Origin of the sequence: Xanthomonas sp. 3307 (genome assembly GCF_014199735.1) — a bacterium.
GTDB classification, from domain to species: Bacteria; Pseudomonadota; Gammaproteobacteria; order Xanthomonadales; family Xanthomonadaceae; genus Xanthomonas_A; species Xanthomonas_A rydalmerensis.
The window spans coordinates 343,985-401,655 of sequence record NZ_JACHOG010000003.1 but is presented as its reverse complement, the minus strand read 5'-3'; the positions used below and the strand labels follow the sequence as shown (position 1 = coordinate 401,655).

The following is a 57,671-nucleotide window of genomic DNA, read 5'->3' as shown; positions in this document are numbered from 1 at the left end:
GGTACCGGTGGCGATCGAGCAGGCGCGGATGGTGGAGCGGCTCAGCCCCGACGCCTGGCTGGTCAGCTTCACCAACCCGGCCGGGCTGATCACCCAGGCCATCAACCGCCACACCCGCGCCCGCGTGGTCGGCATCTGCGACACGCCGGTGGAGTTGTTTCACAACATCGCCCGCGCGCTCGGCGAGCCGCCCGCCGACGTGGACTGCGAGTACGTCGGCCTCAACCACCTGGGCTGGATCCGCGCGGTGCGCGTGCGTGGCGAGGACGTGCTCGACCGGATCCTGGCCGATGACGCGGTCCTGCGCCAGCTGTACCTGGCGCCGCTGTTCGACTTCGACATGCTGCGCACGCTGCGGCTGATCCCCACCGAGTACCTGTACTTCTACTACGAACGCAGCCGCGCCCTGGAAAACCAGCGCGCCAGCGGCGCCAGCCGCGGCAGCGAGATCGAGCAACTCAACCACACCCTGATCGCCGACCTGCGCAGCCGCCTCAACGCCGGCGACGGCAGCGGCGCGGTGCAGACCTATGCCGCCTACCTGCGGCAGCGCTCCGGCTCGTACATGAAGCTGGAAGCCGAAGCCGGCTCGGCCTTCGCCGACGACCTGGCGCCGCAGCCGGACCCGTTCCGCGCCAGCACCGGCTACCACCGCATCGCGGTGGACGTGATGAGCGCGCTGACCGGCGCGCTCCCCGGGCGGCACGTGGTCAACGTGCGTAACCAGGGCTGCATGCCGGAACTGGCCGACGACGACATCGTCGAGATCTCCTCCACCATCGAGCGCGACCGCATCACCCCGCTGCCGGCGCGGCCGATGCCCGAGGCGATCCAGGGCCTGGTGCGCACGGTCAAGGCCTACGAGCACGCCGCCATCGACGCCGCGCTCAGCGGCAGCCACCTGGAGGCCTGCAAGGCGATGCTGATCCACCCGGCCATCGGCGAGTGGAGCCCGTCGCGGCGGCTGCTGGACGCGCTGTTCGGCCATGCCGGCAACGACAGCGACGACGGCGAGTGCGTGTGCTCGGGACCGATGCACTGGCACGGCGCGCACCACCCCCACTGAGCCGGCCGGTTGTGCGGTCGCAGGATGCATCGGACGGCCACACGTTGTAAGGTCGTCGCAAATTGGTCCGTTATAGGTACCATCAACCTGCACTCCCGGCCGCGGCCGGCGCCTCCCCGGTGCCGGCCCCGTGCGGGGCGCGTTTGTCGATTCCACGGAGCGTTCCCAGGCCATGCCCACCCGCCGCGACATCCTCCACTTCCTCGGCGCCAGCGCCGGCGCCGCGCTGCTGAGCGGGGCGCTTCCGGCCGCTACCGCGGCAGCCTCCGACGCCCTGCCCAGCAAGCGGCCGCCGCCGGGCAAGCGCCGTTTCGTCAGCGCCGCGGTCGAGCGCCAGTTGCGCACGGTCAAGGCCGGCATCGCCGATCCGCGCCTGGCCTGGCTGTTCGAGAACTGCTACCCCAACACGCTCGACACCACGGTGGAGACCGGCACCCGCAACGGCAAGCCGGACACCTTCGTCATCACCGGCGACATCGAGGCGATGTGGCTGCGCGATTCCTCCGCGCAGGTGCATCCCTACGTGCCGCTGGCCAAGCGCGACCCGGCGCTGCGGCGCATGTACCACGGGCTGATCCAGCGCCAGGCCGCCTGCATCCGCCTGGATCCCTACGCCAACGCGTTCCTGCCCGACGGCACCAGCCAGCGCCTGAAGTGGTCGGTGGCCGACATCACCGAGATGAAGCCCGGCGTCGGCGAGCGCAAGTGGGAAGTGGATTCGCTGTGCTATCCGATCCGCCTGGCGCACGAGTACTGGCGCGCCAGCGGCGACGCCGCGCCGTTCGACGACGACTGGCGCGAGGCGATGCACGTGGTGGTGCGCACCTTCCGCGAACAGCAGCGCCTGCACGGCCGCGGCCCGTACAGTTTCCAGCGGCCCTCGCCGCTGGCCACCGAGACCCTGGTACTGGACGGCTATGGGCAGCCGACCCGGCCCAACGGCATGATCCACTCGATGTTCCGCCCGTCCGACGACGCCTGCCTGTACCCGTTGTTCGTGCCCGCCAACCTGTTCGCGGTGACCTCGCTGCGGCAACTGGCGACGATGAGCGAGGCGCTGCACCACGACGCCGCCTTCGCCGGCGAGTGCCGCGCGCTGGCCGACGAGGTCGAGACCGCCACCCGAAAGTTCGGGCAGATGCGCGACGCCGACGGCCAGCCGTTCTGGGCCTACGAGGTGGACGGCTACGGCAACCAGTTGTTCATCGACGACGCCAACGCGCCCGGCCTGCTGAGCCTGGCCTACCTCGGCTGCTGCGATCGCCGCGACCCGCTGTTCCTGCGCACCCGGCAACTGGCCTGGAGCGAGCGCAATCCGTATTTCTATCGCGGCCGCGCCGCAGAGGGCGTGGGCAGCCCGCACAGCGGCCTGGGCACGATCTGGCCGATGTCGCTGATGCAGTACGCCCTGGCCAGCGACGACGACGCGCAGATCCGCCAGTGCCTGCAGTGGCTCAAGAGCACCGACGCCGGCACCGGCTTCATGCACGAAGCCTTCGACAAGGACAACCCGAACACCTTCACCCGCCCCTGGTTCGCCTGGGCCAACACCTTGTTCGGCGAACTGATCATCGACCTGCACCAGCGCAAGCCGCAGTTGCTGTCGTAGGAGCGGCTTCAGCCGCGACCGAGCGTTACCGGTAAATCCCATCGCGGCTGAAGCCGCTCCTACAAAAACACACACACCCCACCGCACCGCCGCACACCCCGAGGACAGCACCATGGCCACACGACGCGGTTTCCTGCAGGGCGCCATCGCCCTGGCCCTGTTCGGCAGCAGCGGCATCGCGCGCCTGGCGCAGGCACGCGCCGGCAGTTATGCGCTGCCGGCCGATGCGCGCGCCAAGGCCGAGCTCACGCGCAACGTCGACGTGTTCATCGGCACCGGCGGCCATGGCCACACCTTCCCCGGCGCCACGTTGCCGTTCGGCATGGTGCAACTGAGCCCGGACACCGCCAACGCCGATTGGGACGCCTGCTCCGGCTACCACGCCGACAACGGCTCGATCATGGGCTTCTCGCACACCCACCTGTCCGGCACCGGCGTCGGCGACATGCTCGATTTCCTCGTGGTGCCGGCCGTCGGCGAGGTGAAACTGCAGCCCGGCCCGCTCGACGATCCCGACGCCGGCTACCGCTCGCGCTTCGACCACGCCGACGAAGCCGCCTCGCCCGGCTACTACCGCGTGCGCCTGAAGGACAGCGGCGTGCATGCCGAACTCACCGCCACCGCGCGCGCCGGCCTGCACCGCTACCACTTCCCCAAGGGCAAGCCGGCACACCTGCTGCTGGACCTGTGCCACGGCATGCAGGACAAGCCCGACATCCCCACCCGCGTGGAGGACGCCAGCCTGCGCCTGGTCGATGCGCGGACCGTCACCGGCGGCCGCCGCGTCTACCAGTGGGCCAAGGGCCGCTACATCTACTTCGCGATGCGCCTGTCGCGGCCGTTCGCCAGCGCACAGCTGTACGCCGACGACCAACCGCTGGCCGCGAGCGCACGCAGCGCCGACGGCAACCGGCTGAAACTGGCCATGCACTACCCAGACGCCGCCGACGCGCCGCTGCTGGTCAAGGTCGGTATCTCCGCGGTCAGCGCCGAAAACGCCCTGGCCAACCTCGACGCGGAGCTACCCGACTTCGACTTCGCCCGCGTGCACGCCGCCGCCGTGGCCGAATGGGAAAAGGAACTGGGACGGGTGCGCATCGACAGCGACGACGAGGCGCAGCGGCGCATCTTCTACACCGCGCTGTACCACAGCCTGATCGCGCCGACCCTGTTCAGCGACACCGACGGCCGCTACCGCGGCATGGACCTGCAGGTGCACCAGGCGCCGGCTGGCTACCACAACTACAGCACCTACTCGCTGTGGGACACCTACCGCGCCCTGCATCCCTTGCTGACCCTGGTGCAGCCCGAGCGCGTGCCCGACCTGGTGCAGTGCCTGGTGCGCGGCGCCCACGAATCGCCGCAGGGCGTCGCGATCTGGCCGCTGCAGGGCGTGGAGACCGATTGCATGATCGGCTACCACTCCGCGGTGGTGCTGGCCGAGGCGCATGCCAAGGGCTTCACCGGCATCGACTGGAAAGCCGCGTACCCGGCCTGGCGCAAGCGCGCGATGGACGACGACGTGCACGGCCTGGCGCTGTACCGGAAGATGGGCTACATCCCCTGCGACAAGGTCGACGAATCGGTCAGCCGCACCCTGGAATTTGCCTACGACGACTGGGCGGTGGCGCACCTGGCGCAGGCGGTCGGCGCCGACGACGATGCCAAGCACCTGCGCGAACGCTCGCGGCAGTACCGCAACGTGTTCAATCGCGAAAGCAGGTTCGTGCAGCCGCGCCTGAGCGACGGCCAGTGGGCCACCCCGTTCGATCCGCGCGCGATGGGCCATAGCGCGCAGTGGCGCGACTTCACCGAGTCCAACGCCTGGCAGGCCACCTTCCTCAACCAGCACGACCTGTACGGCTACATGGACCTGTTCGGCGGCCGCGACAACTTCGTCGCCAAGCTCGACGAACTGTTCACCACCAGCTCCGAGCTGCCAGCGGACGCGCCGCCGGACATCGACGGCATGGTCGGCCAGTACGCGCACGGCAACGAACCCAGCCACCACGTCGCCTACCTCTACGCCTACGCCGGCCAGCCGTACAAGACCCAGGCGATGGTGCGGCGGCTGCTGCGCGAGCAGTACCACGACGCGCGCAACGGCCTGTCCGGCAACGAGGACTGCGGGCAGATGAGCGCCTGGTTCGTGCTCAGCGCACTGGGCATTTACGCAGTGGACCCGGTCAGCGCCAACTATGTGTTGGGCAGCCCGCTGTTCAAGCGCGCCGAACTGGACGTGGGCAACGGCCGCACCCTGCGCATCGTCGCCCACGGCAACAGCCCGGCCAACGTCTACATCCAGCGCGCACGCTGGAACGGTAAGCCCTACACCCGCAGTTGGCTGCGCCATGCGGACCTCGCCGCCGGCGGTACGCTGGAGCTGGAGATGGGGCCGAAGCCCAACACCGCGTTCGGCGCGGGCAAGGACGATCTGCCGCCATCGTTCGTTTGACGGCCGGGAGTGGAGATTGGGGAATCGGGATTGGTTGATTCCCCACCGCCGCCCTTGTGCGTGCGACCGGTTGCATTGCGGCGCGCGCTTCGTGTTGTCTGTTGCGTTGCATCCGCATCGCCTCTTCCGAGATCCCTCATGCCGCGTTCGACCCTCGCCGCTCTTGCCCTCGCCCTGGCGCTCGCCCTGCCCGCCACCCACGTGCACGCTGCCGACAGCAGCACCGCCTGGCCCGCCTTCGCCACCCAGGGCGATCATTTCATCCGCGACGGCAAGCCGTACCAGGTCATTTCCGGCGCCATCCACTTCCAGCGCATCCCGCGCGCCTACTGGAAGGACCGCCTGCAGAAAGCGCGCGCAATGGGCCTGAACACGGTGGAGACCTACGTGTTCTGGAACCTGGTGGAACCGCGGCCGGGCCAGTTCGACTTCACTGGCAACAACGACATCGCCGCCTTCGTCGACGAAGCCGCCGCACAAGGTCTCAACGTGATCCTGCGCCCCGGCCCGTACGTGTGCGCCGAGTGGGAAGCCGGCGGCTACCCGGCATGGCTGTTCGCCGAGCCGGGCATGCGCGTGCGCAGCCAGGACCCGCGCTTCATCGCCGCCAGCCAGGCTTATCTCGATGCGCTCGCCGCACAGGTCAAACCGCGGCTCAACGGCAACGGCGGCCCGATCGTCGCGGTGCAGGTGGAGAACGAATACGGCTCCTACGGCGACGACCACGCCTACATGCGCCGCAACCGCGCCATGTTCGTCCACGCCGGCTTCGACAAGGCCCTGCTGTTCACCGCCGACGGCCCCGACGTGCTCGCCAACGGCACCCTGCCCGACACCCTGGCCGTGGTGAACTTCGCCCCCGGCGACGCCAAGAACGCCTTCGACACCCTGGCCAAGTTCCGCCCCGGGCAACCGCAGATGGTCGGCGAATACTGGGCCGGCTGGTTCGACCAGTGGGGCAGCCAGCACGCCGTCACCGACGGCGCCAAGCAGGCCAGCGAATTCGAATGGATCCTGCGCCAGGGCCACTCCGCCAACATCTACATGTTCGTCGGCGGCACCAGCTTCGGCTTCATGAATGGTGCCAACTTCCAGAAGAACCCCAGCGACCACTACGCCCCGCAGACCACCAGCTACGACTACGACGCCGTGCTCGACGAAGCCGGCCGCCCCACCCCCAAGTTCACCCTGTTCCGCGACGCCATCCAGCGCGTCACCGGCATCGCCCCGCCGGCCCTACCCAAGCCGATCCGCTTCGCCGAGTTGCCCGCCACGCCGCTGCGCGAATCCGCCTCGCTGTGGGACAACCTGCCCGCCCCGGCCGCCACCACCGACACCCCGCAGCCGATGGAGCGCTACGGCCAGGCCTACGGCTACATCCTCTACCGCACCACCGTCACCGGCCCGCGCAAGGGCAGCCTGTACCTGGGCGAGGTACGCGACTACGCCCGCGTCTACGTCGATCAAAAACTGGCCGGCAGCGCCGAGCGCCGCTTGCAGCAGGTCGCGGTGGACGTGGACATCCCCGCCGGCCCCCACACCCTCGACGTGCTGGTGGAGAACACCGGCCGCATCAACTACGGCGCCCACCTGCCCGACGGCCACGCCGGCCTGATCGACCCCGTGCTACTCGACGGCAAGCCCCTCACCGGCTGGCAGACCTTCCCCCTGCCGATGGACGACCCGAGCACGCTCACCGGCTGGACCACCGCCAAGGTCGATGGCCCTGCCTTCCATCGCGGCACCATCACCATCGGCACGCCAACCGATACGTTCCTGGACATGCGCGCCTTCGGCAAAGGCTTTGCCTGGGCGAATGGCCACAATCTAGGAAGGCACTGGAATATCGGGCCGCAGCGGGCGTTGTATTTTCCGGCGCCTTGGCAGCGGAAGGGGGCGAATAGTGTGATTGTGTTTGATTTGGATAGTTCGGCGGACGTGAGCGTACGTGGAGTTAAGGGGCAGATCTGGAGCGTGCCCAATAACTGAGTTCCTCGCAGAACGAGCCGTCGAGTAAATCCCGAATCCGCGGGACCGAACAACTTGTCTACAAATGAAGGCCGCCGGCGGTTCCGCCGAGCGGCCTTTAACTTGTGACGCGCGTCAACAAGTGATAGCGTCGGCCTTTGCGGGATACACTCGGGAATGGCCGGGGAGTTACACGTAAAAATTAGGGAATAGCAAAGCTGGCGAAGGACTGAATTTGGGGGCGTACTGCTCCAACACGGAGCGGTATCACCTCACTACACACATGTTTTTCACATACCGTTTTTGTCACCACATGTGGTCAAGCGCCGCGAGGAAGGCTTATGGGCGACCTACTGAAATTCCTCAACGACAACTCGGGCGCACTTACGGTCATCTTCACGGGTGTGGTCACGCTCGCTACAGCGGTTTATGCGGCGCTGACTTGGCAACTGGTATCGGAAACGCGCCGCATGCGCAAAGTACAGACGGAGCCAAAGCTCGAGGTCACTCTCCGCTCAGTTGACGAAGCAATTCATATCCAGCGGCTTCATGTTAGGAACATTGGCTTGGGTCCAGCCCTCCAGATTGCTTTCAACCCGAAGGTTCTGGCCGGAGGCGAGGGAGCCAAGGCACTGCTAGACGAGCTCACCGAGACAAATTTCTTCCACACTGGCATCTCGTATTTGGGGCCAGGAGAAGAGCGCTACTCGCACTTCACCCAGATGCACGAGGATCACGACGTAAAGGTCGCATCGGTACTCGCTTTCGACATTTCTTACCGTAGCGCCACGAAAGAGACTTATAGCGAGACTCTTGTGATTGACATGTCCGAGCGCAAAGGCAGCTATCAACTCGGTAAGCCGCACCTTTACTCCATAGCACAAAGTCTGGAGAAGCTTCAGAAGGACTTCGGCCATTTGGCAAGAGGATTCAAGCGAATCCGCGCTGACATTTACACTAGCGATGACCGCGCTGCCGAGAAGAATGCGATGCGAGAACATCTGGAAAAGGCACGTGCCGAGCGCGGCACCTAAAAACTCATTCAAGCCGACGCGATTTCGTGGCGCGGCTTAATTTAGGCGTTATAACCCATGGAACCAGTGACTACTGCCGCCACTTTCGCAACAATCGTAAGCCTACTAGCGGAATTCGTTTCGCAACGAAACACCTCCAAATCAGAAGATTATGGCGAGTTCATGACGTGGCTTTCTGAAAATCGTCATGGCGAGCTTCGCTCCCTTTTGCAGTCCAACACAGCAACGACCATAAGCATTAAAGCAATTCTTAACGAGTCGAGACAAGAAATCTTGGATCGGCTCGCCCTTCTTGATAGGTCACTTGCTTCTTTGGCCTCTGGCATTGACCTCTACAAAGACATCGCAACATCTGTTCACCCTGAGTCTGTTCTTTCGGCTCAGGCAATGTCCTTTCTCTCTCAGCTCAACGACTCGGGAGCAAGCAAACTTCTTGAAATCCATATGATGGATGGCATCGTTCTGCTCTTTATAGACGGTAAGAACGGCACCATGGAAATCACGGAACCTCGCTTTGCCGAAGATGACTTGGACACACTCCTTGGACTGGGGCTTCTTGGTCTAACACACAACGGCAAGGGGGAAAGATTATTCAAGTTCACTCGCGCTGCCGCCTCACTTGTTGAGCAATCGCGCGGGGCGAATATAATAACTCGACAATAAAGGAGCGAGGTTGACTCCTTTGGATTGTTCGGATCGCGCGTACACCTGGCCCTAGACATGGTCATTGCCGCTCTTGTCTAGCTTTGTTCAGGCATAGCCCATGGCACATGACGCTGCACCACATACAAAGGGGCGGGGGGGGCAAGGAGATGACAATGGGGATGTATCAGAAAAAGATCGTTGACTTGGGAATCTTGGTAATCGCCACATTTACCTCATTAGGCGCAATGGCAAAGGAGCCGCCTTACTCCTTGGGTGGCCGCGTATACAACACTGTTGAGAACGGCTGGCTTACCTATGAGTGCTCGCCACCCGAGCGAGACCTACTGACATGCGATTTCGTGCAAATCAGCATTCGCCAGAGATTGTCTGCCGCTGACGCGGCAAAACGCTTGGCGAAGGAGACCCAAGACTGGCCTGATGCTCTTGCAAAGGAAATGAAGACAACTCCCGAGAAAATTTACGAGAGCAGCGACTGGAAGGGTTTGTGCGATATGGCCCAACAAGGCCTTGCGGCGTTGAGTGGCTCACCGAGCACCGACGAGATGCAGAAGGCAGTGTCGCGCATGAGCCCCATAGCACGCCGGGATTTTGCTGCACAGATGAGCGCTATGAATCAAGCCTGTAAAACGCGCAAGCTGGACTACGTAAAGCAGTTCATGGCGCTAGGCATTGATGTTGAACAACGTACGTGCCAAATCAGCACCAACCCCTTTAGGCAAGTATTCAAGGCCGTCTATGCATCAGATGGGACGTTCAATTCGTGGAACGTGGCAGACACCACGCCGACAGGTGACTGCGGCACCATCAACCTGTCCCGCCTCGTGCCCGTACCGGAAAAATCAGGCGGAAATCCCTACTTCTGGCGATACATGGCGCGAAAGGTCATCACAAACCCTGAGTCGAGCATGCTGCTCATGCAGTGCAAGGATCTTGACGAGCGCGAATATCTATACGACTGGAAGAAGCAGAACATCGCCTTACATTGTGACTACATTGAAGACGGCTTGTGAGAGACAATCGCGAAAAAGAAGAAATACGCACACGCGTGCTTTTTCCGGCTGCTAGTAGGGTGCTAGCAATTAAGCATCCTGCGGCGCGCTCCAGATGGCCTCACCAATGCACAGCGCATAAATTTCACCTATAAGACGTTGTACAGGCCCGGCCTGTAGGTCATTATGATGCATCCATAGGAACGGGGAGCTACGGAATGGCCGCTGCACTGCATCAAAAATTCATTGAAAAGTCGCACGCAGCGATGCTGGCGGCAATCGAGGTGTACAACAAGCCCACTTTTTCGTACCGCGAAGAAACTTTTTGCATCCTCGCCGTCAATGCGTGGGAACTGCTGCTAAAAGCGAAGTTGTTGAAAGAGGCAAAGAACGACCCCAAGGCCATCCAGGTACGTGTCCCGCGACAGTTGAAGGGTGGCGAGAAAAGCACCAAGCACATGACCGTGAAGAAGAACCGCACAGGCAATGCGATGACATTGCAGTTGAGCGCCTGCGTTATCGCATTAGAAAAGGCACAGGACCGCGCCGACCGTGTACCTCAGGAAGTGTCATTGAATCTAGAAGCGATGATCGATGTTCGTGACAACGCTACCCATTTCATCGTCGCCAGTGCGCTGTTACAGCGAAACGTGCTTGAACTTGCCTGCGCGAGTGTGCGCAACTATGTGGCGCTGAGCAAGACATGGTTTGACCGCGACTTCGGTTCTTCTCTTTCGTTGATGTTGCCTGTTGCGTTCTTCCACGGGGTCGAAGAAGTGGGCGCCGTTGTGGTCACGCGAGACGAAAAGCGATTGATTGATCGTCTGCAAGCAACAGCCACACAGCCTGCTAACAACGGCGAGTACCAAGTAGCTGTGCGCGTTGATGTACGCCTGCGGCGATCAAACCTCGACACGGCCGCTAACGTACAGGTCACGCGCGATCCCGAAGCGCTTGCCATACGGCTGGACGAGGACCAACTGATGGAAACGTACCCATGGTCCTATGCCGAATTGCAGACTCAGTTGCGCCGCCGCAAGCCGGACATCAAGTTCAACGCCGAGTTCCACGCCATCAAGAAGCCATTGATGAAAGAACGCGGGCTTGTCCACTCGCGCCTACTTGACCCCAACAATCCTAGCAGCAGCAAAAAGGACTTTTACAATCCCAACATACGCGACCGCATTTTGGACGCATATGCCGATCGGGAGTTATAAAACTACGGAATGGTAGCGATCACGTACGGCAACGCAGATCTTGCGGAGCTGCGCTAGCGAAACCATAACGAAGGTAAAACATAAGAACAGCAACTGATTGTTCTGCGCAGAAAAGCTTGCTTCAGTGCGCGCTCAAACGGAACGCAACAGCGCCTACTTTAGGGCGGATGACCAACTCTCTTTCGCGGCTCGAATTGCTCCACCAGATACCGCGGTCAGCGCAACAGCACTGACCGCTCAGGCATCTCCGTCAGATCGACAAGCACAGCTTCCCGAAATGCTTCCCCGCCGCCTGATGCGCAAACGCATCGGCGATGTCTTCCAGCGCAAAGGTCTGGTCGACCACCGGTTTGATGCCGGTGGCGTCTAGGGCGCGGACCATGTCGCGCTGGTGGCTGCGGCTGCCGACGATCAATCCCTGCAGGGTCTGGTGACGTTGCATCAGCGCCACCGTCGGCACCTGGCCGGCAATGCCGGTCAGTACGCCGATCAAGGCGATGTGGCCGCCGATGCGGCAGGCCTGGATGGATTGCCCCAGCGTGTCGGGGCCGCCCACTTCGATCACGACGTCGACGCCGCGGCCGTTCGTGCAGTCGAGCACCTTGGCCGCCCAGTCGGTATCGCGGCGGTAGTTGATGGTGAAATCGGCGCCCAGTGCCTGCGCACGCGCCAGCTTCTCGTCGGACGACGAGGTGGCGATCACGGTGGCACCCATGTGCTTGGCGAACTGCAGCGCGAAGATCGACACGCCGCCGGTGCCGAGCACCAGCACGGTGTCGCCGGCCTTCAGGCGCGCGTCCACCACCAGCGCCCGCCATGCGGTGAGCCCGGCGGTGGTCAGCGTCGCCGCTTCGGCGTGGCTGTAGCCGCGCGGTGCATGCGTGAACCAGTGCGCGGGGCGCACCACGGTGTCGCGCGCATAGCCGTCGACGCCGTCGCCGGGCACGGTCGCGAAATCGGCGATGGTCGGTCCGCCATCCAGCCAGCTCGGGAAGAACCTCGAGACGACCGCGTCGCCCACGGCGAACTCGTCCACGCCTTCGCCCACCGCCTCCACCACACCGGCGCCGTCGGACATCGGGATGCGGCCGTCGGCGCTGGGCATGCGGCCGGTCACCACGCCCAGGTCGTGAAAGTTGAGCGAGCTGGCATGCACGCGCACGCGGATCTCGCCGGCGCCCGGCTGGCCGGGATCGGGCAGATCGACGAGGCGGAGGTTCTCGAGGCCAGCGGGCTGGCGCAGGGTGATGGCTTTCATGGGCACGACATCCTTAGCGAAAAAGTGGCGAGGGGCAGTGCTGCACCGGTTGCAGCGCGACCGTGTTGCAGGCATTGTCGGGATGCACTTCCTGCATCGCAAGAACGTACAATTTTCGCAGGTACTATCAATTTTGTAGGTACAACGACCATGCGTCTGAAACGTCAGGATGGCAAGAGTGGCTGCGCGGTCGAAGTCACGCTTTCGGTGATCGGCGGGGTGTGGAAGCCGGTGATCCTGTTCCACCTGCTGTCCGGCAAGAAGCGCTTCATGGAATTGACGCGCCTGGTTCCCAATGCCACGCAGCGCATGCTGACGCTGCAGTTGCGCGAACTCGAGGAGGACGGCGTCATCGTGCGGCACGTGTATCCGCAGGTGCCGCCCAAGGTCGAATATGCGCTGACACCGCTGGGCGAATCCCTCGCGCCGGTGCTGATCAGCCTGCGCGAATGGGGCGAGTCGTATCGCAGCAGCGAGATGACGCGCGCGCCGGCCGCTGCAGCCCCGGAATGCGCACTTGGCGAAGCGACGGCTAATTGATTCGGGCAGGAGATTCCACAAACCGGCGCGCGCATCACGAGGCGACGTCGGCGTGGCAGGACGCACGCCGTGGCGTCGCAGAACGTTGATGGTCGATAGCGACATCGCTGCAGATGCAAGGTCCGACGAGGCAAGGGAGCCTTCAACAGCGAAGGAAGGCCCACTTGCGGGAGTCAACGATCATGCAAGCAGCGGCGAACGACGCCTGCCGGTGACCCGACCCTGGAAGGCGTCGGGACTGAAGTCCCTCCCACAGTGGGCTTGGCCAATGCACCGCAAGTTCTGAGGAACGGCCGCCGCCGCGACGCGCGTTAGCGGGATTGCCCGTCGCGGCTGCAGCGGCCGCCTGCCGCAAGCACAACGACGTGTCGCGCTACGCCGTGGCAAAGCGTGTCGTCAGAGATGCCGCTCAAGACTTCGGCGGGGTGTTGTTCTTGAACGCCTGCAGCACCACCAGCAAGCTGGCCAGATTGTCGGGGGCACCAGCCTGGGCGATCTTCTCCACCGCCCCGGCCGTGGCACCCGGGCCATGCGTCTGCCCAACCTCCTGGAGGGACGCCTGCGCCGGTTTGTTGCTCTGCTGCTGCCCAGACACTGCGCTCCCGAACACCATGCCGACCGATGATGGCGGCGGCGCAATCGGGCCCTGCGCACGCGCTGTGCCGACCACTGCCTGCATCTGTTGTGCGAGCGCGGCGAACTGGCGATCGACCTCCTCCTTTACCTGGCGCCTGATCGTATCGGCCAAAAAGTCGGCCTGCTGGCCCACCGACGTCGCTCCATCTAGATGCGGATCCGCGTGTCCTTTCGGCAAGGCCAGTTCCAGCGCTGCTGCGGCCGCGATCGCATCGTGTGCCGCCTGGTCGCCATCGCGGATGGCGGAATCCGCGCTGCGCCTGGCCGCATCGATCCGCTGCCGCGTGCGTTCGATCTCGGCAGTACGTGACGACGCCGCCGGATTGGGCGTCTCGTTTGTCGCCTGCGGCGTTCCCTGGGTCGACGCGGCGAATGCGCGCAATTGCGCGCGCTCTTCCTCGGACAACTCACGTCCCAACCACTGGCGGGTCATGTCGTACAAGGCCTGGGTTTTCGGATCCGGCGTCTCGGTCATGCGCTACTCCCTGCGGGTGATGTGTGGGGGATGCCGTCGTGCGGCGACGCGTGGCCGCCTGCGCAGCGTGCGCTCAATGGCTACCGGGCATCGGAGTGATCCGGCGCGTCGTTGGTGTTGCCGGACTGCTCGGCTGCCGGGCCCGGTGCAGCCGTCGCTACGGCCACGATGGCATCTGTCGGCGCGTCGATCAGCTGAAGTTGCGAAGCATCCTCGGCCGCCGGCGCTTCCATTTTCTTGAGCAAGACGGCCTGCGCCGCCAAGGCGGTCTTGCTGTGCTCGCCGAAGTACGTGCCCGCCGACGGCACGGTCAGGCCCGGTGCCTGGCTGACGCGCATCTCGACACCCGCCTCATCCGATACCGGCGCACTGGCGAGGGTCGCGGTGGGCGCAGACGCGGACGCGGCGCCGGACGTTGCCGGCAATGCCCCGATCTCTGCGGCGTGATCGTCGCGCCGCCCGGCGGCTGCAGGTGCCTGCGCGGTGGCCTGCCCCGCCTCGCCTGGTGTGGCTTCGTCGTTTGCATTCGGCAGCATAGGATGTCCTTGCATGGGCTTGGCAGGGCGATGTGGGCTGCCACTACGCTTGCGTCGCGGCACCGGCGAGGCACGAGTGTGACGCTGCAGCGTACCGCGTCGGGCGACTGCGCCATTGATCTTCGATCACGAATTGCGTGGAGTGGCTGCGCTTGTGGCCTACTCTCACCGGCACCCGTACCCTCACCCCCGACCCCTCTCCCGGGGGGAGAGGGGAGTTTGCACTGTCGCGCGCCCCATCTTCTTCGCAGCGATTTTGGAACCACTGTGCCTGCGTACGGGCACCCTCACCACAAACGCAGCGCGCAGCTCCAACGAAAAAGCCGCACCCGGCAGCGCGCCGGGTACGGCTTCAGTCGTGCGCCGCGAGCAGGATTCAACGCGTGGCAGACGCACCCACGTTGAACAGCTGGAACTCGCGGATATGCGCGGCATCGACGCTGGACAGGATGTTCAGGCGCACGCGCGAGGCGGTGACCGCGGGGAAATGGTCGATCTTCATGTGGCCGATCGCCTGCGCCTGCGCCACCTTGACCCAGGCGCCGTCGCGGAACACTTCCACCGCGTACTTCTGCACCAGTTGGCCGTCGTTGAGCCATTCCATCGACAGCGCGGTATCGAAGGTCACCGGCTGCTTGAACTGCAGCTCCAGGGTGGCGTGGTGCGCGCCGTCCGGCGCGCTCCAGAAGGTGTCGCGGTCGCCGTCCACCGCCGCGGCGATGCTGTCGTCGCTCTTGAGCCGGCCGCGCACCAGGTTGCGGTCGGCGCCGTAGCGCGCCTGCAGCGCCTGACCCATTTCCTCCAGCCGCTTGACGTCGGCCTCGGGCAGCAGGCCGCGCTTGTCCGGGGCGATGCCCAGCACAAGTTGGCCGCCGCGGCCCACGCTGTCTTCCCAGATCTGCACCAGCTCGTCGACGCTCTTCAGCGTCTGGTCGCTGTTCGGGTGCCAGAACCACTGCAACTTGTGCAGCGGCGTATCCACCTCGACCGGGCGCCAGCGCAGATAGCCGTGGCGATCGATGGTGTTCCAGTTCTCGCCCTCGATCACCCCGGCCTCGTTGCCGACCCAGCGCACGTCGCCGTATTCGAACAGTGCGGTATCGGCGAAGACCATCGCGTTGGGCTGGTAGGTGCGCAGCTCTTCCATGTACTTGTCGAAGTTGTACACGTGGCCGGCGCTGCCGGCGCCGTCCAGCCACCACTCGGTGAGCGGGCCGTAGTGCGAGGCCAGGTCCACCAGTTGCGCGGCGTAGAACTTGTCGTAGGCCTTGGGATCGGCGTACTTGGGCTCGTGGCGGTCCCACGGCGACAGGTAGATGCCGAAACCCATGCCTTCCTTGCGCACGGCCTCGCCGGTCATCTTCACCAGGTCGCCCTTGCCGCCGAGCCAGGGGCTGTTTTTCACCGAGTAGGCGCTGTCCTCGGTGGGCCACAGCGCGAAGCCGTCATGGTGCTTGGCGACCAGGATCAGGTACTTGGCGCCGGCCGCCTTGGAGGCGCGGGCCCACTGCGCAGGATCCACCTGGTCCGGCGCGAATACCTTCGGGCTGGCGGTACCGTCGCCCCATTCGCGATCCAGGAAGGTGTTGGTGCCGAAATGCACGATCACCCCGAATTCCAAGTCCTGCCAGGCCACCTGCTGCGGCGAGGGTTTGACCTCGGCGAAGTTCTCGGCGAGCAGCGGCGGCGCGGCCAGGGCGGTCAGGCCGAGCGCGGCCAGCCAGCGGAGCGGAGAGAGCGGGCGGTTCGGCATGGCGGATCCTCGCAAGCGTCTGTCGGGCAGGCGGCGCTGCCGGTGGTGTCAGCATATGGTATTTAATTGATGATAAATAGGTATCCCCGTTGGCGGGACAGGACCGTACCACATGATGTCGCCTTCGCTGTTTCCGCTGCTGTCATTGTTCGCCGTGCGCGCCATCGCCGGCCCGGCCGCCGCCGCCCCGCCACCGATGCCGCCCTCGCCCATCGTCTACAGCGAATTCGTCAACGCGCAGACGCCGACCGCGCAATGCCACGCCTCGACCCTGGTGGAAACCCGCGACGGCCTGCTCGCGGCCTGGTTCGGCGGCCGCCACGAGGGCGCCGACGATGTCGCCATCTGGGTGGCGCGCCGTGACGCAACGGGCTGGCAACCGGCGCAGCGCGTGGCCGACGGCACGCAGCCGCAAGGCAAGCCATTGCCGACCTGGAATCCGGTGCTGTTCCAGCCCGCGCAAGGGCCGCTGCGGCTGTTCTACAAGGTGGGCCCCGACCCGAAGCGCTGGTGGGGCATGCAGACCACTTCCAGCGACGGCGGCCATCACTGGTCCACACCCGAGCGCCTGCCCGCCGGCATCCTCGGCCCGATCAAGAACAAGCCGGTGCAGTTGCCCGACGGCCGCATCCTCAGCCCCAGCAGCAGCGAGGACGCCGGTTGGGTCGCGCACATGGAATGGTCCGACGACAACGGCGCGCACTGGACCCGCGGCCCGGCGATGAACGAGCCGGCCAAGATCGGTGCCATCCAGCCCAGCGTGTTGCTGCACAAGGACGGCCGCCTGCAGGCGGTGGGCCGCAGCCAGCAGAACCACGTGTTCAGCACATGGTCGCACGACCAGGGCCGCACCTGGGAGCCGATGACCCTGCTGGACCTCGCCAACCCCAATTCCGGCACCGACGCGGTGGTGCTGGCCGACGGCCGCTCCCTGCTCGTCTACAACCCCACCGAGGCCGGCAAGGACTGGTGGGACGGCCGCGGCGTGCTCGCCGTCGCCCTGTCCGACGACGGCCTGCACTGGACCCGCGTGCTGACCCTGGAAGACAGCCCCAAGGACGAGTTCTCCTACCCCGCGGTGATCCAGACCCGCGACGGCCAGGTGCACATCAGCTACACCTGGAAGCGCACGCGCATCAAGCATGTGGTGCTGGATCCGAAGCGGCTGGGTGTGGAGTCAACGGCGGCTGCCGGCGTCAGGTGAATCTTGCTCGGGACTCGGGGCCCAGGACAGGGGACCCGGAGAAGCAAGAGCAAGAGCGCTGCTGTGGCGGAGACAGATCAGGTCGTGGTGTGCGCCTTTCCGGGCCCCGGGTCCCGGGTCCCCGGTCCCGGCTCCTCCAGCATCGCCACCATCCGCCGCACCCGCGCCACATCGGTCTGCATGCGGTCGCCGCCGAGGCCGCGCACATGCGGATGCGGCGCCAGCGCCCGCGACGCCAGCGGCCCACGCGCCGACCCATGGAACTCGCGCGCGCCGGTCCGCGTACGCAACTGCGCCAGGTTGGCCTCGGTGACGCCAGACCCTGGCATCACGCTCAGCCGCGTGCCGGCCTGCCGCACCAACGCGGCGATCAGTTCGGCGCCCTCTTCCGCCGTCTCGCGCGCACCGGAGGTCAGCACCCGCTCGCAGCCCAGCGCGATCACGTCTTCCAAGGCACGCCGCGGATCGGCACTAACGTCGAAGGCGCGATGGAAGGTGACGCCGAGCGAACCGGCCGCGGCGATCAGCTCGCGCATCGTCGCCCTATCCACCTCGCCGTCCGCGGTCAGCGCACCGAGCACTACCCCGTCGCAGCCCAACCGCACGCACTGCTCCACGTCGCGGCGCATCGCCTCGACTTCCGCAGCGTCGAACACGAAATCACCGACACGTGGACGGATCAGCACGTACAGCGGAATGCGCAACCGATCGCGCACCGCCGCCAGCGTGCCGAACGACGGCGTCAGCCCGCCGCCATCCAGGCCGCCGCACAACTCCACCCGCATCGCCCCGCCATCCTGCGCGGCCAGCGCCGAGCCGATCGCATCGGCGGCCACTTCCAGCCCCATCTTCACCGTGCCGCTCATGCCGCCGGCGCCGCGAAGTGGCTCTGCCCGGGCAGCAGCAGATCCTGCCGCTGCGCATCGCAGACCGCATAACTGAAACCGGGCTGGATCGCGAACGCACCGACCTCGCCGCGCTTGTTCATCGCCAGGAACCCCACCTGCAGGTCGCGGGTGAGCTGCGGCTTGCGCCGCACGATGCGCATCACCACCTCGCGGCAGGCCTCGGCCGGGCTCTTGCCCTGCCGCATCATCTCCACCACCGCGAAACTGCCGACGTTGCGAATCACCTCTTCGCCGACGCCGGTGGAAGTCGCCCCACCTACCTCGTTGTCCACGTACAGCCCCGCCCCGATGATCGGGCTGTCGCCGACCCGCCCGTGCATCTTCCAGGCCATGCCGCTGGTGGTGCAGGCGCCGGACAGATTGCCGTGCGCATCCAGCGCCAGCATGCCGATCGTGTCGTGGTTGTCCTTGCCGCCGGGCAATGTGCCGCGACGATAGGCGCGGTTCTCGATATTGGCCTCGGGCGCGTAGTGGGAGGTTTTCAGCCACTCCTTCCACGCCTGTTCCGATTCCGGCGTAAGCAGCTTGGTGCGCTCGAAGCCCTGCGCCAGCGCGAACTGCAGCGCGCCATCGCCGACCAGCATCACATGCGGCGTCTTCTCCATCACCCGGCGCGCCACCGAGATCGCATGCACGATGTCTTCCAGCGCCGCGACCGACCCGCACCCGCCGGTGTGATCCATGATGCAGGCATCCAGCGTGACCCGCCCATCGCGGTCCGGATAACCGCCCAGCCCCACCGTGTGATTGTCCGGATCCGCCTCCGGCACCCGCACCCCGGCCTCCACCGCATCCAGTGATGCCCCGCCGCGCGACAGCACTTGCCATGCCGCCTGGTTGGCTGCGACCCCGAAGTCCCAGGTCGAGATCACCCTTGCTGCGCCGTGTGGCAGCGGCCCGACACCGGTCGTGGCCTGTGCCTTGGCCGCGGCGCGTGCGCCCGGCAGCACACCGCCCAACCCGGCGGCCAGGGCGCCGAAGGCGGCGGTTTTCAGGAAGTGGCGGCGTTGCGGCATGGGAGGCTCCGGCGTTGGGAAGGCGCGCGGGGGCGTGCGCTTAGCCTTACATCATGCGGCAGAGTGGGAAGGGATTAAATGACCTGCTTGCATCAAGGAGCGCCTCGGCCCGCCTGCTCCTGCAAGATTGCGTCAAAGCCCGCCCGACCTTTCATCAAACTCATCGGTGTGTCCCCATAGTCGTTCCGCAAATTGATGTCCGCGCCATGCTTCAAAAGAAGCCTTGCCACCTCTGGATGGTTCCACATCACAGCATAATGAAGAGGAGCATTACCAATATCGCCGCCAACATTAATATTTTTTACAAATGGAATGAATGTTTTGACAACTTCAAAATTTCCATCCATTGCTGCAACGTGCAATGGCGTATCCCCATCCATTCCAGGACTTTCAGGCCCCTCCACCTCATAGCCCTCAAACATTGCCATCACCCTAAATTTAGTAAGAACCGAATCCAGGAGAGATTCATCATGAGCATTCATTTGGGCACTGCATCCTGTATTGCTGTTCAAGCCGCCGAATAGTCTCCGCGTCCTCGGAAATAGTCTTAGCATGTCTTCCCTCTGGCCAATTGGGATGAGGCCAAGAGGCATCCCAAGTCTGACGCATGGAATTCAATGCCTTCAAAAAATTAATTCGGTTTCTTAACTCCTTACAATGATCAGGATCACGCTGATATCCAGACCGTTGAAACTCTTTGTATGCACTATACTCTTCTTTTCTGCGCGCCGAATCATCAGATGCATTATTTGCCAGGTAGCCGTTAGCCCCAAGGATAGGCGAATTATAAAAATCCACACCTGCCATCAAAATGCCAGATAGCACTTCAGATGAAGTTGGCGCCCTCATCCGTGGATCCCGATATGTCCCAGCCAAATCTTCTCCAGATGAATCGCCGTAACGACCTCCGGGCGAAATAGGACCGGGCGCGGCCCAATACAAAGGAGGAAGAACGACTTGTAGGCCACTCATGTCAAACGAGCTTATTGGTCGCGCCAAGGCATAACCAAAAGTTGAATACCCTCCTCCCAACCCAATCGGATCACTCTGCCCATACCGCCCGGTTCCTGGCTCATAGTCACGGAAGTAGTTCTGGTTAAGCCCGCTCAGCGCGTCGTAACGCTGCCCAGGGAAGCGCATATCGAACACGAAGGCAGCGCCATCCTTGTCGGGGTCTTGGTCCGGAGCGGTGGCGCCGAAGGCTTCGCCTTTCAGGTCCCAGCGCCAGATCGCCACGTCGCGGACCGGATCGATCACTGCGCGCGGCGTGCCCAGGTGATCCGGCTGCACGTAGCGCAGCGTGGTCTTGGCCAGTACGCCGACCGACAGGTCGTCCAGCCAGATCGCCTGCTGCACCACCGCGCCGTTGTTGTCGTAGTCGCCCAGCCAATGGCCGCTCTCGTCGTACAGCGTGTAGACGTTGGTCTTACCCACCCGCCGCACTTGCTCGCCGCGGCCGTTGTAGGCGTAGTTCCCCACGACCGTGCCGCTGCGCTTGACCTGTGTCAGCCGTCCATTTGCTCCATATACGTACTGCACTGCCGTGCCACCGATGGCCGTCGTGTTGCCGGCCGCGTCATAGCTGCGTGCGGTACCGGCCACGCTGCCGAGGCGGTGGCTGGTGGTCGGATAGCTGTAGGTCTGCGTGGTGGTGTTGACCTTGGCGCTGAGGCGGTTGCCGGTGGCGTCGTAGCTATAGCCATCGATCACCGTATCGGTCGGGCCGTCCTTGAACGCGGTCAGCCGGCCCAGCGGGTCGTAGTCCAGTTTGATCACCGGCGCGGTATTTCCCGGCGCGGTCAGCGCGCTGAGATTGCCGACCGGGTCGAAGGCGAAGCCCACCGCCAGACCGTCACTGCGGGTGTCGTTCACTGCCAGCGGGCGGTAGTCCTGGTCCAGCACGCGCTGCATCGGACGGCCGTTGCCATAGGTCCACCCAGCCACCGGGCCGAACGGATAGTAAGTCGCCTGGTTCAGCAGGACCTGTCTTGTACCGCCAGGTGGCGTCACCCCGACTTCGGTGGTCTGACCTTGGGCATTGCGCACGTAGTCCACCACCGCCCCATCCGGGTAGATCAACCGGCTCAGCTGCCCAGCCTTGGTGTAGGCGTAGCGGACCACGAACACCTTGCCGTTCGTGGTCTGCACTTTGCGCACCAACTCGCCGAAGCGGTCGTAGCAGTAATCGGTGCTGCCGCTGCCGTCCTGCATCCGGGTCAGGCGGCCCACGCCGTAGGTCTCGCCGCTGGCGCAGGTGCTCTGGCTGACGTCGTAGGCGTAGCTGACGTTGAGGCTGGTGGTCGGATAGGTGACCTGGGTCAGCCGGTTCAGCGCGTCGTAGCCGTAGCTGGTCTTGATGTTGCGCGCGTCGGTCTGGGTGGCGCGGTTGCCGGCGCTGTCGTAGGTGTAGGTCGTGTTGCCGGTGTCCGGGCTGGTGAGCATGGTCAGGTCGCCCAGGCCGTTGTAGGCGTAGGTGGTGTCCAGGCCCTTGGGATCGGTGACCTTGGTCAGGTTGTCCAGCGCGTCATAGCCGAAGGTGGTCTCGGCGGCGATGCCACCAACGTCCTGTAACGTGCGCGCCAGGCGGTTGAGCGGGTCGTAGTCGTTCTGGGTGACATGACCGAGCGCGTCAGTGACGGTCTTGGTGTTGCCGCTACCGTCATAGCCGAAGTCGGTCGGGTCGCCCTGCGCGGTGGCCTGCGTGGCCAGTTGGCCTAGCTGGTTGTACACCCGCGAGAGCGTGCGCTTGAGCGCGCCCGAGGCGTCCTTGGTGTCTTCCTTGAGCCTGTTGCCGGCATTGTCCAGGGTGTAGTGGATGGTGTTGCCGGCGTTGTCGGCGATATCGGTCAGCCGGTGCGCTGCGTCGTAGGTGAAGCGGGTGAACGCGCCATCGGGCTGGGTCACCTGCTTGACCAGCCCGGTCGGCCAGTAGTCGATCGCGGTGATGCGATCATCGCTCTCGCTGCTGTCGTCGGCTCCGCGTACCTTGCTGGCAGTCAGCCAGCCACGCGGGTGATAGGTGTAGTCGGTGACTACGCCATTGGCGTCCTTCGTCGACAGCACGCGGCCTGCGCCGTCGTAGGCCAGGTACTCGGTGACCTGGCCGAGCGCATTGGTCGCCTTCCAAAGGTCGCCCTTGCGGTGCGGGCAGGTGGTTGGGGACGTGGCGCAGGTGCTGTCGTCTGTGGCGTAGTAGGTAAAACCGGTGACATCGTTGACGTCTGTCCGCGGACCGCTCTTTTGCGTCAGCAGCCCTGCCATTGGGCAAGCATTCCCAGTGACGTCGTCCGCTGAGCAATACTTGAGCAACTGCTGACGAACACCGGCTTGCGGTGCAGATGCGGAACCACAGTTGTAAGCCAAAGCGCTCGCGCTACTTGGGTCAATCGTGCACTGAGCAGACAAGGCACCGTTCGCCGAGTACACATAGTTGGTGATGGAACTGACACCCTGCGATGTGGAGGACTGCAACTGGACAATCTGATTATCGGCGTCACGTATCCGCGTACGTGTACGTTGCTCCGCTTTACCTGCCGCCTCAACTTCGGTAATAGACGAACCGCCGCCACTCAGGGATTCGTCATAGGACCAGGTATTACGTACGCCATTCCCATCGACGGATGCCGCCAAACGCCCATCATCGGTAAACGTCCGCGAAAGAGATAAATTAGGCCCCACGATACCAGTGACTTGCCTAAACGCTCCCGCGCCGATGGTGTACTGATAGCTAGTTCCATTAGGCTGAGTAACCAACACGGCACCGTTGTCGACGTAGTTCAACGTCGTCTTCTCTACCATCCCGGCATCGACATGCAATCCGCTCGAAGCGACCTTGCCGTCATCGACATAAGTGAAAGAGGCATAGCGCACGCCATCCTCTACTATTCCGGTCAACAAATGACGTATCGACGCCGGTGCAGCGCCAGACTCGTTGTAGACGTATTCACGGCGACTGCCATCCTGGCGCACGACAGCAGCGAGGTTACGCTCTGCATCGTACTCGTAGTGCACCGTGCTCCCGTCGCTCAATGCTAGGGCAGAAAGCAAGCCGTTTTCGTAATAGAACGACAACGTGCGGCCCAAGCCATCCATTACTTGGAGCAAGCGTCCCTTTTGGTATGACAGACTTACACTCCGGTCAGGCGCCGCCTGGAAAAAGATGTTCGTCAATAGTCCATCAGTATTGTAAGTCCTTTGCTCTCCACCAGGCCGTTTAAGCAGCCAGGTATTACCCTGACGGATCAACAGGTCGGATTCATTACGAGAACCGCGGTAGGCATTGCCGGACAACAGTACGAATTTTTCGAAGTAGCCCTCTGCTGACATCAGATAAGGGACACCGTCGTAGCCAATTTTTTCCAAATAAGAATGACCCCAGCCTTGGGCCATAGTGTCGGAGATCTGGATCTGCTGCAGAGAATGGTAATAACGCGCAAAGGGACGACCCGCAAAATCGAAATCCTCTTCTACCCGCAACTTGTCGCCTGTTGCTGGGAAACAAGGATGCAAATTTGCAGCGCACGATGATGTCTGCGTGATACCTAGAGGTGACCGCACCTCGATATAAGCATAAATTTGGCCTGCAGTGCATAAATTTGGCCAAATCGCAATATAGTCAGGATTCCCGGAGTTATTGTACTCTGGACTATACCCCCACACCGGCCAAAATCCTGCCTCACAATCAAAATTCTGAAATTTCTGCAATTGGTTTTTGCGCGGATCACTAGCCGGCCAACTTGGACATTGAATGTCGTAATGAAACCACCTTCCTTGCGGAGTGTCGAAGGTTATCTGGCCATGCCCACCCACTGCACTACTGAAAACAAAAGGCTCAGCATAAGAGCCCTGGTAGCTTTCGTTACTTAATGAGCAGTCCGGATAAGACCGACGCATGTAGGCCATAAATTCTGCATTCATCTCCTCCTCACTTGCGCACATGCCTCCATATCCAAAATAGGGATCATCCGCTTTTGAACAAAACGGAGCGCCACCTGGCGAGCTCGCTCCATTACTATAGCCCGGGGCGTAAAATCGAATAGGAGGACGATCTTTCACCGCATAAGAAATAATAAGAGAGGGAGAGTTACTACCGGGGTTTTTTACACTGGAACCCGATCGCTCCAAATAGGCCCCATGGTCCGCTTGACCGCGCATGTAGGACTCAGCCTCTGTAAGGCTGGCAAAGCACGATTCACCATAGCAATACTGAGAGGCTTGCGCGTGCAGATTCATCGAAGGAATAAACCATAGACTTAGCGCCCCTAAAAATAAAGCCAGAATAGAAGCACTTGATTTCATAGTCACAATCCCTTTCACTCAATAAGATCAGCATGCGCCGGCCAGATTAGACCAATTTTTCCACGCCGAACTCCAGACCTATCAAGCCTGGATCAAATCAAATTCCAATCTGATACTTTATTAAGAACACAAATTCATCCCGCCACCGCAAACCGCTCCACCACCATCCCCTCGATCGCCTCCAGATCCGGCAGCAACGCGCTCTGCTCGCCAAGCAGCACGCGCATGTGCACGCCGGGCGGTAGGGTTTCTTCGGAGGCGTCGGCAAGCAGGCCGTCGCGGGGGACGGAGATCAGTTGCGGGAAGGACTGGGTGAGCAGCGCCACGTACGGCAGGTCGGGATTGCCGCCCAGGGCCTTGAGCACGACGATCTTGTTGTTGGCGGCCACGATCTCGGCGCCCAGGCCGGTCAGGCGGGCGAAGGAGACCAGCGGCACTTTCCAGCCGTACCAGGCGATCTGACCAAGCAGCCAGTGCGGGGCGTCGGGCAGTGGTTCGACCGGCACGCGCGACATCACTTCGGCGATGGTGGCGTTGGGCAGCAGCACGCGCTCGCTGCCGGCCAGGATCAGGACACCGCGGATTTCGTCGTTGCTGGCGTAGCTGCTCATGGAATGACTTCGTCCTGAAAGCGAAAAAAACGCGCGATGCGGGCTCAGTGGGGAACGGCGTAGGCCGCCGCGCTCAGCCGCTCCACCGCGCGGTCAAGGCCTGGGCCAGTTGCGCCGGATCGCCGCCGGGATGGCCCTGCAGGATCAGTTGCGCGCCGGCGGCGGGGTCGTAGCAGCCGTCGCCGGATTGCCCGGCCACCCAGGCGCCCTGCGCGGCCAGCGCCAGCACCGCCTCCACCTGCTGCGGATCGCTGCCGCTGAGCAGCAGCACTGCGCTGTGCGCGGCCGGCAGGCCGGCGACTACCGAAGCGCCGGCGTCCTGGGCGACGAAGCGCAGGCCGGCCGTGCCGTGCACGCCGACGTCGTCGGGCAGGATGTAGACGTTGCCGGGAACGACCGGCTCGCCGGCCTCGGCCAGCAGCACCGGCAGCGCGGACACGCGCGCGATCTGTTTGACCAGGTTGCCGTAGCGGCCGCCGTCCAGGCGCAACTGCACCAGCAACGGCAGCGGGAAGCGCTCCGGCAGTGCGGCGAGCAGGCGGCGGATCGCGTCGGGGCCGCCGATACCGGCCATCACCAGCACGGCGCCGCGCGCAGCATCGGCACGGGCGCCGGGGCCGGCACCGCTCGGGGACGTAGGCTCCTCAGAGTCCAGCGCCACCAGCGACAAGCCTTCGGTGGAGAACTGCACGCTGCGCTGCGGTTCGCGCGGCGGCGGCGCGCTCAGCGGCGCGTCGTCGTCGACCAGCGACCAGGCACTGGCCGGCAGCGCCGCGGGTGCGGCGGCGGGCGCAGCCGGTGTGGCATCGGCATGCGGCGCAGCCGGCACCACAGGCGCTTCGCTGGCAGCGGCTTCGGCGCGCGCGAACTGCAGTTCCTCGAAGCCGGGCGCGACATCGGCCGGCGGCTGCCAGGTGTACATGCCATCTTCCGGCGCGGCCTCCGCGAAGCTGGCGGCTTCGTCGACGTGCACGCCGATCGGCGCGGCATCGTGCAACTGCGCCGGCGTCGCCGGCAGGCCCGGCTCCGGCTGCAGGCCGGTCTCGGTCTCGCGGCCGGGCGGCAGCACGTCCTGATGGCCTTGCAGCTTGGCCGCCAGGTGCCGCGCCCAGCGCTGCGCTTCCCAGCCCTCGCGGCGCGCGGCCAGCTCGGCCTCGTCGAAGATCACGGTGATGCCGGGCAGCGCCAGCGCCGCATCCAGCCGCTCCAGCGCATCCTCGATCGCCGGCTCCAGCGCGATCAGCACCGCACTGGGAGCGGCATCAGCCAGGGTCTGCGCATCGATCGCGCCGGGGTCGTCTTCCAGCACGATCGCCGCGCCGACCAAGTGCAACGCTTCGCGCAGGCGCTCACGCGCCTTGCCGGGACGGGCCAGCAACGCGACCGGCGTGGAAGCGGCGTCGCCGTCATTCGCGAACACGGGCGATCCCCAGCAGGTCGTAGACGTTGCGCATCAGATCCAACTCTTGGTAAGGCTTGCCGAGGTAGCGCTGCACGCCCAGTTCGAAGGCGCGCTGGCGGTGCTTTTCGCCACTGCGCGAGGTGATCATCACGATCGGCACGGCGGCGTAGCGCGGGTCGGCGCGCATCGCGGTCGCCAGTTCGTAGCCGTCCATGCGCGGCATCTCGATGTCCAGCAGCATCAGGTCGGGCACGCGCTCTTCCAGACGCTCCAGCGCCTCAACACCGTCGCGCGCGGACACCACGTCGAAGTTGTGCCGTTCCAGCACGCGGCCGGTGACCTTGCGCATGGTCAGCGAGTCGTCGACCACCATCACCAGCGGCACGCGGCGCTGTTCGGTCGGCGCGGCCTCCACCACCGGCCGCAGCGGCTGCGCCAGGTAGCGGCGCACCAGCGGGGCGATGTCGAGGATCACCACCACGCGGCCATCGCCGGTGATGGTGGCACCGTAGATGCCGGGCACCGACGCGATCTGCAGGCCGACCGGCTTGACCACGATTTCGCGGTTGCCGAGCACCTGGTCGATCGCCACCGCCGCGCGCAGGTCGCCGGCGCGCACCAGCAGCAACGGCACCTGTGCCTGGCCTTCGGCCCGTGCCGGCGCCTGCCCGACCAGCGAACCGAGGTCGTACAGCGCGTACTCCTCGTTGCTGTAGCGGTAGCCACCGGTTCCGGCTTCGAAGCGTTCGCGGCCGATGCGGCCGATGCCGCTGACCGAGGCCACCGGCACCGCGAAGGTGGTGTCGCCGATCTGCACGAACACCGCCTGGGTCACCGCCAGGGTCTGCGGCAGGCGCAGGGTGAAGGTGACGCCCTGGCCGCGCACCGAGTGGATGTCCACCGAGCCGCCGAGTTGGCGCACTTCGTTGCGCACCACGTCCATGCCCACGCCGCGGCCGGCCAGCTGGCTGACCTGGTCGTAGGTGCTGAACCCGGGCGCGAAGATCAGCGCATCCAGTTCGTCGTCGGACAGCGCCGCGTCGGCGGCGATCAACCCGCGCTGCTCGGCACGGCGGCGGATCGCCTCGCGGTCGAGCCCGGCGCCGTCGTCGGCCACTTCCAGCACGATTTCCGAACCTTCGCGGCGCAGGCGGATGGCGATGTTGCCCTCCTCCGCCTTGCCCGCATCACGCCGCTGTTCCGGCGCTTCCAGGCCGTGCGCGACCGAGTTGCGCAGCATGTGCTCCAGCGGCGCGACCATGCGGTCGAGCACGTTGCGGTCGAGTTCGCCGTGGGTGCCTTCCAGGCTCAGATGCACCTGCTTGCCGGTTTCGCTGGCGGCCTGGCGTACCACGCGCCGCAGCCGCGGCACCAGGCCATCGAACGGCACCATGCGCGCGCGCATCAGCCCATCCTGCAGCTCGGAACTGACGCGCGACTGCTGCTGCAGCAGGCCGTCGTACTGTCGCGCCAGGTCGTCGAGTACGCCCTGCAGGCCACCCAGGTCGGCCGCGGACTCGTTGAGCGCGCGGCTGAGCTGCTGCAGCGTGGAGAAGCGGTCCAGCTCCAGCGGGTCGAAACTCTGCTCGGCCTGGTCCTGTTCGCGCTGGTAGCGGGCGACGATCTGCGCCTCGGTTTCCAGATCAAGACGCCGCAACTGGTCGCGCAGACGCGCATTGGTGCGGTCCAGTTCGGCCATCGCGCCGCGGAACGCGCCCAACTGCTGCTCCAGTCGCGAGCGATAGATCGCCACTTCGCCGGCATTGTTGACCAGGCGGTCGAGCAGGTCGGCACGCACGCGCACCTGTTCCTGCATCGGCCGCGCGAGCATCGACTCGTCGTCGAGCGTGCCCTCCACCGGCAGCGGTGCCGACAGTGGCGCCGGCACGGCCGCCAGAGCGGTGTCGGCCGGGGCGGCGTCGGCCACCGTCACCGGCGCCGCAGCAACGCGCTCGGTGTCGCTGACGGCGGTGGGCGCCCGCCCGTGCGTGCGCGCGTCGAACGCGCCGATCAGTTCCTGCGGCATCGCCACCGCGCGGTGGTTGCCGGTCAGGGTCAGCAACTGGTGCAGGCGATCGAAACCGCGTTCCAGCAACTGCACGTCCTGGCGGTCGAGTTCGGTGCGATGGGCGGCGACCGCCTCCAGCAAAGACTCGATGCCATGGCCGAGGTCGCCGATGGCGTTGATCCCGGCCATGCGCGCGCCGCCCTTGAGCGTGTGCAGGTCGCGCTGCAGGCCGCCGAGCACATCGCGATCCTGCGGCGCGGCGCGCAGCTGGGCAACCAGGCGATCGCAATGGTCGAGCAGGTCCTTGCCTTCGTCGACGAAGATATCGACCAGCTCGCGGTCGAGGTCGGCGAAATCCAGCGGACCGAGATCGGCCGCCGGCAGATCGGCAGGCGCACTGTCGGCCGGGGCCTGTGCGGAATCGGCTGTTTCCGCGTCGGTGTGAGGGTCGTGCTGCGTGCTGTCGGCAGAGCCCGCTGTGTCGGCATCCGCCGACGTGGTCGTGTCGTTCCGAGTCGCGTCGTCCTCGGGCGCATCATGCGCCGCGTCGGCGGTCGCGTGATGCGGGTCAGTCACGGCTGCGTCGTCGGACGGGGGTGCGTGCGCGGCGTCATCCGCTTCGCCGCCAGCGTCGTGCGATGCGCTGTGCGCCGCCACATCGGCCGGCTCGACGTGCGCCGCATCCGCGTCGGCCTCGGTGTGCTCGCCCACCGCGTCGATGGTGCCGGAGGCGGCACCGCCCTCGCCTGTCAGCTCGTCCGGGTGCGACGCGGCATCCGGGGCGGCGTCGCCATGCTCGGCGGCGGCCTCGGTGTCGTCGTTGGCCGAGGCCGCGCCGTCGTGGCGCCAGCCGCTCGACGGCGCCAACGGTTGCTGGCGCAAGCCGATCGCAGGCGCGTCTTCGTTGAGTTGCTGCTCGTGCGCTTGGTCGGCGTCGCCTGCGGGCGCGTCGGCGTCGTGGTGCGCATCATCATGATCCGATGCATGCGCATCCTGCCCGTCTGCAGACGCATCCTGGATGTCGCTCGCCTGTGCGTCGGTCGCATGTTCGTCGGCATCATGGTCCGCTGCAGTGTGATCGGACTCCTGCGCTTGCGCGGGCGTCTCCTGCGTTGCCTCATCCTGGGTTTCGGTCGCGTGCGCCTCGGCGTCGCGGTCCACTGCCGAATGATCCGATGCTTGCGCATCCTGCCCGTGCGCGAATACCTCCCGGGTTTCCTCGGCTTGCGCGTCGGTCACCTGAGCCTCGGCGTCGCGATCTGCTTCCGAATGATCCGGCGCCGGCGCATCCTGCGGGTGCACGGGCGCATCCTGGGTCTCCTCGGCGTGTACGTCAGCCTGGCGATCCTCGGAACCCTGCGCGTCGCCATCGTGCTCCGGCGCCTGCAGTTCCTGCTCGTCCATCGGCGTGTCGGTGGCAGCATCGGCGACAACCGCATCCACTTCCGCGTCCCGCTCAGCGCCCGGCTCCAGCGCTTCCGGCGCCGGCTCGGCCGGCACCTGCTCCACGCTTAGCGGCGCCTCGACCGTCAGTTCGTCGAGTTGGCCGTCCTGCGCCAATGCTGCCTGCCCGTCTGCCTCGCGCGCGTCGTATGTCGCCGCCGCTTCGACCGGTGTCGCGTGCTCGGTCGGCGGGTGGTCCTGCGTGGAAACATCCGTTGCAGGTGCCGTGTCCTCGCTCGCCGATGCCGGCATGGCCGCATCAGCATCAGCGTCGATGGCAGCCTCGGCATCGGCCCGCGTGGTCTCCGGTGCCGCGTCCGAGGACGGCGCGGACGACATGTCCGCGTGGACGTCAGCGGTACGCTGATCGGCATCGGTCTCGTCGGCCTGCGTGGCCGCTTCGTCCGCCGGCAGCGTTTCGTGCAGATGCGCGGCATCGCCCACGAACGCCGACAGGTCGTCGGCCGCGGTGAGTTCCACTGCCTGCACGGCCTGCGCATCCAGGCCGGCCTCGGCCGGTGCGGACGCGGACAGGTCTTCGTCGTCCTCGTCGTACGCGATCGGCGGCCACTGCACTTCCGGCAGCGTCTCCACCAATGCGCGCAGGCGCTGCGACAGGTCGGTGAACGGCGGAATCACCGGCGACGGCGCCTGCAGTTCCGCAATGGTGGCGGCGATGGCGCGCGCCGACTCCTCGAGCGCACGCACGCCCTCGGCGCTGGGCACGCTGCCGCCGGCCAGTGCGCGCTTGATGTAGCTCTCGGCCGGGCCGGTGACCGCGGTGATCTCCGGCACGTCGGTCATCGCGAACGCGCCGCTCATGGTGTGCATCGCGCGCAGCAGCGCTTCGGTCGCCGGTTGCGGCGCGTGCTGCAGCCAGGCGTGCACGGTCTCCAGGTGGGTGGCGACCTCGGCTTCGAGGATCTCGCGCAGCACGCTGTCCACCGACGCCGGCGTGCCCGCGCGCGGCGCGGCCGGAGCCTGCGGGGTGGCGAAATAGAAGGCCTCCTCGCCGGCGGCGATGCGCTCGGCCACCGCCTGGATCGCGTCCAGATCGGCCTGCACCGCGCCTTCGCCGCGCAGCGCGGCATTGAGCTGCGGCAGCACCGCATAGGCCTGCTCGACCATGGCCACCACCGCCGGGCTGGCCGGGCGCGACCCATCGAGCACGCGGTTGAGCATGCTCTCGATCTTCCAGCTGAACTCGCCGAGCACGCGCGCGCCGACCAGGCGGCCGCTGCCCTTCAAGGTGTGGAACACGCGGCGGATCGGCCGCAGGCTTTCCGTGTGGCCGGGCGCGGCGCGCCAAGCCGGCAGCAGCGTGCCGAGATTGACCAGTTCCTCGTCGAACTCCTCGAGGAACACCGCGCGGATTTCGTCGTCGATCTCGCCATCGCCGTCGATGAAGCCGGCCTCGAGGGCAGGCGTTGCAGCCGCGGGCGCGGTGCTGGGCGCGGCGCTCGCCTCCGCGCTGGCGGGTGCGGCGGCATGCTCGCCGCTGCTCGCGGCAGAGGTGACATCGAACTGCGCGGCCGCGGCTTCCAGGTCGGCGAGGAAGGCGGCTTCGACGTCCGACACGGCAGGCGCATGAGCATCGGAGGTGCCGGTCTCGGCCTCGGGCACGACGTGCTGCGGTGCCGCTTCGGAGTCCTGCGGTGTCGACGACAGCGACTCGGCGTGTTCGGGCGTCGACGGCACATCGGCCGGCGCATCGCGATGGGCGTCGTCGTGGGAGGCTGCAAGCGCAGGCGCGTCATGCGCCTCGGTGTCGACCAGGACGACCGGATCCGACGGCAGCGCAGGCGTCGTGTCGTCGTCCTGTACCGCCGACGACGCGTGCCAGTCGAGCTCGTGAACCTCGTCGGCCGCGGCGGTCGGCGCGTCGGCGAACGCCGGCGCGTCTTCCAGCTCGATGACCAGCACATCGGTGTCTTCTGCCGCAACCGGCGCGTCGACGACGATCAGGTTCGGATCGTCGCGTTCGTCCAGGCCCGCCAGCGTGGCCGGCGTCTCAGTCTGCGCCTCCTCGGTGTATTCGGCGGCCACCGGATCGAAGCTGGCGACATCGGAGACGGAGACCGTAGGTACAGCTGCAGCATCGTCCTCCTGCGCGAACGCGGGCGGCGTTTCCGGCCGCAGCGCGTCCTGTTCCAGCACCAGCGAATCGAGGCTGATGTGCAGCGGCTCGGCGGTGCCGGTCCAGCTGTCCTGTTCGGCCGCGACCGGATCGAAACTGAGCGCCTGCGACGGTGCCGTGGACTCGCGCTCGTGCTCGTCGCGCGCAGCGCCATCATCGGCCGGCACGGAAACGGGTTCGGCCGCGGTATCGGCTTCGTCCGTCGCCAGGGTCCACTGCGGCGCCTGCGGTGCGGACGGCGTGGCGTCGGGTGCGCGCGTCGCCAAGTCCGGCGTGTCCTCGGCCGATGCCAGATCCCAGGCCGGCACGGTCGGCGCGGCGATGGTCGCGGCATCGGGTTCGACGATCGGCTCGGCCGACGTCGACCGCGCCTGCTCGCCCGCCTCGGTGGCTTCGCTTCCGGTCGGCAACACGCCGGGCGCGGCCGGTGCGGTCTCGGGCAACGGCCAGTAGCGCAGCGCTTCCAGGCTGCTGCGCGTGATGTCGAGGATCTCCTCGCGCCCGGGGCGACGCTCGCGCAGCGCCTCCAGGTAGTACTCGAGGCTGGCCATCGCGTCGGCCAGGGTGTCGAGCTGGCGGCCGCTGGGCACGCGGCGCTTGCCGATCAGTTCGGTGGCGACGTAACGGCGCACGCCTTCCAGGTAGTCGGCCGGCTGCGGCAGTTCCAGCATGCGCAAGGCGCCGGCGACCTCGCCGAGCAGGCGCGGCACCTCGTCCAGACGCGCATGGTCCCAGTTGGTCTCGATGAAGGCGACGAAATGCTCGCGGGCGCTGCCGAAGTTGGCGATGGCCTCGTGCGCCAGCACTTCCACCGTGCGCCGCGCCTCGGCGGCGCTGGCGTCGTCGTGCACGTCGCCGCCGGCGCCCAGGTAGGCGACCTGGTCGTCGAGCGAGGCGTCCACGTACAGCAGCGCGCCGGCGATATCCAGCAACAGGCCTTCGTCGGCGGCGCGGGTGCCGTCGACGATGCTGCGCAGCGCGTCGCGCTGCTGCACCACCACGCTGCGCGCCACACCCAGGCCCATCACGCCCAGGGTGTCGGCGACGCTGCCCAGCTCATCGACCTGGGTCTGCAGCGCGGCGACATCGCCGCCGGTGCGCAGGTGCAGGTCCAGCGCGTCCTTGACCCGCAGCAGTTCTTCCTTGATCGCGGTGCCGACGGTGTCGAGCAGCTCGCGGTTGCGCCCGGCGAGGCTGCCGCGCGCATGGTCCAACTCGGCCTCGGTGGCGGCGGCCGCGTCGGGCGCCAGCGCGAACAGCGCGCCTTCGCTGAGGCCGGCTTCGCCGCGCGCGGCGCGGATCTCGTTGAGCAAGGGCAGCAGCACGATCGGAATGTCGCGATGGCCGTCCTGCAGGCGCTCCAGGTAGTCCGGCAGCAGCACGGTGCCGCGCATCAGCGTGGCGCAAGCCTCGTCGCGGTCGGCCGCCTGGCCGTTCTGCACCGCGATCGCCAGCAGTTCCAGCTCCTCGGCGACCATCGCCGGCGCGTACAACTCGACCATCCGCAAGGTGCCCTGCACCTGGTGCAGGTAGCCGGCGCAGAAGCGCATGCGGCCGGTGTCGGCCGGTTCCTCGACGAAGGCTTCGATCTCGCCGCGCACCTGGCGCAGGGTCTCGTCCAGTTCCGGCTTGACCCAGCCCAGCGCGGCATGGCTCATCGCATCGCGCAGCGCGCTCATCGCCGCATCTCCACGGCCGGGCACGCGCCGTGCCGCGCGAGCGCGGCGACGGGATGCGGGAGTTGTTCACGGTACGTCATGTGCGCTTCCTTCCACCCGGTTCCGGCCCGCTCACGCCGGCAGCTTGAAGTCGGCGACCGAGCGCCGCAGGTCCGCCGCCAGTTGCGCCAGGCGGCCGATCGATTCGGCGGTCTGTCCCGCGCCTTGCGAGGTCTGTCCGGTGATCTGCCGGATCACGTCCATCGTCTGGGTGATGTCGATCGCCGCCGCCGACTGCTGGTGCGCGGCGATGGAGATGTTCTTGATGAGGGTGTTGAGCGCGTTGGACACGCGCTCGATCTCGGTCAGCGCGGTGCCGGCGTCCTCGGCCAGGCGCGCGCCGGACACCACTTCGGAGGTGGTCTGCTCCATCGAGCTGACTGCTTCGTTGGTATCGGCCTGAATGGTCTGCACCAGGCCTTCGATGCGGCGGGTGGCGCCGGAGGTGCGTTCGGCCAGGCGCTGCACTTCGTCGGCGACCAGGGCGAAACCGCGGCCGGCCTCGCCGGCCGAGGCGGCCTGCACCGCGGCGTTGAGCGCCAGGATGTTGGTCTGCTCGGAAATGTCGTTGATCAGTTCCACGATCGAGCCGATTTCCTGGGTCGACTCGCCCAGCCGCTTGATGCGCTTGGAGGTCTCCTGGATCTGGTCGCGGATCTGGTCCATGCCCTGGATGGTCTCGCGGACCACGCCGGCGCCCTCGGCCGCGATCACCACCGAACGCTGCGCCACTTCCGCCGATTCGGTGGAGTTGCGCGAGACCTGCTCGATGCTGGCGGCGATTTCGTTGATGCGCTCGGAGGCCGAACCGATCTGCTCGGCCTGGTGCCCCGCCGCCTCGGCCAGCTGCCGCGCGGTGGCCTGGGTTTCCTCGGTGGACACGGCGACCTTGGCCGAGGTGTCGTTGATGGTGGTCACCAGGTGGCGCAGTTCGTCGACGGCGTAGTTGATCGCGTCGGCGATGGCGCCGGTCATGTCCTCGGTGACCGAGGCCTTGACGGTCAGGTCGCCTTCGCCGAGCGAGCTGATTTCGTCGAGCAGGCGCATGATCGCCTGCTGGTTGCGGCTGTTGTATTCGACCTGGGTCTGCAGGCGGATTTCCTGCTCGCGGCTGCGGCTGCGCACCGTGGTCCAGACGAAACCGACGATCGACAGCAGCGCCAGCAGGCCGGAGATCACGCCCAGCCAGAAGTTCGGGAACCACCGGGTGTCGCGGGTGGAGCCGAACGCGGAGAACGCGTCGAACAGTTTCTTGCTGTCCTCCAGCATCTTGCCCGAGCCGGCGGTCAGCGCCGCTGCGGCGGACTGCGCGGCGAACAGGCTGCGCGAGCTGGCCTGCAGCGCGTCCAGGTCCTTCTTCATCTCCGCCCACTGCGCCTGCGACTGCTCCAGCGCGGCCAGCGCGGCGGGGTTGCGCACCGGGGCGATGCCCAGTTCCTCGTTGCCGTTGCGCAGGCCCTCGAGCATCTGCCCGAACACCACCGCGTCGCGCGCCAGCGCGTCGCCGGCGCTGGCCGCGCCGCGGCCGCCTGCGCGCATTTCGGTGACGCGGCGGGCCATGGTGCCGGCCACCACCACCTGCTGCAGGGTGTTGTAGATCTGCGCGGCGGGGGCGCCGCCCACGGTCATCGCGCGCACCACCTCGTTCAACTGCGCCTGCAGCTGCGGCACGCCGCCGACGAAGCGGTCGGCATTACCGGCCAGCGCCAGCACCGCCGGCTCGCTGTCCACCACCTGCTGCGCGTTCTTGGCCAGCGGCGCCCAGGTGCCGGTGAGGGTCTGCAACGGCCCGGACACACCGGTCTCGTTGGCGTAGCGCGCGTTGAGCTCGGCGACGGTGGTTTCCACCTTCGCCTTGGTCTGCTTGAACTGCTTGAAGGTCTCGGCGTTGCCGGACACCGCGTCGCGGGCCTGATTGGCCAGCTGTTGCGACAGCACCTGCAGGTCGGCCGCGCCGGTGCTGGCGCCGGCCAGGCGGTTGCCCTGCCAGGTGGCCACGCCGGTGTTGGCGCCGAACACGACCAGCGACAACGCCAGCAGGCCCAGCCAGAAACTCGTGCCCACGCTGCCGAGCTTGCTGGCCTTGCGGGCGTCCGGAGCAGTACTCATGATGCGACCTCGGTCTTCGATGCGGAGGCAGCGCGCGCGCTCAGGCGGCGGCTTGCCGGAATTCGGGAGTGCGCGACAGCAGCGACAGGGAGAACACGCCCCAGTCCTGGGCGTCGCCGCGGAAGGCGCGGTCGATGAAATGCGCGTAGCGGCCCTGGGCCAGATCGCCCGGCTCCACCGCCTGCGCCTCGGTGAAACTGCGCTGGCCGAACAGCTCGTCGATGGTCAGGGCCACGTCGCCGCCGCTCTGGCGCATGATCAGCACGCGCTGGCCTTCCTGCAGCGTGGTGCGCTCGCCTTCCAGGAACTGTTTCAGGTCGACCACCGGGAACAGGTTGCCGCGCAGGTTGCCCACGCCGAGCAGCCACGGCTGCGCGCCCGGCACCGGGGTGACCGGCGGCATGCGCACGATCTCCACCACTTCGCGGAAATCCGACACCAGGTGGCGCTTGCCGACGCGGTAGCCGACCCCGCGCCAGACGTCGTCGTCGAACGCGCGTTCGGGCATCTGCACCGCGTGCGCCAGGCTGCGCCGCTCGTAGGCCTCGAGGATGTCGAAGGGCGAGCGCATGTCAGCCCACCAATTGCTTGATGCGGGCGATCAGCTCGTCTTCCCGCGGCGGCTTGACGATGTAGTCGGTGGCGCCCTGGCGCATGCCCCAGACCTTGTCGGTCTCCATGCTCTTGGTGCTGATGATCAGCACCGGGATGTGCCGGGTGGCCTCGTCGCGCGACAGCGCACGGGTGGCCTGGAAGCCGCTCATGCCCGGCAGCACCACGTCCATCAGCACCAGGTTCGGCGCCTGCTCGCGGACCAGCTTGATCCCGTCCTCCGCGTTGTCGGTGGACAGCACCTGGTGCCCGGCTTTTTCCAGCCATTGCGTGAACACCGCCCGGTCGGTCGGTGAGTCCTCGATCAACAAGATACGGGCCATTGCTGCCTTTCCCCCTGGTCAGGCGTTGACGTATGTACGGATCGCGCCCAGCAGCTCTTCGCGTGTAAAGGGTTTGGTGAGGTACTGCTCGGACCCGACGATGCGCCCGCGCGCCTTGTCGAACAGGCCGTCCTTGGAGGACAGCATGATCACCGGCGTGGCCTTGAACAGCTGGTTGCCCTTGATCAGCGCGCAGGTCTGATAGCCGTCCAGCCGCGGCATCATGATGTCCACGAAAATGATCTGCGGCTGCTGGTCGGCGATCTTGGCCAAGGCCTCGAAGCCGTCGGTGGCCGTCACCACTTCGCACCCTTCGCGCTTCAGCAATGTTTCGGCGGTACGACGGATTGTTTTCGAATCGTCGATCACCATCACCCGCAAGCCTGCGAGTTCCCCACCCGCAGTCGTGTTTTCACTCATCACTTGCCCCCAAGCGCGCGACGCTTCATCGGATCCGGCTTCGCTGCGAAACGCCATGTATCCCAAGACCCGCTGCGACTGTCAAGGCCGCCGCTGCCGGTCTGCGTTGAACCACGTAACAGCACAAACTATGTCACAGTTTGGCGGATAACGTGCGACACCGCGCGGCCGCGCCCGACACCCGGTGCGCGGCGCCCCCGTCGACCCGCTACCATCTTCCGCTCAGTCTCTCAGGTGCCCCCATGCCGTTCGATGTCATCGTGGTGATGGACCCCATCGCCAGCATCAAGATCGCCAAAGACACGACCTTCGCGATGCTGCTGGAAGCGCAGCGCCGCGGGCATCGACTGCACTACGTGCGGCCGGGCGGGTTGACCCTGCGCGACGGCCGCGCGCTGGCCCAGGCCGCGCCGCTGCGGGTGCGCGACGACAAGGCCGGCTGGTTCGAGCTGGACGCGTTCGCCGAGCTGACGTTCGGGCCCGGCCAGGTGGTGCTGATGCGCAAGGACCCGCCGTTCGATGCCGAGTTCCTCTACGACACCCACGTGCTGAGCGTGGCCCAGCGCTCTGGCGCGCAGGTGGTCAACGACCCGCAGGGCCTGCGCGACTTCAACGAGAAGTTGGCCGCCCTGCTGTTCCCGCAATGCTGCCCGCCGACCCTGGTCAGCCGCGACGCCGCCACGCTGAAGGCCTTCGTGCTCGAGCACGGCCAGGCGGTGCTGAAGCCGCTGGACGGCATGGGCGGGCGCTCGATCTTCCGCAGCGGCACCGGCGACCCCAACCTCAACGTGATCCTGGAGACGCTGACCGACGGCGGCCGCAAGCTGGCCCTGGCGCAGCGCTTCATCCCGGACATCAGCGCCGGCGACAAGCGCATCCTGCTGGTCGACGGCGTGGCGGTGGACTACTGCCTGGCGCGGATTCCGCAGGGCGACGAGTTCCGCGGCAACCTGGCCGCCGGCGGCCGCGGCGAAGGCCGCCCGCTGAGCGAGCGCGATCGCTGGATCGCTGCCCAGGTCGGCCCGGAGATGAAGCGGCGCGGCATGCGCTTCGTCGGCCTGGACGTGATCGGCGATTACCTCACCGAGGTCAACGTCACCAGCCCCACCTGCGTGCGCGAGCTGGACGCGCAGTTCGGACTCAACATCGCCGGGCTGCTGTTCGACGCCATCGAGGCCTACCCGGCGCGATGAGCGCGGCCGCCGCGACGCCCGCGCCGCGCATCGGCGAGCGCGAACGGCTCAGCGCCACCCTGGTGCTGTCGCTGATCGTGCACGGGCTGCTGATCCTCGGCGTGGGCTTTGCGATCGACGACGACGCACCGCTGGTGCCGACCCTGGACGTGATCTTCAGCCAGACCAGCACGCCGCTGACGCCGAAACAGGCCGACTTCCTGGCCCAGGCCAACCAGCAGGGCGGCGGCGACCACGACAAACCCCAGCGCCCACGCGACAGCCAGCCGGGCGTGGTGCCGCAGCGCCAGGACGGTCTGGCGCCGCAAGCGCTGCGCGCGCAGACCGCGGCCGCCGCACCGGAGCCGACCCCGCGCGTGGTCAGCAGCGCGCGCGGCGAGCAACGGCTGCCGGCGGCCCAGACCCAGCCGCGCACCGATGAGCCGCAGCGGCCGGTGGACGCGCAGCGCGAACAGCGCGATGCCGAAATGGCGCGACTGGCTGCCGAAGTGCACCTGCGCTCGGAGCAGTACGCCAAGCGCCCGAACCGCAAGTTCGTCTCCGCCAGCACCCGCGAATACGCCTACGCCAACTACCTGCGCGCCTGGGTCGACCGCGCCGAGCGCGTCGGCAACCTCAACTATCCCGACGAAGCGCGGCGACGCCGGCTCGGCGGCCAGGTGGTGATCAGCGTCGGCGTGCGCCGCGACGGCAGCCTGGAAAGCAGCCGCATCCTGCGCTCCAGCGGCGTGCCGATGCTCGATGCCGCCGCACTGCGGATCGTGCAGCTGGCGCAACCGTTCCCGCCGCTGCCGCGCACCGACGACAACATCGACATCCTGCAGGTCACCCGCACCTGGGTGTTCCTGCCCGGCGGCAGCCTGGTCGACGACCGCTGAGTTGCGAGTACAGGCAGTAGCTCCTCTCCCGCGGGGAGAGGGTTGGGGTGAGGGTCCGGCCGCCACGGAACGCCTGGCGGTAGCAAACGTTTCGAGGCTTCGCACGTACCCTCATCCGCCCCTGCGGGGCACCTTCTCCCGAGGGGAGAAGGAGAAGCGCTAGCCCCTCTCCCACCGGGAGAGGGGTTGGGGTGAGGGTACGGCCGCCCGCAACGCCTGGTGATCGCAAACAGGTCGAGGCTTCGCCCGTACCCTCATCCGCCCCTTCGGGGCACCTTCTCCCGAGGGGAGAAGGAGATGCGCTAGCCCCTCTCCCACCGGGAGAGGGGTTGGGGTGAGGGTACGGCCGCCGCAACGCCTGGCGGTCGCAAACAGGTCGAGGCTTCGCACGTACCCTCATCCGCCCCTTCGGGGCACCTTCTCCCGAGGGGAGAAGGAGAAGCGCTAGCCCCTCTCCCACCGGGAGAGGGGTTGGGGTGAGGGTACGGCCGCCGCAACGCCTGGCGGTCGCAAACAGGTCGAGGCTTCGCCCCGTACCCTCATCCGCCCCTTCGGGGCACCTTCTCCCGAGGGGAGAAGGAGAAGCGCTGCCCCTCTCCCACCGGGAGAGGGGTTGGGGTGAGGGTACGGTCGCCCGGAACACCCGGTGGGGAGCGACATAACCATTGCTGCCGCCGACATAACAACGCGGCATTTCTGTGATGGCGTCCCATTAAGGTTAATGGAGCGGGGGAACGTTACCGCGCACATCGCATCATCCAGGACGGGCGGATTCGAGTCGGCGCGGCGGTCCCCGCCCCGCTACTACCATCCGAGCCGCCCCCGCATGCACAACCACCGCTCCCTCCGCAGGCCCGCCCTGCTCGCACTAGCACTGAGTGCCGCCCTCGCTCTTCCGCCGGCCCAGGCCCAGTCCACCACCGGCGCCGTCGCCGGCCAGGCGCCCGCCGCTGCACAGCGCATCCTGGTGCGCAGCGACAGCGGCCTCAGTCGCGAGGTCGCTGTCGATGCGCGCGGCCGCTACAGCATCGGCCAGTTGCCGCTGGGTACCTACACCATCATCGCCAAAGGTGCCGACGGCAGTGTGTTGGGCAGCCGCGACGGTGTCGGCCTCACCGTCGGTGCCGTCACCGACGTCTCCTTCAGCCCCGCCACCACCAGCCTGGCCGGCGTGCAGGTCAGCGCCGACCGCGCCGCCGCCGCGATCGACGTCAGCAGCGTGGACTCGCGCACGGTGATCAACGCCGAACAGCTGCAGCGCCTGCCGCTGGGCCGCTCGGCGGAGGCCATCGCGCAACTGGCGCCCGGCGTCGCCGGCAACAGCGGCAGCGGCACCTACATCGGCCCGACCGGCGCGCAATTGCTCAGCTTCGGCGGTGCCTCTTCGGCGGAGAACGCGTATTACATCAATGGCTTCAACACCACCGACCCGCTGCGCGGGCTGGGCGGGCTGACCCTGCCCTACGGCAGCATCGATCAGTTGGAGGTCTATACCGGCGGCTACAGCGCCAAGTACGGCCGTTCCGACGGCGGCGTGCTCAACGCCGTCGGCAAGCGCGGCAGCAACGAATGGCATTTCGGCGGCCAGGCGACCTGGGAACCGGACGGCCTGCGCTCCGCGCAGAAGGACGTGTATGCGCCCGGCAACGGCGCGCTGTATCGGCCGGACAGCAAGAGCGGCTCCACGCTCAGCAGCCAGAGCCTCTACGCCGGCGGCCCGCTGATCCAGGACCGGTTGTTCTTCTTCGGCGCCTACGAACTGCAGCGCCAGGACGGCGATCGCTTCTACGGTGCGCGCGAGACCATCCCAGGGCCGTACTACTACGACTACCAGTACCGCCGGCCGAGCTGGTACGCCAAGCTCGACTGGAACATCAGCGACAGCCAACTGCTGGAGATCACCGGCGCCTCCAGCCGCTACATCACGCGCGGCACGTACTCCCAGTACAGCGGCCGCGACATCGGCGCCCTGCGCGGGGATGCCGACACCACCAAGACCGGCGGCGACCTGTGGAGCGCCAAGTACACCGGCTACCTCACCGACCGCCTGACCTTCAGCGCGCTGTACGGCCAGCAGCGCACCGACGACTACAGCCGCAACCCCAGCTACAACGACACGCTGACCTATCTCTCCAGCCCCGGCTTCCAGAACCCGGCCTACACCGGCGGCACCCCGATCACCAACGCACAGACCACCTCGCTGCTGGTCGACCCCGCGCGCGGCAACCGCACGGACAACCTGCGCCTGGACCTCAACTACGCCATCGGCGCGCACAGCATCACCATCGGCATCGACAACCAGAACGCACGCGCGCTCAACCGCGGGTCGGTGGCCTCCGGCGACGGCTATTACTGGATCTACGGCCAGGCCAGTCCCAACGTGCCGATCAACACCGGGCTCGGCGTCCCGGCCACCGGCGGCTACCCCAACGGCCAGGACGGCTATTACGTGCGCAAGTACATCTACAGCGCACTGGCCTCGGTGCGTTCGGCGCAGCGCGCGCAGTACGTGGAGGACAACTGGCAGGTCAACGACCGGCTGCTGCTCAGCCTCGGCCTGCGCCTGGACCAGTTCACCAACTACAACCGCGACGGCGCGCCGTACATCAAGCAGACCAGCGGGCAATGGGCGCCACGGCTGGGCTTCAGCTGGGATGTCGACGGCGATGCGCGCTTCAAGGTGTACGGCAACGCCGGCCGCTACTACCTGGCATTGCCGCTGAATCCGGCGTTCAACGCCGCTGGCGCCACCCTGGCCACTTCCACCTACTACACCTACGGCGGCATCGACGCCAATGGCTACCCGACCGGCCTGACCCAGATCTCCGGCGCGGTCTCGTCCAACAACTATTACGGGATCCTGCCCGATCCCAAGACCGTCGCCACGCAGGGCATCAAGCCCTCGTTCCAGGACGAGTTCATCCTCGGCTTCACCAAGGCGTGGGGCGACAGCTGGGTCTACGGCGCCAAGGGCACCTACCGCGTCCTGCGCAGCGGCGTGGACGACTACTGCGACAGCGAGACCGTGTTCGCCGCCGCCGCGGCGCAAGGGCACACGGTGACCCTGGACAGCAATCCGGTCAGTTGCTGGCTGATCAACCCGGGCCGGGCCAACACCTTCACCCTGGTCGACACCTCGGGCAACTACGTCAAGGTGCCGCTGAGCAACGCGCAGTTCGGCTTCCCCGCGTTCAAGCGCAACTACTACGGACTCAACCTGTCGCTGGAGCATCCGTTCGACCAGCGCTGGTACGGCCGCTTCGACTACACCTGGTCGCGCAGCTACGGCACCACCGAGGGCCAGTTGCTGTCGGGCATCGGCCAGACCGCGGTATCCACCACCCAGGCCTGGGACTATGCGCAGCTGATGAAGCACACGAACGGCCCGCAGAGCAACGACCACACCCATCAGTTCAAGTTCTACGGCTACTACCAGATCAACCCCGCATGGCTGGTGTCGGCCAACCTCAAGCTGATCTCCGGTTCGCCGTTCAGTGCACTGGGTTCCTACGGCCCCGACCACAGCGACCCCTCCGGCTATGGCATTGCCTATCACTATTACGAAGGCCAGCCGGCGCCTCCAGGCAGCCAGGGCCGCCTGCCTTGGCTGCAGCAACTGGATCTCGGCGTGTCGTGGCGGCCGGCCTACGCCGAGCGCAAACTGGCCTTTACCCTGGACGTGTTCAACGTCTTCAACGGCCAGGCCACATTGTGGAAGTATCCGTACTCGGAGACGGGCCCGGGGAACCCGGACCCGGTGTATGGCGCGGCCCTGCTGCGCCAGGCGCCGCGCTCGCTGCGGCTGAGCGTCAGCTACGACTACTAAGCGTGGCTGACAAAACGTCGCGAGCAGTCGCCAGGTCGGTGGCGTCCGCGCCGGCCTGGCGGCTGCGCAATCGTTTTGTTGGCCGCTCCGAGGCGCGCTGGCGGTGCGCACGGGTGCCGGCCGCTGGCGGCCGGCACCCTGCACGGCCTCAGGGTGCGAGGCTGGCCGCGTGCAGGCGATCGGCCAAGGCCATGATCTCGGCGGCATCCTGCACGCGCGTGCGCCAGGCCGCGGGGATCCCATCGAGGCCGTAGAAGGCGCCGGCCAACTGTCCGCAGATCGCCGCGGTGGTGTCGGCGTCGTCGCCCAGGTTGGCCGCGCGCAGCACCGCGTCGGCGAAGCACCCGGTGGTGGCGAAACACCACAGCGCCGCCGACAGGGCATCGACTACGTAGCCGGTGCCGCGGATCTGCGTTGCCGGCACCGCCGCGTGGTCGCGCACGGCCAGCGCACGCAGCGCCGGGGTCTGCATCGGTGGTGCGTCCGCCGGCTGCAGAACGTGCGCACGAGCGTCGCCGCGCAGCGCGGCACGCAGCTGGAAGGCGAACAGCCGGCTGGCATCCAGCACCTCGGCCGCGGCATGGGTGGTGCGGGAACTGTCGGCGGCGCGCTCGGCCAGTTCGTCGGGGCGCTGCGCATAGAACATCGCCACCGGCGCCAGCCGCATCAGCGCGCCGTTGCCGGCCGCGCGCGGATCGTCGCTGCCGCTGAACGCCGGCCCGCCCTGCAGGTAGCGCTCCAGCGCCGCGCGCACGGTGTTGCCGATGTCGAAACACGTGCCGGTGCTGCTCAGGTAGCCGTGCTGGTACCAGTTGCAGTAGCGGTTCATCTGGTCGGCGGCGTCGAAGCCCTGCCGGTACAGCAGGCTGTGGGCCAGGCACAGCGCCATCGAGGTGTCGTCGGTCCACTGCCCAGGCTGCAGCTCGAACGGGCCGCCGCCGACCATGTCGTCGATCGGCGCGAAGCTGCCGGGCGCCTTGAATTCCAGCGTGGTCCCCAGCGCGTCGCCCACCGCCAGCCCCAGCAGACAGCCGCGGAAGCGGCCGCCAGGCGCAACGCCACCGGTCATCGTGCGGCCCGCTGCGCCTGTTGCTCGGCCAGGGTCAGGGCGACGTTGTCGCGCAGGTAGGCCGGCTCGGCGCGTTCCGGCGCGATCCCGTCGCCGCGCGCGTATGCGGCCGCGGCGAGGGTCAGCAGGTCGGCGGCGTGCGGCAGCGCCTGCGCATCGGCGCTGCGCCAATGCGTGCCGAAGCGGCGCTGCAAGCTGCCATCGACCGCCGCCAGCCCGGTACCCACCGCGGCCCAGGCCGCCTCCGGCTCCGGCAACACGAAAGCTTCCGGATTCAGCACCTGCTCCGCGGTCAGGGCCTGCAGGCTGCCATCTGCCTGCCGCGCGTAGGCAGCGGCGTAGACCTCGCCCATGCGCGCATCGATCGCCGCCAGCACCCGCGGCGCATCCGCTGGCGCGCGCAGCGCCAGCACCTGCAGCGTGGACACCGGCAACACCGGCAGGTCCAGGGCCAGGGCGATGCCCTGCGCGACCGCGATCGCCAAGCGCACCCCGGTGAACGCGCCAGGGCCGCGGCTGAAGGCCACCGCATCGAGCTGGCGGCGGCCGATGCCGGCCTCGGCCAGCAGCTGCTCGGCCCAGGGCAGCGCCAGCTCGGCATGCCGCCGCGGCGCCAGCTCGAAGCGCTCCAGCACGCGGTCGCCGACCAGCACGGCGACGGAGCAGGCTTCGGTGGAGGTTTCGAAGGCGAGGAGGTTCATTGAGAAGCCGGGATTGGGGATTCGGGATTGGGGATTCGCAAAAGCAAGAGCGGCGCGCCGGCTAGTCGGATGGCGGCGACGTGCCCGTGTCGGGATTATCGCCCAGCGTCGGGACTTCGGCGGCGAAGAACTGGCGGACGTCCTCCACGTCGCGGGTACGGGCGAACGGCGGTAGCGACTCCAGGAAAGTGCGGCCGTAGGACTTGCTCAGCAGGCGCGGGTCGCACAGCACCAGCACGCCGCGATCGCGCTCGCTGCGGATCAGCCGGCCCACGCCCTGCTTGAGCGCGATCACCGCCTGCGGCAACTGTTCGTCGCGGAACGGGTTGCCGCCGTCGCGGCGGATCGCGTCCAGGCGCGCCTCGAACACGGGATCGTCGGGCGCGGCGAACGGCAGCTTGTCGATCACCACCACGCTCAGCGCATCGCCGACCACGTCCACGCCCTCGCGGAAGCTGGCCGAGCCGAGCAGCACGCCGTTGCCGGAGGCGCGGAAGCGTTGCAGCAAGGTCGCGCGCGGCGCCTCGCCCTGCACGAACAGCGGCCAGGGGCCGTCGCGCAGTGCCTCGGCCGCCTCGCGCAGCGCACGGTGCGAGGCGAACAGCAGGAAGGCACGGCCCTGCGAGGCCTCCAGCACCGGCTGCAGCGCGGCGATCAACGCGGTGCCGAAGCCGCGCGCGGCGGGATCGGGCAGCGCCGGCAGGTAGCACAATGCCTGCCGCGCCCAGTCGAACGGGCTGGGCTGCAGCAAGGTCATCGGGTCGCTCAGGCCCAGGCGCGTGGCGATGTGCTCGAACTCGCCCTTCACCGCCAGCGTCGCCGAGGTGAACACCCAGGCCGCGCGCGAGGCCTCGCGATGCGCGCGCAGCGGCCCGGACACATCCAGCGGCGTGCGCTGGCAGCGGAAGCCGCGCGGGGTCAGCTCGTACCACAGCACGTCGTTGGACGGCGCGTCCGCTTCCGGCTCGGCCTCGAAATCCGGAATCGGCGCATCCTCGCCGAGCCAGCGGCCCAGCCGCGTGCGCAGTTCGCGCGCGCGCGCCGCGCAGGCGTCGAAACCGGGCGAGGCCTCGCGCAGCACCGCCAGCGGCTCCTGCAGCCGCGCCAGATCGGCCAGCAGCGCATCGAAGCCGTCGCGCACCTGCGGCTTGGCCAGCAGCCGCCACTGCGTGCCGCGCGCCGGCAGGCCCTCCATCGCCGCGCGCAGTTCGCGCAGGGTCTGCTCGATCGCCTGCACCGGCGCCTGCAGGCTGGCCAGCGCGCCGGCGACATGGCGACTCTCGGCCACGCAATCGCGCGCCAGTTCCTGCAGCGGGCGCATGCCGAAGCCTTCGCCGAAGAAGTTCGCCGCCAATTCCGGCAACTGGTGCGCCTCGTCGATCACGAAGGCCTGCGCGCCGGGCAGGATCTCGCCGAAGCCTTCCTGCTTCAATGCCAGGTCGGCCAGCAGCAGGTGGTGGTTGACCACCACCAGGTCGGCGGCCTGCGCGCGCTGCCGCGCCTGCACCACGAAGCACTCGCCCCAGAACGGACACTCGGTGCCCAGGCAGTTGTCCACGGTGGAGGTGACCAGCGGCAGCAGCGGCGAATCGTCGGCCAGCGCGTCCAGTTCGGCGATGTCGCCGAAGCGAGTACGCCCGCTCCAGGCGACGATGCGCTGGAACTGCGCGACCTGCTCGCGCGCAGTGAACCGCGGCTCGCCGCGGGCCTGCTCCAGGCGGTACTTGCACAGGTAATTGGCGCGCCCCTTCAGCAGCGCGCTGCTGAGGCCCACGCCCAGCGCCGCCCGCACCCGCGGCAGATCGCGGTGATAGAGCTGGTCCTGCAGCGCGCGGGTGCCGGTGGAGACGATGGTCTTCAGCCCCGACAGCAGCGCCGGCACCAGATACGCATAGGTCTTGCCGGTGCCGGTACCGGCCTCGGCGAGCAGCACGTCGCGCTGCTCGAACGCCTCGGCGATCGCCGCGGTCAACCGCAACTGCGCCGGCCGCGGCACGAAGGCATCGAGCTGGCGCGCAAGCGCACCGCCTTCGCTGAGCGCTTCGGTGCTGGCATGGGCTAAGGACATGGGGGTGCTGCCGGGATTGGGGAGTCGGGATTGGGGATTGGTAAAAGCAGAAGGCGCGTGCGTCGCGGATCAGTGCGTTCGCCCAACAAGCCGCAGGACACGCCAACGAGGGACTTCAGCCTGCACGCGCGGAAATGCGCTCCTGCCAATCCCCAATCCCAACTCCCCAATCCCCGCCCTCAGTACCTCTTGATCCCAGGCACCGTGCACCCCGCGATCTGCGCATGCGCCGAGGCGGCGTTTTCCTTCTGCCCGCGGGCCAGGCGCGCCTGTTCGATGGTCGCCCAGTGGCGGCGGCACAGCGGGCCGGTCTGCGAGCCCAGGTCGATGGCGCGCTTGGCGAAGGCTTCGGCCTGCGCATCATCCTTCTGCAGCAGCGCCACTTCGGCGCGGTCCTGCAGCAGCGCCGGGTCCTCCGGCACCAGCTTCAGCGCCTGATCCAGCGCCGCGGCGGCACCGGCCAAATCACCGGCGGTGCGCTTGCGCTTGGCGCTCTCGCGCAGGTCCTCGACTTCCGGATCGCGCAGCGGCTGCACACTCAGCTCGGTGTCGTCGGCGCCGCCGCTGGCGTCGATCGCGGCGATGCGCTGCGCCGGCGTGGTGGTGTCCACCGGCGCGGCCGGGGGCGGCGGCGGCGGCGCGCTGACGCAGGAGGCGAGCAGCAGGCTGAGGGCGGCGATGGCGGGAGTACGTGGGGTCATGAGCGGTATCCGGAATCCGGGAATCAATGCGCCGGCGGCGGCGCGGCCGCATCGGCAGGCGGGTCTTTCTTCTTGTCCAGGCCGAACCAGCTGCGCCAGCCGCCGCCCTGGCGTTCGCCCTCGGCGGGCGCGGCCTCGTCCGGCAGCGCCTGCGGCGGCGTGCAGGCGGCATACGCGGGCACGAAACCGACCACGAACGGGAACTGGCGCGCGCCGGGGCAGCTCGGGTCGGTGCTGTTGTATCCCACCGGATCCATCCACTGCCAGTCGATGCCCTTGCCCTGCACCTGCAACGGCGCGCTCGGCAGCCGCGAGAAGATGCCCGACCACACCCGCATCGCGCCGGTGGCGCCGTACAGGCCGGTCTGCTTGTTCTGGTCGTTGCCGATCCAGATCACCGCCAGGTGATCGCCGGTGTAGCCGGCGTACCAGCTGTCCACGCCGTCGTTGCTGGTGCCGGTCTTGCCGGCCGGCGTCAGCTTGCCCAGGCCATCGCTGAGCAACTGCCGCGCGGTGCCGTTGCTGACCACCTGCTGCAGCGCCATGCCGACCAGGTTGGCGGCGATGGAATCGCCCTCCTGCGCCGGCGCCGGGGTCTTGTCGTAGCGCTTGAGCAGCTTGCCCTGCGGATCGAGCACGCCGCGCACCGCATGCAGCGGCTGGATCTCGCCGCCGGAGGCCAGGAACTGGTACAGCTGCGCCATCGCGTACGGACTCTGGTCGGTCGCGCCGAGGATCAGCGAGGGATTGACCTCGGCCTCGATGCCGGCCAGCACCTTCACCAGCTGCGCCACGCGCTCCGGCCCGACCTGCATGCCGATGCGCACCGTGGCCTGGTTGTAGGAGTGCGCCAGCGCATCGACCACGCGCACCGTGCCATGGCTGCGGCCGTCGGAATTGCCCGGGCTCCAGTTGCGGCCGCGGCCCAATTGCACGGTGACCGGGGTGTCGTCGACCCAGCTGGCCAGCGAATAGCGGTCCGGCTGCGCCAGCGCCAGCAGGTACACGAAGGGCTTGAGCAGCGAACCGACCTGGCGCTGCGCCTCGATCGCGCGATTGAAGCCGGGCTGGGCCACGTCGCGGCTGCCGACCACCGCCAGCACCTCGCCGTTGTGGGTGTCGGTGAGCACCAGGCCGGCCTGCAGCGGCGGGCGCTTCTTGTTGGTTTCCAACGACGTGATGGTGCGGGTCACCGCGCCCTCGGCATAGGCCTGCGCCGACGGCGACATGCCGGTGAGCACGCTCAGGCCGGCGCCCTGCAGCGCGCTTTCCGGGTAATCGCGCGCTAGCTGGCGCCGCACCAGGTCGACATAGGCCGGGAAGCGGTTGGCGGCGACCAGGCCGGGATTGGCCGGCACGCCCAGCGGCGCGGCCAGCGCCTTGCGATAGGTCGGCTCGTCGATCAGCTCGCTCTCGCGCAGCTTGCCCAGCACGAAGTTGCGCCGATCCAGCGCGCGCTCGGGATAGCGCCGCGGGTCGTAGTAGGACGGCCCCTTGACCAGGCCGATCAGCAGCGCCACCTGTTCCGGCGCCAGCGCATCGAGTTCACGACCGAACCAGAACTCCGCGCCCGAGGCCACGCCATGCACCGCCTGGCTGCCGCGCTGACCCAGGTACACCTGATTGAGATACGCCTCCAGGATGGTGCGCTTGTCGTAGCGCGCCTCCATGATCAGCGCGTACAGGATCTCGTTGAACTTGCGGGTGACGGTCTGTTCCTTGCCGATGCCGAGCAGGCCGCTGCGCGCCAGCTGCTGGGTCAGGGTGCTGGCGCCCTGCCGGCTCTTGCCGCCGGAACGCACCATCACCCAGGCCGCGCGGACCATGCCGCTGAGGTCGATGCCGTGGTGCGAGTTGAAGTCGCGGTCTTCCACCGCCTGCAGGCCGGTGACCAGCAGTTCCGGCACCTCGTCCACGCGCACCAGGCGCCGCTCTTCCTGCTTCTGTCCGTACAGCGTGGCGATGCGCGCCGGATCCAGGCGCGCGGCCTTGAGCGACTTGCGCGTCTGCGCATCGCGCAGCGCCACCACGCGACCGCCGCCCAGGCCGACCTCGATGCGGCGCGGCGCGACCCGGCCGTCGACGTCGACGTAGCCGCGACTGGCGATGACGAAGCGGCTGCCGTCCTGCTGGTAGCTGCCGGGACGCTCGGCGCCGGCGTCGGCGCGATAGCTGGCCGCATCCAGTTCGGTCTTCAGCGTCTGCGGGTCCATCGCAGTGTCCGGCGCCAGCACCAGCGGCCGCGCGTACACGCGGGTGGGAATCTGCCAGCGCAGTTCGCCGAACCGCTGGGTGACCTGCTTGTTCAGATAGACCGTGTACGGAATCAGGAAGCCCAGGCCGAGTGCGGCGGCGGCCAGGCCCCAGGTGAGCAGACGCCGGCGCCATACTGCGGCGGGGCTGTCCAGGGCGTCGTCCTGATCGTCGGTGTCGTGATCGTCGTAGCGTCGGGGCACGGGAATGCGAGAATGTAAATTCCGCCGAGTCTAGCGCAGCCCAGCGGGCAGCGCGGCGCGGGGGCCTCTTCGTTTAAGTTGGAGTGGTACCGGATGTCGATGTCGTGGGCGAATGCGCGCTACGCCCTGAACCGCCTGGCCGGCCTGGTCCGGCGCGGCCTGACCAGCCTGCGCACGCGCGGCTGGCGCAGCACCTGGCAGCGCCTGCGCGTGCATGCGCAACCGCTGCCGCCGCCGCAGCGCGCGCTGTTCGCGGTGGCGCCGGCACCGTTCGCGCCGTTCGCGGTGCCGAACAGTCCGGCGCCGCTGGTCAGCATCGTGATCCCGGTCTACAACCACGTCGACCATACCCTCGCCTGCCTGCGCGCGCTGGCTGCGCACGCGCCGGCCGCGCCCTGCGAGATCCTGGTGATCGACGACGGCAGCAGCGACGCCACCGCACAGTGGTTGCCGCAGGTGGTCGGCCTGCACTACCACGTGCGCGAGCGCAACGGCGGCTTCATCGCCACCTGCAACGATGGCGCCGCGCGTGCGCAGGGCCGCTACCTGGTGTTCCTCAACAACGACACGGTGCCGCAGCCGGGCTGGCTGGACGCGCTGCTGGACACCTTCGCGCAGGTGCCGGAGGCCGGCCTGGTCAGCGCGCAACTGCTGTATCCCGACGGCCGCCTGCAGGATGCCGGCGGCACGGTCTTCGCCGACGGCAGCGCCTGGAGCTACGGCCGCTTCGAATCGCCCGACGATCCGCGCTACGCCTACCTGCGCGACGTCGACTATGGCAGCGGCGCGGCACTGGCGATCGAACGCGCGCGCTTCCTGGCACTGGGCGGCTTCGATACGCGCTACATGCCGGCCTACTACGAAGACACCGACTTGGCATTCGCGGTGCGCGCCGCCGGCTTGCGTACGCTGATGCAGCCGGCAAGCCGCGTGGTGCACGACGAAGGCACCAGCAACGGCACCGACACCGGCAGCGGGGTCAAGGCCTACCAGGTGCGCAACCGCGCGATCTTCGCCGCCAAGTGGGCCGAGGTGCTGCCGCAACACCTCGCGCCCGGCGAGGTGCCGACGCCGGCCCTGCTGCACCGGCAGCAGCGCCAGGTGCTGATCCTGGACGAAGCGCTGCCGCAGCCGGACCGCGACTCCGCTTCGCTGCGCCAGCTCAACCTGATCCGCCTGCTGCTGCAGGAAGGCGCGCACGTGGTGTTCGTGCCCAGCGAGCGCAGCTATGCCAGCCGCCACAGCGAGGCGCTGCAGCGGCTCGGCGTGGAGGTGTGGTACGCGCCCTATTTGAAGAACCTCACCTGGTTCCTGCAGCAACACGGCACGCGGTTCCACAGCGTGCTGCTGGTGCGCCACCACGTCGCCCATGCCTGCCTGCCGCTGCTGCAGCGGTTCGCGCCGCAGGCGCGGCGGCTGTTCGACACCGTGGACCTGCACTACCTGCGCGAGCGCCGCGGCGCCGAACTCGCTGGCGATGCGCGCCTGTTGCGCGAGGCCGAGCGCACCCGCATGCGCGAGCTGGAGGTGATGGCGCAAGTCGATGTGACCGTGCTGGTCAGCGCGGTCGAACGCGAACAGCTGCAGCGCGAGGCGCCGCAGGTGCGCACGGCGCTGATCTCGAACCTGCACGAGGTCGCCGGCCCCGGCCTGCCGTGGGCGCAGCGTCGCGACCTGGTGTTCGTCGGCGGCTTCCGCCATGCGCCCAACGTGGACGCAGTGCGCTGGTTCCTGCAGGAGGTGTTCCCGGCGGTGCGCATGCGCCTGCCGGAGGTGCGCTTCCACTGCATCGGCGCGGACATGCCGGAGGACATCCGCCGCCTCGGCGAGGCCACCGCCGGTGTCGAATTGCTCGGCCACGTGCCCGACATCGCCGCCTACATGGATGGCATGCGCATCGCCGTGGCGCCGCTGCGTTTCGGCGCGGGGGTCAAGGGCAAGGTCAACCTGAGCATGGCTCACGGCCAGCCGGTGGTGGCCACCGCGTGCGCGGTGGAAGGCATGCACCTGCGCGACGGTGAGGACGTGCTCATCGCCGACGACGCCGCGGCGTTCGCGGACGCCATCGCGCGGCTCTACGCCGATCCGGTGCTGTGGCAGCGGCTGGCCGACAACGGCCTGCGCAACATCGAGACCCACTTCTCGCTGGACGCCGCCCGCGCCACCGTGCGCGAGGCGTTCCTGGACTGAGCCCCGACGGGCGTTGCGGTCTATCGGGTCGGGACTGAAGTCCCTCCCACAACGGTGCTGCCAGTATCACCGCTGCTTGGGCCACGTGTGGAAACGAAGCGGATCCTTGACCTGCAGTGGCTATCGCCAAGGATCGCGTTGGGCGATGCAGAGCACGACGCACAGGTGCAGATACACAACGATCACCGGCATTTCCGAGCGCCCCCTGTGGGAGGGACTTCAGTCCCGACGCGCCACGCCACCAGCCGAGTGACGGCCCCTGAACCTCACCGCCCGCGCTAACGCCCGGGACTGAGGCTGCGCAGACGGCGCTCGAAGGCCGCCAGTTCCGGGGTGGCCGGATCGATCGCGCGGGCGCGCTGCAGCGCCTGCCGCGCGAAGGCGGCATCGCCGCCGCTCAGGCGCTCGTCGCCGACCGCCAGCCAGCGCTGCGCCAGGCGCCGGCGGGCGCTGGCCAGGCCGTTGCCGCCCGGCGCCAATGCGCGCCAGGCGTCGTAGCAGGCGCTGGCCGCCAGCACCCGGTTGCCGCGCATGGCATCGTCGAAACAGCGCCGCAGCGCCGCCAGCACGCGCTGCTCGGCCGCGCGCACCCGCGCATCGCGCGGCGCCAGGATCTGCGCCGCCAGCAAGCTGTCGTAGGCGCTGGCGCCGGGCGGGGTCAACCAGTCGCTTCGCGCCTCGGCGGCCTGCAGATCGGCCAGCAGGCGCTGCAGGCGCCGCTCGCGCTCAGCCGGCGATATCCGCGATTGCGGCGTCGCCTGGCTCTGACGGGCGCGCTGCAGCGCCTGCCTGGCATCGGCCAGGGCACGACTGTCGGGTGCCAGCGCCTGGCCCTTGCGCAGCGCGCGCTCGGCCTCGCCGAAACGGAAATCGGCGGCGGCACGGCTCGCCTGCAGGGCATAGGCCGCAGCCACCCGCTCCAGGCCGTCGTTGGCGCCGGCCGCATCCGGCACCGCCGCGCGCCACTGCGCGAAGGCGCGCGCCGCCGCGTCCAGGCGCTGCCGGCGCAGGGCCTGTTCGGCCTCGCGCTGCAGGCGCTCCAGCGCCCGATTCAGTTCCGCCTGGGTCTCGGGCAGGTCGACATGGCCGGCGTCGTAGCCGCGCGCGCGCTCCACCAGCGCCGCGGCGGCGGCCAGGTCGCCGCGCGCCAGCGCAGTTCGCGCGTGCTGCAGCAGTTCCGACAGCGCATCCTCGCGACCTTCCAGCGCCGTGGTGCGCTCCGGGGCGAACTCGAGGACCCGCTGGTACAGCGGCAGCGCCGCGTCCGGGCCATCGTCCAGATGCCCGTCGCGGCGCGCCTGCGCCGCCCGCTGCAGCAGTTGATCGATGCCGGCGTGCGCGGCCTCACGCGTGCGCAACGCCGCCTCGATGCGATCGGCATCGGCGCGCGGCACCTGCAGCGCGCGCGCCAGGGCCAGCGCCGCGTGCGCCTGCGGGTAGCGGCCGGCGGCCAGCGCCGCGCGCGCCTGCCCGAGCGCCGCGCGCCCGGTCGCGGCCAGCCCGACGCGCGCCTGCATGCGATCGCTGTCCAGCGCCAGCGCGGCCTCGAAACGCTCGCGCGCGCCGCTGCCGTCGGCGGCGCTGAGCCGGCCCGCGCGCAGCGCCGCGTGGCCCTGGTCGAGCAATTGCTGGATGCGCGTCTCCGGCCAGATCAGGTCGGCCAGCGGGCGGCGGAACACCACCACGGCCATGCCCAGCACCAGCAGCACCGCCAGCGCCCAGCGCCAGACACGCCGATCGCGCCACAGCGGCACTGGCCGCTGCCTGCGCTCGGGTTCGTCCCTGACCTGATCTGGCGGCATGCTCACCGCGCAAGCTTAGCGGTGCGCCGATGACGAACAGCTGTGCGTCGCGCCAGCCACCCACCTGGTTGGCGGACCGGCCGCAGGCAAGCCTGAGGCCGCCCCCGCAGCCGCCTCAGCCCAGCCGCCGCGCCTCGTGCACGCCCGGCAGCGCATCGAGCTTGCCGAGCAAGGTGGACAGTTGCCCGTAATCGCCTACCTTCAGCCGCAACCGCAGTTGCGCCAGGCCGCTGTCGCGCACGTTGTCGCTGTTGATCTCCAGCACGTGCGCCTCTTCCTGGGCGATCAGGTTGGTGATGTCCTTCAGCAGCCAGCGCCGGTCCACCGCGCGCACCAGCACGTCGACCTCGTAGCCGCCGCCGGCCTGGCCCCACTCCACCGGCAGCACGCGCTGCGGGTTGCCCGCGGCGAGCCGCGCGAATGCCGCGCAGTCGCTGCGGTGCACGGTGACGCCGCGGGTGCGGGTCAGGTAGCCGGCGATCGGCTCGCCGGCCACCGGCTGGCAGCAGCGCGCCAGCTGCACCAGCAGATTGCCCACGCCCTGCACGGTGAACTTGGACTTGCCCAGCCCGGTGCGGCGGGCGGTCGGCCGTGGCATGGCCGGCGCGGCCGGCTGCGCCGCGGCGCGCTCGGCCTCGTGCAGGGCGCGCCCGACCTGGCTGGGGCCGACGTCGCCCAGCGCGACCTGGATGTACAGCTCCTCCACGCCATCGGCATGGAACTTCTTCGCCGCCGGCAACAAGTCGGCCTGCTGCAGTCCCAGGCGCTTGAGTTCGCGTTCCAGCAGTTCCTTGCCGGCCTGCACGTTGCGCGCGCGGTCGAGCTTGTGGAACCAGGCACGCACCTTGTCGCGCGAGCGTCCGCTGGCCAGGTAGCCATTGGCCGGCAACAGCCAGTCGCGGCGCGGCTCGGCTTCCTTGCCGGTGAGGATCTCCACGCGGTCGCCGCTGCGCAACTTGTGGGTCAGCGGCACGATGCGGTTGTTGACCTTGGCGCCGCGGCAGCGGTGCCCGACCATGGTGTGCACGTGGTAGGCGAAATCCAGCGGGGTGGCGCCCTGCGGCAGGTCGATCACCTCGCCCATCGGGGTCAACGCATAGACCCGGTCCTCAACCAGCTCGGCGTCCAGCGCCCCGGCCAGCCCACCCTGCTCGCCGTCCTGCGACTGCTCCAGCAGCTGCCGCATCCAGGTGATCTTGCGATCGAACGCCTTCTCCGCGCCCTTGCCGCCTTCCTTGTATTTCCAGTGCGCGGCCACGCCCAGCTCGGCCTGCGCGTGCATGTCGTGGGTGCGGATCTGCACCTCGATCGTGCGCCCTTCCGGGCCGACCACCGCGGTGTGCAGCGAGCGGTAGTCGTTGGCCTTGGGCCGGGCGATGTAGTCGTCGAACTCGCTGGGCACCGGCGCCCACAGCGCGTGCACCACGCCCAGTGCCGCATAGCAGGCGGCGACGTCGTCGACCATCACCCGCACCGCGCGCAGGTCGTAGAGCTGGTCGAAGGCCAGGCGCTTCTTCTGCATCTTCCGCCAGATGCTGTAGATGTGCTTGGGCCGCCCGCTGATCTCCGCGCGCAGGCCCTGCTCGGCCAGCGCCTTGGACAGGATCTTCTTGACCGCCTCGATGTAGCGCTCCCGCGCCACCCGGCTCTCGTCGACCTCGCGGGCGATGCGCCGGTAGGTGTCCGGCTCCAGGTGCCGGAACGCCAGGTCCTCCAGCTCCCATTTCAGCTGCCAGATGCCCAGGCGGTTGGCCAGCGGCGCGTGGATGTCGCGGGTGAGCTGGGCAAGCGCGCGGCGCTGCGCCTCCGGTGCCTTGTCGGCCACCCGCATCTGCGCCAATTGCCGCGCTAGCAGGATCGGCACCACCCGCAGGTCCTGCACGATCGACAGCAGCAGCCGGCGCAGGCCCTCGCTGTTGCGCCCGGCCTCGCGCCCGGCGTGCAGCGCCCACACCTGGTCGGCGGCGTCCTGCGCGTCCAGCAACCCGGTGACCGCCTGCGCCCGTGCCGGCGGTTCCACCGGCAGCTGCGGCAACTGTGCGCGCAGGCCCGGCAGGTCGAACAGCAGCGCGGCCAGCAGCGCGGCCTCGTCGGCGGACAGCAGCGCCAGCGCGTCCAGGGTATCGGCCAGCACCGGCCACGGCAGCCGCGGTGGCTCGGGCTGGTCCTGCCAGGCTTGCAACAGCGCCGCGCGCAGGGCGGGCGCCAGGGTCGCGGCCGCCGGGCGCTGCAGCAACGCCTCCAGGCCGGAGTGGGCGGTGTGGTTCAAGGACGGACGCAGTCGACGAAACGGTGCCGCCTACACTAGCGCGCTTGTGCGCGTTCTCACAATTGCGCCGACGGCGCGCCCGCGGCGTGCGGCGCAGATACGCACCGCCAGCTCACTGTGACCCGGTTGCGACTTGCGGCGCTTTTACCGGAATTTCACAACCGCCCCAACCCCCGCGCCTATGCTCGAGCGCGACGGCCACCCGCTTCTGTCCTGCATGCGCCGCGGCCGTCGACCCCTAGACCGACTCGAAGAGGAACGCACATGAAGAAGTGGAACAAGCCTGTGATCCGCGAGATCTGCGTCGGCGCGGAAATCAACTGCTACGCCTCCGGCGAGCTCTGACCCGCGCGCTCCTCCCTTCCCGCGACCGACGCGCGACCGGCCATGCGCTAAAGACGGAGACCGGATGCACCTCATCGTATTGGGATCGGCGGCAGGCGGAGGGCACCCGCAGTGGAACTGCCACACGCCCGCGAGCCAACGCGCGTGGCAGCAACATCCGGGTGCCCAACGCCGTACCCAGGCCAGCATCGCGGTCAGCGTCGACCGCCAGCGCTGGCTGCTGATCAACGCCTCGCCCGATTTTCGCCAGCAGGTGCTGGCCACCCCAGCGCTGTGGCCGCAGCGCGAGCAGCGCCATTCGCCGATCGAGGCGGTGCTGCTGACCAGCGGCGAGATCGACCATATCGCCGGCCTGCTGTCGATGCGCGAAAGCCAGCGCTTCGACCTGTACGCCAGTGGCCGTGTGCTCGAGCTGCTGGCGCAGAACCCGGTGTTCGACGCGCTGCACCCGGCCTACGTGCATCGCCACCCCTTCGCCCTGGACACGCCGCTGTCGCTGCTGGGGCTGCAGGTCACGCCGTTCGCGGTGCCGGGCAAGGTGCCGCTGTTCATGGAAAGCCGCCACAGCGGCGACCTGGCCGGCTCCGCCGAGGAGACGCTGGGCCTGACCATCGACGACGGCCGGCACCGCGTGCACTACATCCCCGGCTGCGCCGTATTGACCGATGCCCTGCGCGAGCGCCTGCGCGGCGCCGAGCTGGTGTTCTTCGACGGCACCCTGTGGCGCGACGACGAACTGGTGCAGCTCGGCGTCAGCGCCAA

At 67.7% G+C, this 57,671-nt stretch carries 37 protein-coding genes (2 of these 37 running past the window's edge); 15 read left to right on the top strand and 22 right to left on the bottom strand.

Features of this window, described 5'->3' with window-relative positions; genetic code table 11:
- The 8 genes from GGR64_RS10300 to GGR64_RS10265 all read left to right on the top strand — a co-directional run.
- A protein-coding gene (locus GGR64_RS10300) for a 6-phospho-beta-glucosidase (protein ID WP_184645640.1) crosses the window boundary here: on the top strand, positions 1-1,066 show its 3' portion. It extends 377 nt beyond the left edge of the window; the window shows 1,066 of its 1,443 coding nt (coding positions 378-1,443); the start codon falls outside the window, past its left edge; the stop codon is at positions 1,064-1,066.
- Positions 1,067-1,238: 172 nt separating this feature from the next.
- Positions 1,239-2,675 carry a glycoside hydrolase family 125 protein gene (locus GGR64_RS10295; protein WP_184645638.1) on the top strand — a complete coding sequence of 479 codons (1,437 nt, stop codon included), beginning with the start codon at positions 1,239-1,241 and terminating at the stop codon, positions 2,673-2,675.
- Positions 2,676-2,787: 112 nt separating this feature from the next.
- Positions 2,788-5,130 (top strand): GH92 family glycosyl hydrolase, encoded by a 2,343-nt coding sequence (locus GGR64_RS10290; protein WP_184645636.1) that lies wholly within the window; start codon positions 2,788-2,790, stop codon positions 5,128-5,130.
- Positions 5,131-5,268: 138 nt separating this feature from the next.
- Positions 5,269-7,119: a beta-galactosidase family protein gene (locus GGR64_RS10285; RefSeq protein WP_184645634.1), complete on the top strand. Its 1,851-nt coding sequence runs from the start codon at positions 5,269-5,271 to the stop codon at positions 7,117-7,119.
- A 320-nt stretch (positions 7,120-7,439) separates the two neighbouring features.
- Entirely contained in the window at positions 7,440-8,132 is a 693-nt protein-coding gene (locus GGR64_RS10280) for a hypothetical protein (protein WP_184645631.1), read from the top strand.
- A 57-nt stretch (positions 8,133-8,189) separates the two neighbouring features.
- Positions 8,190-8,795: a hypothetical protein gene (locus GGR64_RS10275; protein WP_260302983.1), complete on the top strand. Its 606-nt coding sequence runs from the start codon at positions 8,190-8,192 to the stop codon at positions 8,793-8,795.
- 107 nt (positions 8,796-8,902) lie between these two features.
- Positions 8,903-9,808, top strand: coding sequence for a hypothetical protein (locus tag GGR64_RS10270; RefSeq protein ID WP_184645629.1), 906 nt, complete (start codon positions 8,903-8,905; stop codon positions 9,806-9,808).
- Between the two features lie 197 nt (positions 9,809-10,005).
- The gene (locus GGR64_RS10265) at positions 10,006-11,004 is read left to right on the top strand and encodes a DUF3644 domain-containing protein (RefSeq protein ID WP_184645628.1); all 999 of its coding nucleotides are present in this window, start codon (positions 10,006-10,008) and stop codon (positions 11,002-11,004) included.
- A gap of 250 nt (positions 11,005-11,254) precedes the next feature.
- Here the strand turns inward: GGR64_RS10265 and GGR64_RS10260 are convergent, their stop codons facing one another.
- Positions 11,255-12,262 (bottom strand): NAD(P)-dependent alcohol dehydrogenase, encoded by a 1,008-nt coding sequence (locus GGR64_RS10260; RefSeq protein ID WP_184645626.1) that lies wholly within the window; start codon positions 12,260-12,262, stop codon positions 11,255-11,257.
- A gap of 150 nt (positions 12,263-12,412) precedes the next feature.
- On the opposite strand from GGR64_RS10260, the gene GGR64_RS10255 reads away from it, so the two are divergent.
- The gene (locus GGR64_RS10255) at positions 12,413-12,802 is read left to right on the top strand and encodes a helix-turn-helix domain-containing protein (protein WP_184645624.1); all 390 of its coding nucleotides are present in this window, start codon (positions 12,413-12,415) and stop codon (positions 12,800-12,802) included.
- A gap of 409 nt (positions 12,803-13,211) precedes the next feature.
- Here the strand turns inward: GGR64_RS10255 and GGR64_RS10250 are convergent, their stop codons facing one another.
- The 3 genes from GGR64_RS10250 to GGR64_RS10240 form a co-directional block, all read right to left on the bottom strand.
- Positions 13,212-13,913 (bottom strand): hypothetical protein, encoded by a 702-nt coding sequence (locus GGR64_RS10250; protein ID WP_184645622.1) that lies wholly within the window; start codon positions 13,911-13,913, stop codon positions 13,212-13,214.
- Positions 13,914-13,993: 80 nt separating this feature from the next.
- Entirely contained in the window at positions 13,994-14,449 is a 456-nt protein-coding gene (locus tag GGR64_RS10245; protein ID WP_184645620.1) for a hypothetical protein, read from the bottom strand.
- Between the two features lie 376 nt (positions 14,450-14,825).
- Positions 14,826-16,202: an alpha-L-fucosidase gene (locus GGR64_RS10240; RefSeq protein ID WP_184645618.1), complete on the bottom strand. Its 1,377-nt coding sequence runs from the start codon at positions 16,200-16,202 to the stop codon at positions 14,826-14,828.
- Positions 16,203-16,314: 112 nt separating this feature from the next.
- On the opposite strand from GGR64_RS10240, the gene GGR64_RS10235 reads away from it, so the two are divergent.
- Positions 16,315-17,406, top strand: coding sequence for a sialidase family protein (locus GGR64_RS10235; RefSeq protein ID WP_184645616.1), 1,092 nt, complete (start codon positions 16,315-16,317; stop codon positions 17,404-17,406).
- 77 nt (positions 17,407-17,483) lie between these two features.
- Here GGR64_RS10235 and GGR64_RS10230 read toward each other — a convergent pair whose 3' ends face one another.
- The 11 genes from GGR64_RS10230 to pilG all read right to left on the bottom strand — a co-directional run bounded on the left by GGR64_RS10230 (position 17,484) and on the right by pilG (position 37,411).
- A complete protein-coding gene (locus GGR64_RS10230; RefSeq protein ID WP_184645900.1) occupies positions 17,484-18,254 on the bottom strand; it encodes a copper homeostasis protein CutC in 771 nt (256 codons plus the stop codon).
- Between the two features lie 14 nt (positions 18,255-18,268).
- Complete coding sequence (locus GGR64_RS10225; protein ID WP_184645614.1) at positions 18,269-19,330, bottom strand: N(4)-(beta-N-acetylglucosaminyl)-L-asparaginase; 1,062 nt, start codon at positions 19,328-19,330, stop codon at positions 18,269-18,271.
- A 92-nt stretch (positions 19,331-19,422) separates the two neighbouring features.
- A complete protein-coding gene (locus GGR64_RS10220; protein ID WP_260302982.1) occupies positions 19,423-19,812 on the bottom strand; it encodes an ankyrin repeat domain-containing protein in 390 nt (129 codons plus the stop codon).
- Positions 19,799-24,628 (bottom strand): RHS repeat domain-containing protein, encoded by a 4,830-nt coding sequence (locus GGR64_RS20845; protein WP_260302981.1) that lies wholly within the window; start codon positions 24,626-24,628, stop codon positions 19,799-19,801. The genes GGR64_RS10220 and GGR64_RS20845 overlap by 14 nt, the downstream gene beginning before the upstream one ends.
- Positions 24,629-24,762: 134 nt before the next feature.
- Positions 24,763-25,239, bottom strand: a complete 477-nt coding sequence (locus GGR64_RS10210) for a chemotaxis protein CheW (RefSeq protein ID WP_184645612.1) — start codon at positions 25,237-25,239, stop codon at positions 24,763-24,765.
- 73 nt (positions 25,240-25,312) lie between these two features.
- Positions 25,313-26,659 carry a chemotaxis protein CheB gene (locus GGR64_RS10205; RefSeq protein WP_184645610.1) on the bottom strand — a complete coding sequence of 449 codons (1,347 nt, stop codon included), beginning with the start codon at positions 26,657-26,659 and terminating at the stop codon, positions 25,313-25,315.
- Positions 26,646-33,908, bottom strand: a complete 7,263-nt coding sequence (locus tag GGR64_RS10200) for an Hpt domain-containing protein (protein WP_184645608.1) — start codon at positions 33,906-33,908, stop codon at positions 26,646-26,648. Before GGR64_RS10200 ends, GGR64_RS10205 begins: the two co-directional genes overlap by 14 nt.
- A 111-nt stretch (positions 33,909-34,019) precedes the next feature.
- A complete protein-coding gene (locus GGR64_RS10195; protein WP_184446928.1) occupies positions 34,020-36,056 on the bottom strand; it encodes a methyl-accepting chemotaxis protein in 2,037 nt (678 codons plus the stop codon).
- Between the two features lie 40 nt (positions 36,057-36,096).
- A complete protein-coding gene (locus tag GGR64_RS10190) occupies positions 36,097-36,627 on the bottom strand; it encodes a chemotaxis protein CheW (protein ID WP_160965644.1) in 531 nt (176 codons plus the stop codon).
- A 1-nt stretch (position 36,628) separates the two neighbouring features.
- A complete protein-coding gene (locus GGR64_RS10185) occupies positions 36,629-36,991 on the bottom strand; it encodes a response regulator (protein WP_026144622.1) in 363 nt (120 codons plus the stop codon).
- A gap of 18 nt (positions 36,992-37,009) precedes the next feature.
- Positions 37,010-37,411, bottom strand: a complete 402-nt coding sequence (gene pilG, locus GGR64_RS10180; protein WP_003472648.1) for a twitching motility response regulator PilG — start codon at positions 37,409-37,411, stop codon at positions 37,010-37,012.
- A gap of 242 nt (positions 37,412-37,653) precedes the next feature.
- Between pilG and gshB the strand changes: the two genes are divergently transcribed.
- The 3 genes from gshB to GGR64_RS10165 all read left to right on the top strand — a co-directional run bounded on the left by gshB (position 37,654) and on the right by GGR64_RS10165 (position 43,308).
- Positions 37,654-38,604, top strand: a complete 951-nt coding sequence (gshB, locus tag GGR64_RS10175; protein ID WP_184645606.1) for a glutathione synthase — start codon at positions 37,654-37,656, stop codon at positions 38,602-38,604.
- Positions 38,601-39,482, top strand: coding sequence for an energy transducer TonB (locus GGR64_RS10170; protein ID WP_167087983.1), 882 nt, complete (start codon positions 38,601-38,603; stop codon positions 39,480-39,482). Before gshB ends, GGR64_RS10170 begins: the two co-directional genes overlap by 4 nt.
- Before the next feature lie 826 nt (positions 39,483-40,308).
- Positions 40,309-43,308 carry a TonB-dependent receptor gene (locus GGR64_RS10165; protein WP_184645604.1) on the top strand — a complete coding sequence of 1,000 codons (3,000 nt, stop codon included), beginning with the start codon at positions 40,309-40,311 and terminating at the stop codon, positions 43,306-43,308.
- Positions 43,309-43,456: 148 nt separating this feature from the next.
- Here GGR64_RS10165 and GGR64_RS10160 read toward each other — a convergent pair whose 3' ends face one another.
- The 5 genes from GGR64_RS10160 to mrcB all read right to left on the bottom strand — a co-directional run bounded on the left by GGR64_RS10160 (position 43,457) and on the right by mrcB (position 50,303).
- Positions 43,457-44,377: an ADP-ribosylglycohydrolase family protein gene (locus GGR64_RS10160; RefSeq protein ID WP_184645602.1), complete on the bottom strand. Its 921-nt coding sequence runs from the start codon at positions 44,375-44,377 to the stop codon at positions 43,457-43,459.
- Positions 44,374-45,078: a tRNA (adenosine(37)-N6)-threonylcarbamoyltransferase complex dimerization subunit type 1 TsaB gene (gene tsaB, locus GGR64_RS10155; RefSeq protein WP_184645600.1), complete on the bottom strand. Its 705-nt coding sequence runs from the start codon at positions 45,076-45,078 to the stop codon at positions 44,374-44,376. Before tsaB ends, GGR64_RS10160 begins: the two co-directional genes overlap by 4 nt.
- A 61-nt stretch (positions 45,079-45,139) precedes the next feature.
- Entirely contained in the window at positions 45,140-47,146 is a 2,007-nt protein-coding gene (locus GGR64_RS10150; protein WP_184446932.1) for an ATP-dependent DNA helicase, read from the bottom strand.
- Between the two features lie 179 nt (positions 47,147-47,325).
- Positions 47,326-47,847, bottom strand: coding sequence for a tetratricopeptide repeat protein (locus GGR64_RS10145; RefSeq protein ID WP_184446933.1), 522 nt, complete (start codon positions 47,845-47,847; stop codon positions 47,326-47,328).
- Positions 47,848-47,870: 23 nt separating this feature from the next.
- On the bottom strand, positions 47,871-50,303 hold the full coding sequence (gene mrcB, locus GGR64_RS10140; RefSeq protein ID WP_184645598.1) for a penicillin-binding protein 1B: 2,433 nt from the start codon (positions 50,301-50,303) through the stop codon (positions 47,871-47,873).
- Positions 50,304-50,396: 93 nt separating this feature from the next.
- Between mrcB and GGR64_RS10135 the strand changes: the two genes are divergently transcribed.
- The gene (locus GGR64_RS10135; RefSeq protein ID WP_184645596.1) at positions 50,397-52,493 is read left to right on the top strand and encodes a glycosyltransferase; all 2,097 of its coding nucleotides are present in this window, start codon (positions 50,397-50,399) and stop codon (positions 52,491-52,493) included.
- 278 nt (positions 52,494-52,771) lie between these two features.
- Here the strand turns inward: GGR64_RS10135 and GGR64_RS10130 are convergent, their stop codons facing one another.
- Both GGR64_RS10130 and GGR64_RS10125 read right to left on the bottom strand, forming a co-directional pair.
- Positions 52,772-54,184: a hypothetical protein gene (locus tag GGR64_RS10130; protein WP_184645896.1), complete on the bottom strand. Its 1,413-nt coding sequence runs from the start codon at positions 54,182-54,184 to the stop codon at positions 52,772-52,774.
- A 226-nt stretch (positions 54,185-54,410) separates the two neighbouring features.
- Positions 54,411-56,564 (bottom strand): bifunctional (p)ppGpp synthetase/guanosine-3',5'-bis(diphosphate) 3'-pyrophosphohydrolase, encoded by a 2,154-nt coding sequence (locus GGR64_RS10125; protein WP_160969789.1) that lies wholly within the window; start codon positions 56,562-56,564, stop codon positions 54,411-54,413.
- A gap of 409 nt (positions 56,565-56,973) precedes the next feature.
- Here GGR64_RS10125 and pqqB point away from each other — a divergent pair, with 409 nt between their 5' ends.
- Positions 56,974-57,671 carry the 5' portion of a pyrroloquinoline quinone biosynthesis protein PqqB gene (gene pqqB, locus GGR64_RS10115; protein ID WP_184645594.1) on the top strand. 202 nt of this gene lie beyond the right edge of the window, so the window shows 698 of its 900 coding nt (coding positions 1-698); the start codon lies at positions 56,974-56,976; the stop codon falls past the right edge of the window.

Bases quoted from the DNA above. Each gene is read 5' to 3' on its own strand.
- GGR64_RS10290 (WP_184645636.1), top strand. From the start codon at position 2,788: ATGGCCACACGACGCGGTTTCCTGCAGGGCGCCATCGCCCTGGCCCTG.
- GGR64_RS10265 (WP_184645628.1), top strand. From the start codon at position 10,006: ATGGCCGCTGCACTGCATCAAAAATTCATTGAAAAGTCGCACGCAGCG.
- pilG (WP_003472648.1), bottom strand. From the start codon at position 37,411: ATGAGTGAAAACACGACTGCGGGTGGGGAACTCGCAGGCTTGCGGGTG.
- GGR64_RS10240 (WP_184645618.1), bottom strand. From the start codon at position 16,202: ATGCCGAACCGCCCGCTCTCTCCGCTCCGCTGGCTGGCCGCGCTCGGC.
- GGR64_RS10170 (WP_167087983.1), top strand. From the start codon at position 38,601: ATGAGCGCGGCCGCCGCGACGCCCGCGCCGCGCATCGGCGAGCGCGAA.
- GGR64_RS10295 (WP_184645638.1), top strand. From the start codon at position 1,239: ATGCCCACCCGCCGCGACATCCTCCACTTCCTCGGCGCCAGCGCCGGC.
- GGR64_RS10255 (WP_184645624.1), top strand. From the start codon at position 12,413: ATGCGTCTGAAACGTCAGGATGGCAAGAGTGGCTGCGCGGTCGAAGTC.
- GGR64_RS10250 (WP_184645622.1), bottom strand. From the start codon at position 13,913: ATGACCGAGACGCCGGATCCGAAAACCCAGGCCTTGTACGACATGACC.
- GGR64_RS10165 (WP_184645604.1), top strand. From the start codon at position 40,309: ATGCACAACCACCGCTCCCTCCGCAGGCCCGCCCTGCTCGCACTAGCA.
- GGR64_RS10260 (WP_184645626.1), bottom strand. From the start codon at position 12,262: ATGAAAGCCATCACCCTGCGCCAGCCCGCTGGCCTCGAGAACCTCCGC.
- GGR64_RS10245 (WP_184645620.1), bottom strand. From the start codon at position 14,449: ATGCTGCCGAATGCAAACGACGAAGCCACACCAGGCGAGGCGGGGCAG.
- GGR64_RS10270 (WP_184645629.1), top strand. From the start codon at position 8,903: ATGACGCTGCACCACATACAAAGGGGCGGGGGGGGCAAGGAGATGACA.
- GGR64_RS10195 (WP_184446928.1), bottom strand. From the start codon at position 36,056: ATGAGTACTGCTCCGGACGCCCGCAAGGCCAGCAAGCTCGGCAGCGTG.
- GGR64_RS10200 (WP_184645608.1), bottom strand. From the start codon at position 33,908: ATGAGCGCGCTGCGCGATGCGATGAGCCATGCCGCGCTGGGCTGGGTC.
- GGR64_RS10235 (WP_184645616.1), top strand. From the start codon at position 16,315: ATGATGTCGCCTTCGCTGTTTCCGCTGCTGTCATTGTTCGCCGTGCGC.
- GGR64_RS10130 (WP_184645896.1), bottom strand. From the start codon at position 54,184: ATGGCCGTGGTGGTGTTCCGCCGCCCGCTGGCCGACCTGATCTGGCCG.
- GGR64_RS10135 (WP_184645596.1), top strand. From the start codon at position 50,397: ATGTCGATGTCGTGGGCGAATGCGCGCTACGCCCTGAACCGCCTGGCC.
- GGR64_RS10285 (WP_184645634.1), top strand. From the start codon at position 5,269: ATGCCGCGTTCGACCCTCGCCGCTCTTGCCCTCGCCCTGGCGCTCGCC.
- GGR64_RS10145 (WP_184446933.1), bottom strand. From the start codon at position 47,847: ATGACCCCACGTACTCCCGCCATCGCCGCCCTCAGCCTGCTGCTCGCC.
- GGR64_RS10275 (WP_260302983.1), top strand. From the start codon at position 8,190: ATGGAACCAGTGACTACTGCCGCCACTTTCGCAACAATCGTAAGCCTA.
- GGR64_RS10220 (WP_260302982.1), bottom strand. From the start codon at position 19,812: ATGAATGCTCATGATGAATCTCTCCTGGATTCGGTTCTTACTAAATTT.
- GGR64_RS10160 (WP_184645602.1), bottom strand. From the start codon at position 44,377: ATGACCGGTGGCGTTGCGCCTGGCGGCCGCTTCCGCGGCTGTCTGCTG.
- GGR64_RS10190 (WP_160965644.1), bottom strand. From the start codon at position 36,627: ATGCGCTCGCCCTTCGACATCCTCGAGGCCTACGAGCGGCGCAGCCTG.
- GGR64_RS10280 (WP_184645631.1), top strand. From the start codon at position 7,440: ATGGGCGACCTACTGAAATTCCTCAACGACAACTCGGGCGCACTTACG.
- GGR64_RS20845 (WP_260302981.1), bottom strand. From the start codon at position 24,628: ATGAAATCAAGTGCTTCTATTCTGGCTTTATTTTTAGGGGCGCTAAGT.
- GGR64_RS10230 (WP_184645900.1), bottom strand. From the start codon at position 18,254: ATGGGGCTGGAAGTGGCCGCCGATGCGATCGGCTCGGCGCTGGCCGCG.
- GGR64_RS10150 (WP_184446932.1), bottom strand. From the start codon at position 47,146: ATGTCCTTAGCCCATGCCAGCACCGAAGCGCTCAGCGAAGGCGGTGCG.
- GGR64_RS10185 (WP_026144622.1), bottom strand. From the start codon at position 36,991: ATGGCCCGTATCTTGTTGATCGAGGACTCACCGACCGACCGGGCGGTG.
- GGR64_RS10210 (WP_184645612.1), bottom strand. From the start codon at position 25,239: ATGAGCAGCTACGCCAGCAACGACGAAATCCGCGGTGTCCTGATCCTG.
- GGR64_RS10225 (WP_184645614.1), bottom strand. From the start codon at position 19,330: ATGCCGCAACGCCGCCACTTCCTGAAAACCGCCGCCTTCGGCGCCCTG.
- tsaB (WP_184645600.1), bottom strand. From the start codon at position 45,078: ATGAACCTCCTCGCCTTCGAAACCTCCACCGAAGCCTGCTCCGTCGCC.
- gshB (WP_184645606.1), top strand. From the start codon at position 37,654: ATGCCGTTCGATGTCATCGTGGTGATGGACCCCATCGCCAGCATCAAG.